Source organism: Xanthomonas sp. PPL134 (assembly GCF_040595915.1).
Classification (GTDB): domain Bacteria; phylum Pseudomonadota; class Gammaproteobacteria; order Xanthomonadales; family Xanthomonadaceae; genus Xanthomonas_A; species Xanthomonas_A indica.
The window spans coordinates 1-56,887 of record NZ_JAMDLL010000001.1 but is presented as its reverse complement, the minus strand read 5'-3'; the positions used below and the strand labels follow the sequence as shown (position 1 = coordinate 56,887).

Annotated in this window: 50 protein-coding genes and 1 other RNA gene (1 of these 51 cut by a window edge); 30 read left to right on the top strand and 21 right to left on the bottom strand. The window is 69.8% G+C overall.

Annotation, left to right across the window (positions count from 1 at the left end):
- Positions 1–960, bottom strand: partial view of a DUF2066 domain-containing protein gene (locus M3U25_RS00255; protein ID WP_242080813.1) — the 5' portion only. 144 nt of this gene lie to the left of the window's left edge; the window shows 960 of its 1,104 coding nt (coding positions 1–960); it begins with the start codon at positions 958–960; the stop codon falls past the left edge of the window.
- A gap of 106 nt (positions 961–1,066) precedes the next feature.
- Here M3U25_RS00255 and purM point away from each other — a divergent pair, with 106 nt between their 5' ends.
- The 4 genes from purM to M3U25_RS00235 all read left to right on the top strand — a co-directional run bounded on the left by purM (position 1,067) and on the right by M3U25_RS00235 (position 4,540).
- Positions 1,067–2,125: a phosphoribosylformylglycinamidine cyclo-ligase gene (purM, locus tag M3U25_RS00250; protein ID WP_355496224.1), complete on the top strand. Its 1,059-nt coding sequence runs from the start codon at positions 1,067–1,069 to the stop codon at positions 2,123–2,125.
- Between the two features lie 157 nt (positions 2,126–2,282).
- Positions 2,283–2,936 (top strand): phosphoribosylglycinamide formyltransferase, encoded by a 654-nt coding sequence (purN, locus tag M3U25_RS00245; RefSeq protein WP_242159395.1) that lies wholly within the window; start codon positions 2,283–2,285, stop codon positions 2,934–2,936.
- Between the two features lie 63 nt (positions 2,937–2,999).
- Positions 3,000–3,854, top strand: a complete 855-nt coding sequence (locus M3U25_RS00240; protein ID WP_184502667.1) for a DUF3108 domain-containing protein — start codon at positions 3,000–3,002, stop codon at positions 3,852–3,854.
- Between the two features lie 2 nt (positions 3,855–3,856).
- Entirely contained in the window at positions 3,857–4,540 is a 684-nt protein-coding gene (locus tag M3U25_RS00235; RefSeq protein ID WP_019797113.1) for a DUF3108 domain-containing protein, read from the top strand.
- 402 nt (positions 4,541–4,942) lie between these two features.
- Here the strand turns inward: M3U25_RS00235 and M3U25_RS00230 are convergent, their stop codons facing one another.
- The 3 genes from M3U25_RS00230 to M3U25_RS00220 are packed head-to-tail and all read right to left on the bottom strand — an operon-like array spanning position 4,943 to position 6,821.
- Positions 4,943–5,257, bottom strand: coding sequence for a hypothetical protein (locus M3U25_RS00230; RefSeq protein ID WP_010344096.1), 315 nt, complete (start codon positions 5,255–5,257; stop codon positions 4,943–4,945).
- Positions 5,254–6,528 carry a UDP-N-acetylglucosamine 1-carboxyvinyltransferase gene (murA, locus tag M3U25_RS00225; protein WP_017910669.1) on the bottom strand — a complete coding sequence of 425 codons (1,275 nt, stop codon included), beginning with the start codon at positions 6,526–6,528 and terminating at the stop codon, positions 5,254–5,256. The genes M3U25_RS00230 and murA overlap by 4 nt, the downstream gene beginning before the upstream one ends.
- Positions 6,529–6,578: 50 nt before the next feature.
- Positions 6,579–6,821 carry a BolA/IbaG family iron-sulfur metabolism protein gene (locus M3U25_RS00220; protein ID WP_355496231.1) on the bottom strand — a complete coding sequence of 81 codons (243 nt, stop codon included), beginning with the start codon at positions 6,819–6,821 and terminating at the stop codon, positions 6,579–6,581.
- 52 nt (positions 6,822–6,873) lie between these two features.
- Here M3U25_RS00220 and M3U25_RS00215 point away from each other — a divergent pair, with 52 nt between their 5' ends.
- From M3U25_RS00215 to M3U25_RS00135, 17 genes are all read left to right on the top strand, one after another.
- Positions 6,874–7,875 (top strand): KpsF/GutQ family sugar-phosphate isomerase, encoded by a 1,002-nt coding sequence (locus M3U25_RS00215; RefSeq protein WP_242159399.1) that lies wholly within the window; start codon positions 6,874–6,876, stop codon positions 7,873–7,875.
- 88 nt (positions 7,876–7,963) lie between these two features.
- Complete coding sequence (locus M3U25_RS00210; protein ID WP_242159400.1) at positions 7,964–8,512, top strand: HAD hydrolase family protein; 549 nt, start codon at positions 7,964–7,966, stop codon at positions 8,510–8,512.
- Positions 8,509–9,075: an LPS export ABC transporter periplasmic protein LptC gene (gene lptC / locus M3U25_RS00205; RefSeq protein ID WP_019797526.1), complete on the top strand. Its 567-nt coding sequence runs from the start codon at positions 8,509–8,511 to the stop codon at positions 9,073–9,075. The genes M3U25_RS00210 and lptC overlap by 4 nt, the downstream gene beginning before the upstream one ends.
- Positions 9,053–9,646 (top strand): lipopolysaccharide transport periplasmic protein LptA, encoded by a 594-nt coding sequence (lptA, locus tag M3U25_RS00200; RefSeq protein WP_355496236.1) that lies wholly within the window; start codon positions 9,053–9,055, stop codon positions 9,644–9,646. Before lptC ends, lptA begins: the two co-directional genes overlap by 23 nt.
- Entirely contained in the window at positions 9,646–10,365 is a 720-nt protein-coding gene (gene lptB / locus M3U25_RS00195; protein WP_152239442.1) for an LPS export ABC transporter ATP-binding protein, read from the top strand. The genes lptA and lptB overlap by 1 nt, the downstream gene beginning before the upstream one ends.
- Before the next feature lie 43 nt (positions 10,366–10,408).
- Positions 10,409–11,866, top strand: a complete 1,458-nt coding sequence (locus M3U25_RS00190; protein ID WP_355496240.1) for an RNA polymerase factor sigma-54 — start codon at positions 10,409–10,411, stop codon at positions 11,864–11,866.
- A 50-nt stretch (positions 11,867–11,916) separates the two neighbouring features.
- Positions 11,917–12,234 carry a ribosome-associated translation inhibitor RaiA gene (gene raiA, locus M3U25_RS00185; protein ID WP_010344105.1) on the top strand — a complete coding sequence of 106 codons (318 nt, stop codon included), beginning with the start codon at positions 11,917–11,919 and terminating at the stop codon, positions 12,232–12,234.
- A gap of 21 nt (positions 12,235–12,255) precedes the next feature.
- Complete coding sequence (locus M3U25_RS00180) at positions 12,256–12,708, top strand: PTS sugar transporter subunit IIA (RefSeq protein ID WP_242159403.1); 453 nt, start codon at positions 12,256–12,258, stop codon at positions 12,706–12,708.
- The gene (gene hprK, locus M3U25_RS00175; protein ID WP_019795906.1) at positions 12,705–13,655 is read left to right on the top strand and encodes an HPr(Ser) kinase/phosphatase; all 951 of its coding nucleotides are present in this window, start codon (positions 12,705–12,707) and stop codon (positions 13,653–13,655) included. Before M3U25_RS00180 ends, hprK begins: the two co-directional genes overlap by 4 nt.
- Complete coding sequence (gene rapZ, locus M3U25_RS00170) at positions 13,652–14,530, top strand: RNase adapter RapZ (RefSeq protein WP_019795905.1); 879 nt, start codon at positions 13,652–13,654, stop codon at positions 14,528–14,530. The genes hprK and rapZ overlap by 4 nt, the downstream gene beginning before the upstream one ends.
- Before the next feature lie 145 nt (positions 14,531–14,675).
- The gene (locus M3U25_RS00165; RefSeq protein WP_160948445.1) at positions 14,676–15,068 is read left to right on the top strand and encodes a PTS fructose IIA subunit family protein; all 393 of its coding nucleotides are present in this window, start codon (positions 14,676–14,678) and stop codon (positions 15,066–15,068) included.
- The gene (locus M3U25_RS00160) at positions 15,061–15,330 is read left to right on the top strand and encodes an HPr family phosphocarrier protein (RefSeq protein WP_010344110.1); all 270 of its coding nucleotides are present in this window, start codon (positions 15,061–15,063) and stop codon (positions 15,328–15,330) included. The genes M3U25_RS00165 and M3U25_RS00160 overlap by 8 nt, the downstream gene beginning before the upstream one ends.
- A 58-nt stretch (positions 15,331–15,388) precedes the next feature.
- Positions 15,389–17,095, top strand: a complete 1,707-nt coding sequence (gene ptsP, locus M3U25_RS00155) for a phosphoenolpyruvate--protein phosphotransferase (protein WP_355496248.1) — start codon at positions 15,389–15,391, stop codon at positions 17,093–17,095.
- 377 nt (positions 17,096–17,472) lie between these two features.
- Entirely contained in the window at positions 17,473–18,831 is a 1,359-nt protein-coding gene (mgtE, locus tag M3U25_RS00150; protein ID WP_017913818.1) for a magnesium transporter, read from the top strand.
- 288 nt (positions 18,832–19,119) lie between these two features.
- Positions 19,120–19,938, top strand: a complete 819-nt coding sequence (locus M3U25_RS00145; protein ID WP_355496252.1) for a prolyl oligopeptidase family serine peptidase — start codon at positions 19,120–19,122, stop codon at positions 19,936–19,938.
- A gap of 189 nt (positions 19,939–20,127) precedes the next feature.
- Positions 20,128–20,577 (top strand): hypothetical protein, encoded by a 450-nt coding sequence (locus M3U25_RS00140; RefSeq protein WP_355496255.1) that lies wholly within the window; start codon positions 20,128–20,130, stop codon positions 20,575–20,577.
- Positions 20,578–21,064: 487 nt separating this feature from the next.
- Positions 21,065–22,333, top strand: coding sequence for an arsenic transporter (locus M3U25_RS00135; protein WP_242159407.1), 1,269 nt, complete (start codon positions 21,065–21,067; stop codon positions 22,331–22,333).
- 379 nt (positions 22,334–22,712) lie between these two features.
- Here M3U25_RS00135 and M3U25_RS00130 read toward each other — a convergent pair whose 3' ends face one another.
- Positions 22,713–24,089: an amino acid permease gene (locus M3U25_RS00130; RefSeq protein ID WP_242159408.1), complete on the bottom strand. Its 1,377-nt coding sequence runs from the start codon at positions 24,087–24,089 to the stop codon at positions 22,713–22,715.
- A 515-nt stretch (positions 24,090–24,604) separates the two neighbouring features.
- Here M3U25_RS00130 and M3U25_RS00125 point away from each other — a divergent pair.
- Positions 24,605–25,087: a hypothetical protein gene (locus M3U25_RS00125; RefSeq protein ID WP_242159409.1), complete on the top strand. Its 483-nt coding sequence runs from the start codon at positions 24,605–24,607 to the stop codon at positions 25,085–25,087.
- 322 nt (positions 25,088–25,409) lie between these two features.
- Here the strand turns inward: M3U25_RS00125 and M3U25_RS00120 are convergent, their stop codons facing one another.
- The 7 genes from M3U25_RS00120 to M3U25_RS00090 form a co-directional block, all read right to left on the bottom strand.
- Positions 25,410–27,665, bottom strand: coding sequence for a methyl-accepting chemotaxis protein (locus M3U25_RS00120; protein WP_355496258.1), 2,256 nt, complete (start codon positions 27,663–27,665; stop codon positions 25,410–25,412).
- A 797-nt stretch (positions 27,666–28,462) separates the two neighbouring features.
- Complete coding sequence (locus tag M3U25_RS00115) at positions 28,463–30,727, bottom strand: methyl-accepting chemotaxis protein (RefSeq protein WP_355496261.1); 2,265 nt, start codon at positions 30,725–30,727, stop codon at positions 28,463–28,465.
- Between the two features lie 465 nt (positions 30,728–31,192).
- Positions 31,193–32,257 carry a pectate lyase gene (locus M3U25_RS00110; protein ID WP_355496264.1) on the bottom strand — a complete coding sequence of 355 codons (1,065 nt, stop codon included), beginning with the start codon at positions 32,255–32,257 and terminating at the stop codon, positions 31,193–31,195.
- Between the two features lie 417 nt (positions 32,258–32,674).
- Positions 32,675–34,678, bottom strand: a complete 2,004-nt coding sequence (locus M3U25_RS00105) for a M1 family metallopeptidase (RefSeq protein WP_355496267.1) — start codon at positions 34,676–34,678, stop codon at positions 32,675–32,677.
- Positions 34,679–34,871: 193 nt separating this feature from the next.
- Positions 34,872–35,819, bottom strand: a complete 948-nt coding sequence (locus tag M3U25_RS00100; protein ID WP_242159414.1) for an aspartate carbamoyltransferase catalytic subunit — start codon at positions 35,817–35,819, stop codon at positions 34,872–34,874.
- A 19-nt stretch (positions 35,820–35,838) separates the two neighbouring features.
- The gene (gene ruvX / locus M3U25_RS00095) at positions 35,839–36,336 is read right to left on the bottom strand and encodes a Holliday junction resolvase RuvX (protein ID WP_242159497.1); all 498 of its coding nucleotides are present in this window, start codon (positions 36,334–36,336) and stop codon (positions 35,839–35,841) included.
- Positions 36,337–36,343: 7 nt separating this feature from the next.
- Entirely contained in the window at positions 36,344–36,910 is a 567-nt protein-coding gene (locus tag M3U25_RS00090; RefSeq protein ID WP_355496272.1) for a YqgE/AlgH family protein, read from the bottom strand.
- Positions 36,911–37,015: 105 nt separating this feature from the next.
- Here M3U25_RS00090 and M3U25_RS00085 point away from each other — a divergent pair, with 105 nt between their 5' ends.
- The 3 genes from M3U25_RS00085 (at position 37,016) to M3U25_RS00075 (ending at position 40,354) form a co-directional block, all read left to right on the top strand.
- Positions 37,016–38,809 (top strand): DUF4153 domain-containing protein, encoded by a 1,794-nt coding sequence (locus M3U25_RS00085; RefSeq protein WP_355496275.1) that lies wholly within the window; start codon positions 37,016–37,018, stop codon positions 38,807–38,809.
- Positions 38,810–38,823: 14 nt separating this feature from the next.
- The gene (locus M3U25_RS00080) at positions 38,824–39,363 is read left to right on the top strand and encodes a DNA-3-methyladenine glycosylase I (protein WP_355496278.1); all 540 of its coding nucleotides are present in this window, start codon (positions 38,824–38,826) and stop codon (positions 39,361–39,363) included.
- 82 nt (positions 39,364–39,445) lie between these two features.
- The gene (locus tag M3U25_RS00075; protein ID WP_355496281.1) at positions 39,446–40,354 is read left to right on the top strand and encodes a DUF72 domain-containing protein; all 909 of its coding nucleotides are present in this window, start codon (positions 39,446–39,448) and stop codon (positions 40,352–40,354) included.
- 254 nt (positions 40,355–40,608) lie between these two features.
- Here M3U25_RS00075 and M3U25_RS00070 read toward each other — a convergent pair whose 3' ends face one another.
- The 9 genes from M3U25_RS00070 to M3U25_RS00030 all read right to left on the bottom strand — a co-directional run bounded on the left by M3U25_RS00070 (position 40,609) and on the right by M3U25_RS00030 (position 52,737).
- The gene (locus tag M3U25_RS00070) at positions 40,609–41,751 is read right to left on the bottom strand and encodes an FAD-dependent monooxygenase (RefSeq protein WP_355496284.1); all 1,143 of its coding nucleotides are present in this window, start codon (positions 41,749–41,751) and stop codon (positions 40,609–40,611) included.
- Positions 41,738–43,843 carry a LodA/GoxA family CTQ-dependent oxidase gene (locus M3U25_RS00065; protein WP_355496287.1) on the bottom strand — a complete coding sequence of 702 codons (2,106 nt, stop codon included), beginning with the start codon at positions 43,841–43,843 and terminating at the stop codon, positions 41,738–41,740. The genes M3U25_RS00070 and M3U25_RS00065 overlap by 14 nt, the downstream gene beginning before the upstream one ends.
- Before the next feature lie 37 nt (positions 43,844–43,880).
- Positions 43,881–45,266 (bottom strand): hypothetical protein, encoded by a 1,386-nt coding sequence (locus tag M3U25_RS00060; protein ID WP_355496290.1) that lies wholly within the window; start codon positions 45,264–45,266, stop codon positions 43,881–43,883.
- Positions 45,267–45,767: 501 nt separating this feature from the next.
- On the bottom strand, positions 45,768–46,442 hold the full coding sequence (locus tag M3U25_RS00055) for a YitT family protein (RefSeq protein ID WP_353949522.1): 675 nt from the start codon (positions 46,440–46,442) through the stop codon (positions 45,768–45,770).
- A gap of 196 nt (positions 46,443–46,638) precedes the next feature.
- Positions 46,639–47,235, bottom strand: a complete 597-nt coding sequence (locus tag M3U25_RS00050; RefSeq protein WP_355496293.1) for an MFS transporter permease — start codon at positions 47,233–47,235, stop codon at positions 46,639–46,641.
- Positions 47,236–47,516: 281 nt separating this feature from the next.
- Complete coding sequence (locus M3U25_RS00045; RefSeq protein WP_355496296.1) at positions 47,517–49,016, bottom strand: diguanylate cyclase; 1,500 nt, start codon at positions 49,014–49,016, stop codon at positions 47,517–47,519.
- Entirely contained in the window at positions 49,013–50,293 is a 1,281-nt protein-coding gene (locus tag M3U25_RS00040) for a PQQ-binding-like beta-propeller repeat protein (RefSeq protein ID WP_355496299.1), read from the bottom strand. Before M3U25_RS00040 ends, M3U25_RS00045 begins: the two co-directional genes overlap by 4 nt.
- A 148-nt stretch (positions 50,294–50,441) precedes the next feature.
- Positions 50,442–51,572, bottom strand: a complete 1,131-nt coding sequence (locus tag M3U25_RS00035; RefSeq protein WP_010344137.1) for a PilT/PilU family type 4a pilus ATPase — start codon at positions 51,570–51,572, stop codon at positions 50,442–50,444.
- 127 nt (positions 51,573–51,699) lie between these two features.
- Entirely contained in the window at positions 51,700–52,737 is a 1,038-nt protein-coding gene (locus M3U25_RS00030) for a type IV pilus twitching motility protein PilT (RefSeq protein ID WP_010344138.1), read from the bottom strand.
- An 86-nt stretch (positions 52,738–52,823) separates the two neighbouring features.
- On the opposite strand from M3U25_RS00030, the gene M3U25_RS00025 reads away from it, so the two are divergent.
- From M3U25_RS00025 to M3U25_RS00005, 5 genes are all read left to right on the top strand, one after another.
- Positions 52,824–53,516, top strand: coding sequence for a YggS family pyridoxal phosphate-dependent enzyme (locus M3U25_RS00025; RefSeq protein WP_355496305.1), 693 nt, complete (start codon positions 52,824–52,826; stop codon positions 53,514–53,516).
- Between the two features lie 316 nt (positions 53,517–53,832).
- A complete protein-coding gene (locus M3U25_RS00020) occupies positions 53,833–54,861 on the top strand; it encodes a hypothetical protein (RefSeq protein WP_311195498.1) in 1,029 nt (342 codons plus the stop codon).
- A 123-nt stretch (positions 54,862–54,984) separates the two neighbouring features.
- Entirely contained in the window at positions 54,985–55,830 is an 846-nt protein-coding gene (gene proC, locus M3U25_RS00015) for a pyrroline-5-carboxylate reductase (RefSeq protein ID WP_355496308.1), read from the top strand.
- Positions 55,831–55,890: 60 nt separating this feature from the next.
- Positions 55,891–55,965, top strand: a non-coding RNA gene (locus tag M3U25_RS00010) — sX9 sRNA.
- Between the two features lie 21 nt (positions 55,966–55,986).
- Positions 55,987–56,439 carry a DUF4426 domain-containing protein gene (locus M3U25_RS00005; protein ID WP_355496311.1) on the top strand — a complete coding sequence of 151 codons (453 nt, stop codon included), beginning with the start codon at positions 55,987–55,989 and terminating at the stop codon, positions 56,437–56,439.
- Positions 56,440–56,887: the final 448 nt, after the last annotated feature.

Genomic DNA, 56,887 nt, shown 5'->3' with positions numbered 1-56,887 from the left:
GCGATCGCCGTCGGCGCGGATCGGCACGATGCGGCGCACCACCGAGGCGTTCTGCAGCGCGGCGGAGGCGCGCAGGTAGTCGTCGGCGCTGCGGATGCCGGTGATCACCACGCGGTAGATCCCGGCCGGGCCGGCGCTGACCGCCTTGGCGTAGCGCTTGACCAGGGCGTCGGCGGCACCGTCGGCGCCGCTGGCCATGGCGCGGCGCGCGTCGGCATCGCTGGCCGACCAGGTCGACAGCACCTTGCCGCCGTCCACGAAGGTCCAGTCGGCGGTCCAGCCGCCGGCCTTGCCGCGGTAGAGCTTGCCGATCAGCTGCATCGGCGGGCTGTAGCGCGACGAGGCGCTGGCCACCGCGGCGGTGTCCTGGCGCCAGATCGCGCCGGCCAGTGCCTGCTCGGCGGCGTTGCCGGTGGGCAGACCCAGGCGGAAGCCGCGCTCGATCGCGCGGTCGAGCAGGCTGCGCGCGGCATTGGACTGCTGCACACCGACCAGGCGTGGGCCGCTGCCGTCGTCGATGGCCAGCCACACGACCGGCTTGGGCCGCGGCTGCGGCCACACCGGCAGGCCCAGCGCCGCGGCCAGGCCGTCCACGTCCTGCGGGCGGAAGCGCGCCACCAGGATGGTGCGGAAGGTCGGCGCGCCGCTCGGCGAGGTGCCCTGGTCCTGGCGGTAGTCGAAGGTATCCACCAGGTTCTTGGCGTTGCGCAGCGCCTGGGTCACCCCGGGCCGCGACATCACGCCCTTGTCGCCGGAGATCTTGCCCAGCACCACGCCGAGCGCGCGGGACAGCGCGCCGTTGCGGTCGCCCTCGCTCTGGCTGTTGACCGGCACTTCGGCATCGTAGGGGCCGGTGGCGCCGGCCACGTCGCCCTCGGTGCGCAGCTCGGCCTGGGCCAGGGCGGTCGCGGCGGGCAGGCACAGCGCGAAAGACAGGAGGAAGGCAAGGCTGCGGCGCATGAAGGGTCCAGTACTCGGCGTATCCGGGGCGAATTGTTGCCCGAATGCGGGCCTAGCGCCAATGCGGCCTGTTAAAATCGCCGTCTTTCCGCCGACCCCGCCGCCCGTGACCACTTCCCAGCCCCCCGCCGCCGCCCCGTTGACCTACCGCGACGCCGGCGTCGACATCGATGCCGGCAACGCCGTCGTCGAACGCATCAAGCCCCTGGTCAAGCGCAGTTTCCGCCCCGAGGTGATGGGCGGGCTGGGCGGCTTCGGCGCGCTGTTCGACCTGTCCGGCAAGTACCGCGAGCCGGTCCTGGTGTCCGGGACCGACGGCGTCGGCACCAAGCTGAAGCTGGCGCAGCAGCTCGGCCGCCACGACACGATCGGCATCGACCTGGTCGGCATGTGCGTCAACGACGTGCTGGTGCAGGGCGCCGAGCCGCTGTTCTTCCTGGACTACTTCGCCACCGGCAAGCTCGACGTGGAGACCACCGTGGCGGTGGTCGGCGGCATCGCCCGCGGCTGCGAACTGGCCGGCTGCGCGCTGATCGGCGGCGAAACCGCGGAAATGCCCGACATGTACCCGCCGGGCGAGTACGACCTGGCCGGTTTCACCGTCGGCGCGGTGGAGAAGTCGCAGTTGCTCGACGGCGCCCGGGTGCGCCAGGGCGACGTGCTGATCGGCATCGCCTCCTCCGGCCCGCATTCCAACGGCTACTCGCTGATCCGCCGCATCTACGACCGCGCCGGGCGCCCGGACGCGCTGCAGGTCGGCGGCGTGGCCCTGGCCGACGCGCTGATGGCGCCGACCGCCCTGTACGTCAAGCCGATCCTGTCGCTGCTGCGCGACCAGGGCGAAGGCATCCACGCCATGGCGCACATCACCGGCGGCGGCCTGACCGAGAACATCATCCGCGTCATCCCGGACGGCCTGGGCCTGGACATCCGCGCCAGCGCCTGGACCCTGCCGCCGGTGTTCGAGTGGCTGCAGCGCGAAGGCGCGGTGGCCGACAGCGAGATGTGGCGCACCTTCAACTGCGGCATCGGCTTCGTGCTGGTCGCCGCGCCGGAGCAGGTGGCCGCCCTGGAACGCAGCCTGGACAGCCTGGGCCTGGCGCACTGGCAGATCGGCGCGGTCGTGGCCGCCGCGGACGCCGGCGAACGCGTCCACATCGGCTGAGCCGCGTGGCGGCAGCCAAGTGCGCCTGGCGGGCCACGTGTCGGTTCGGCGCGTCGCTGCCGGCAGCGACGTTCCCGCCCGACACGGTGTCGGGCCGGCGGCCGCTGCAGGCGCGGCACCGTCCGTCCGCCAGTGCCCTGCCCCGGACGTTCGCCCGATGACGCTTCGCCTCGCCGTGCTCGCCTCCGGCCGCGGGTCCAACCTGCAGGCCATCCTCGCCGCGATCGCCGCCGGCACCCTCGACGCCGAGGTGGTCGGCGTGTTCGGCGATCGCCCCGAGGCGCCGGCGCTGGCCATGGTCGCGCCGGACCGGCGCTGGTCGGCGCGGCCCAAGACCTTCCCCGACCGCGCCGCATTCGACCAGGCACTGGGCGACGCGGTCGCCGCGGTACAGCCGGACTGGGTGGTGTGCGCCGGCTACATGCGCATCCTCGGCGCCGGCATCGTGCAGCGCTTCGGCGGGCGCCTGCTCAACATCCACCCTTCGCTGCTGCCCAAGTACCGTGGCCTGCACACGCATGCGCAGGCCTTGGCGGCCGGCGACGCCGAACACGGCGCAAGCGTGCATTTCGTCGTGCCGGAGCTGGACGCCGGCGCGGTGATCGCACAGGTGCGGGTGCCGGTGCAGGCCGGCGACGGTCCCGACGACCTGGCGCAGCGCCTGCTCCCGCGCGAGCACCGGCTGCTGTGCGCGGTGCTGCGGCTGGCGGCGGCGGGCCGCCTGGCTGAACGGGACGGCAAGGTCTGGCTGGACGGTCAGTGCCGGTTTAGTCCGCTGCGCCTAGATTGCGACGACGTGCTGCTTCCCTGAATGCGCTGCCGCACCCGTCCGCGGCCCCTCCCCTCCTCCCTCCCGCTCACGCCAGCCGATCCCATGAAGCTCGCTCCGCGTCCGTTCGCCTTCCTCGTCGCGTCCGGCCTCGGCCTGCTGGCGCCCATCGTCGGCGCGCAGGTCGCGCCGGCGCCCGCCGCGCAGCCGGCACCGCAGACCGCCCCGGCTCCGGCCACGCCCGCCACCAGCACCCCTGCGCCGGCTTCCGCCGCCTCGCCGGCGCTGCCCGCCGAGGCCTGGACGCCGCCGCCGCTGCAGCCGTTCGTGGCCACCTACGACGCCCTGTACAAGGGCAAGCCGGCCGGCGACGCGCGCATGGACGTGGTGCATACCGGCGGCGACCAATGGCGGGTCGACCTGGGCGTGCACGGCCGCAGCGGGTTCGCCAGCATCCTCGGCCTGAACATCGAGCAGAGCACGGTGTTCACGGTGGAGGACGGCCGCTACGTTCCGCAGAGCCAGAGCACGGTCAAGAAGGCGGTGTTCTTCGGCAAGAAGGTCACCGGCGTGTACGACTGGAAACAGGGCGTGGCGCGCTGGGACGGCGACCTGAAGAAGGACCGGCAGGCGCCGATCCCGCTGCAACCCGGCGACCAGAGCGCGCTGCTGCTCAACCTCTCGCTGATGCGCGACGCGCAGCCGGGCAAGACCATGACCTACCGCTTCGTCGACGTCGGCCGGGTGCGCGAACATGTCTACCGCGCCGCCGACCAGACCGAGACCGTGCAGGTCGGCGACATCAGCTACGACGCATTGCGGGTGTCGCGCACCAACGGCGGCCGCAATGAGACCATCCTGTGGATCGCCAACGGCGTGCCGACGCCGGTGCGCATCCTGCAGCGCGAAGACGGCGAAGACCGCATCGACCTGCGCCTGACCGAATACCAAGGAGCCTGACCATGACCCGCATCGCCCGCCCGCTGACCGCCCTCGCCGCCGCCCTGCTGGCCACGGCGAGCCTGCCCGCCCTGGCCCTGGAGCCGTTCACCGCGGACTACCAGGCCAGCTACATGGGCATGCAGGCCAACGGCGTGATGACCCTGGCCAAGGAAGGCGGCAACCGCTGGCGCTACAGCCTGGCGATCAAGAATCAGGTCGCCGACCTCAGCCAGAGCACCGTGTTCGAGGAAAAGGGCGGGCAGTTGCGTCCGCTCAGCAGCGACGACCGCTCGGTGTTCCTGATCAAGAAGAAGGCGGTGACCGCCAACTACGACTGGAGCACCGGCCAGGCGACCTGGGGCGGCGACCTCAAGCCCGACCGCCGCGGCCCGGTGAAGCTGCAGCCGGGCGACATGGACGCGCTGCTGATCAACCTGGCGATCGCGCGCGACGTCAACGCCGGCAAGACCCCCAGCTACCGCATGGTCGACGAGGGCCGCGCCAAGCCGATGACCTACCGCGTCGCCGGCAAGGAAGCGGTCACCGTCAACGGCAAGACCGAGCAGGCGACCAAGGTCAGCCGCACCGACGGCTCCAAGGAAATCGTGGCCTGGATCGTGCCGGACATGCCCGTGCCGGTGCGCATCCTGCAGCGCGAGAACGGCCAGGACGCGCTGGACCTGACCATCAAGGCGTTGCGCTGAGGGGCCGGGATTGGGGAATCGGGATTGGGGAATCGTGACAGCAGTTCCCCGCGCGTGATCGTTCCCGTGTGAGGGCCGGGATTGGGGAGTCGCAGCAGCGGCTCCCCGCTCGGGTTTTTCCCATGTAGGAGCGGCTTCAGCCGCGACGCGGTGAGCCTGGATGGGATTCAGGATGGGAATCGCAGCAGCAGTTCCCAGCGCGTGGCGTCCCCATGTGGGAGGGGCTTCAGCCCCGACGCGAGTATGCGAATCGCCCTTCGGAAACCGGCGAGCGATTTGCAGAAGCCGCAAACGGCGCGAGTCAACGCCTATCCATGAAACATGCAACGGGGCGACAGGTAGCGCTCTCCCGCGCTGCACCACCACGGCGGGCGCCGCCCAGGCGGCGCCCTGCCCCGCGCCTTACTTCTTCTCCGCCGGCGCAGCCTTGAAGGTCGTGCGGCAATCCACGCGGATCTGCGCGCCGGTGCTGCGCCAGTAGAACGTGCTGCACTCGCGCGGGCCGTTCTGGGTGCGGCTCACGCCGACCGCGTAGAACGACTGCCAGATCTCGTCGCGGGTGACCTGGCCGTCGCCGTTCCAGTCCATGTCGCGCTCTTCGATGCCCTGGGTGATGGCGATGCCGGTGTACCAGGCATAGCCGACCCAGGCCAGCAGCACCACCACGATCGCCAGCAACACCTTGCGCCGGCGGCTGAAGCGGCCGCTGAGGATCATGCGACGCGCCGGATGGACGCGCCCAGCGCCCCCAGCTTCTCCTCGATGTTCTCGTACCCCCGGTCCAGGTGGTAGATGCGGTCGATGGTGGTGTCGCCGTCGGCGACCAGGCCGGCCAGGATCAACGAGGCCGAGGCGCGCAGGTCGGTGGCCATCACCGGCGCGCCGCTGAGCCGCTCGCTGCCGCGCACGATCGCGGTGTGCCCTTCGATCTGGATGTCCGCGCCCAGGCGCAGCAGTTCGTTGACGTGCATGAAACGGTTCTCGAAGATCGTTTCGTTGATCACGCCGACGCCGTCCGCCACGCAGTTGAGCGCCATGAACTGCGCCTGCATGTCGGTGGGGAACGCCGGATACGGCGCGGTGGTCAGGCTGACCGCGCGCGGGCGCTTGCCGTGCATGTCCAGGCGGATCCAGTCCTCGCCGGTCTCGATGCTGGCGCCGGCCTCGGTGAGCTTGTCCAGCACCGCGTCGAGGGTGTCGGCGCGCGCGCGGCGCACGGTGACGCTGCCGCCGGTCATCGCCGCGGCGACCAGGAAGGTGCCGGTCTCGATACGGTCCGGCAGCACCGCGTGGCGGCCGCCGGACAGGCGCTCCACGCCGTGCACGACGATGCGCGAGGTGCCCGCGCCTTCGATCTTCGCGCCCAGCGCGATCAGGCAGTCGGCCAGGTCGCTGACCTCCGGCTCCATCGCCGCGTTCTCCAGCACGGTGGTGCCGTCGGCCAGGGCCGCGGCCATCAGCACGTTCTCGGTGCCGGTGACGCTGACCATGTCGAACACGTAGCGGCCGCCCTTGAGCCGGCCGTTGCTGCTGGCCTTGATGTAGCCGTTCTCGACGCTGATCTCCGCGCCCAGCGCCTGCAGGCCCTTGATGTGTTGGTCGACCGGCCGCGAACCGATCGCGCAGCCGCCCGGCAGCGACACTTCGGCCGCGCCGAACTTGGCCAGCAGCGGGCCCAGCACCAGGATCGAGGCGCGCATGGTGCGCACCAGTTCGTACGGGGCGACGTGCTGGTGGACCTTGCGCGGGTCGACGGTGATCGCGCTGCCGCGCGAGAGGGTGCCTTCGTCGATGGTGACTTCCGCGCCCAGCTCGCCGAGCAGCTTCACCGTGGTGATCACGTCGTGCAGTTGCGGCACGTTGGTGATCTCCACCGGCGCATCGGCCAGCAGGGTCGCGCAGAGGATGGGCAGCACGGCGTTCTTGGCGCCGGAAATGTTCACTTCACCGTGCAGCGCGTTGCCGCCGGTCACTACGATTTTGGCCATGGGTCTCGTGGGGGAAAAGGGAAAAGGGGGAGAAACGGGCGCGCGGCGGCTCAGCCGGCGGCGCGCTCGGCCTGCTCGGGGGTCAGGGTGTTCAGGGCCAGCGCGTGGATCGCGCCGCCCATCAGATCGCCCAGGGTGGCGTAGACCATGCGGTGGCGCGCCAGCGGCAGCTTGCCGGCGAAGGTGTCGCTGACCACGGTGGCCTCGAAGTGCACGCCGTCGTCGCCCTGCACCTGCACGCGCGCGCCCGGCAGGCCGGCCTCGATGAGTTTACGGATGGTATCGGCGTCCACCGGGCTTTCCTCCTAAAATGGTCGGCCATTCTACCCCCCGACCGGCACCCGCATGGATGTATCGCCCCTGTCTCCCACGACGCCCGACGACGCCGGCCTGATCGCCAGCGGCCGCCGCGTGGTCGAGATCGAGCAGGCCGCACTGGCGGCGGTCGGCGCCCGCATCGGTGCCGAGTTCGCGGCCGCGTGCCGGTTGATCCTGGGCTCGCGCGGGCGCGTGGTCGCCACCGGCATGGGCAAGTCCGGCCACGTCGCGCGCAAGATCGCCGCCACCCTCGCCTCCACCGGCACCCCGGCGTTCTTCGTGCACCCGGGCGAAGCCGGGCATGGCGACCTGGGCATGATCACCGACGCCGACGTGGTCCTGGCGCTGTCCTACTCCGGCGAGTCCGACGAGATCCTGATGCTGCTGCCGGTGCTCAAGCGTCAGGGCAACGCGGTGATCGCGATGACCGGCCGCCCTCAGTCCACGCTGGCGCGCGAGGCCGACCTGCACCTGGACGTCAGCGTGCCGGCCGAGGCCTGCCCGCTGGACCTGGCGCCGACCTCCAGCACCACCGCCTCGCTGGCGCTGGGCGATGCATTGGCGGTGGCGCTGCTGGACGCGCGCGGCTTCACCGCCGACGACTTCGCCCGCTCGCACCCGGCCGGCAGCCTCGGCCGGCGCCTGCTGCTGCACATCACCGACGTCATGCACCGCGGCGACGAACTGCCCAAGGTGCGCGAGGACGCCAGCCTCAGCGAGGCGCTGGTGGAGATGAGCCGCAAGCGCCTGGGCATGACCGCGGTGGTCGACGCCGACGACCGCCTGCTCGGGCTGTTCACCGACGGCGACCTGCGCCGCGCCCTGGACAGCGCGCTGGACGTGCGCCAGACGCGCATCGCCGAGGTGATGACCCGGCAGCCGCGCACCATCGGCGCCGACCAGCTCGCCGCCGAGGCCGCACGGCTGATGGAGACCCATCAGATCAACGGCCTGATCGTGGTCGACGCGGCCGGCCGCGCGGTCGGCGCGCTCAACATTCACGACCTGTTGCGCGCCAGAGTGGTTTAACAGGCTGAACCCGTTCACTGCCCGCGGTGCCCCACACCGCTGGCCCTGGCCGCTGGAAAGCCGGCCTCCCCGCCCCGATATCCCGAACATGCCCTATTCCCCGCTGGCCGACCTCCCCGCCGACCTGATCGACCGCGCCGCCCGGATCCGCCTGGCGTGCTTCGACGTGGACGGCACGCTGACCGACGGCCGCCTGTACTACGACCGCGACGGCAACGAGAGCAAGGCCTTCCACGTGCTCGACGGCCAGGGGCTGGTGCAGTTGCGCCGGCACGGCATCGAGGTGGCGCTGATCACCGCGCGGCCGAGCCTGGCCGCGGAGAAGCGCGGCCAGGAGCTGGGCCTGCTGGTGCAGATCGGGGTCAAGGACAAGCGCGCCGGGGTGCAGGCCCTGTGCGACGAGCGCGGCATCGGCCTGGAGCAGGTCTGCTTCATGGGCGACGACCTGCCCGACCTGGCGCCGCTGCGCGTTGTCGGCCTGGCGGTGGCCCCGGCCAACGCCCACCCCTGGACCGCCGAACACGTGCACTGGACCACCCGTGCGCGCGGCGGCGAAGGCGCCGCCCGCGAACTGTGCGACGTGCTGCTGGCCGCCCAGGGCCACGTCCCCACCCTGCTGCAGGAGCATGGCGCATGAACTGGCGCACCACCCTCGGCGGCCTGCTGCTGGTCGGGGCGCTGATCAGCGGCTGGTCGGCCTGGAACCAACGCAGCAAGCCGAGCCGCAACCCTTCCGACGAAGCCAGCGTGGACTACATCGCCCGCGACTTCGAGATCGTCAGCCTGGACAAGCAGGGCAAGGAAGCGATGACCCTGCGCGCGCCGCAGATGGAACGCAGCCGCGCCGACCAGACGATGTCGATCGTGACCCCGCTGTTCCTGCTGCCCGACGCCAACGGCCAGCACTGGGAAATGCGCAGCAAGACCGGCTGGGTCAGCGCCGACGGCGACGAACTGCGCCTGCGCGGCGACGTCGCCGGCGACAGCCCCAAGGTGCCCAGCATCCCGCCCACCACCTTCCGTACCCAGAGCCTGGACGTCTTCCCGCAGACCAACAGCGCGCGCACCGCCGACCCGGTCACCATGACCCGGCCCGGTATGATGCAGACCGGCGTCGGCTTCCAGGTCGACCTGAAATCCCGGCAGTACAAGCTCCTTTCACAGGTCAAGTCCCGTTATGAACCGAATGCTGCCCGCTAAGCTCGCCCTGCTCGCCCTGCTGCTGCCGACCCTGGCGCTGGCCAAGTCGACCGACCGCAACCAGCCGATGGACATCAAGTCCGATGCGCAGGACGGCAACATGATGGCCGACGACGGCAAGGTCCGTTTCTTCGGCAACGTCGTGATCACCCAGGGCACGCTGGAAATCCATGCCGATACCGCCGACCTGTTCCGCAAGAACGGCGACATCGACCGTGTCGTCCTGACCGGCAAGCAGGCCACCCTGAAGCAGGAACTGGACGACGGTTCGCCGATGGACGCGGTCGCCGACAACATCGACTACAAGGTGCCGACCGACACGGTGATCCTCACCGGCAATTACCGGATGACCTCGCCCAAGGGCACCAACGCCGGCCAGCGCATGGTCTACAACACCAAGAGCGGCGACATGCAGGGCGGCGGCGACGGCACGCGCGTGCACACGGTGATCCAGCCGAAGAACGCGGCCGCTGCGCCGGCCGGCACGCCTGCGAACGGCGCCAAGCCCGCCGCCAAGCCTGCCGCGACGCCCGCAGAGGCCACCAAGTCGACCAAGCAAGGAGGCCAGTGATGCTGCTCGCCGAAGGCTTGCGCAAGCGCTACAAGCAGCGCGAAGTGGTGCGCGACTTCGCGCTGACCCTGGAGGCCGGCGAAGTGGTCGGCCTGCTCGGCCCCAACGGTGCCGGCAAGACCACCTGCTTCTACATGATCGTCGGCCTGGTCGACGCCGATGCCGGGCGCATCGTGCTCGACGGCAACGACATCACCGCGCTGCCGATGTACAAGCGCGCCAAGCTCGGCGTCGGCTACCTGCCGCAGGAACCGTCGGTGTTCCGGAAGCTCAGCGTCGCCGACAACATCCGCCTGGTGCTGGAACTGCGCGAGGATCTGGACAACGCCGGACAGGAACGCGAACTGGTGGCGCTGCTCGACGAACTGCAGATCAGCCACGTCGCCGACCAGCTCGGCGCCAGCCTCTCCGGCGGCGAGCGCCGCCGCTGCGAAATCGCCCGCGCGCTGGCGGCCAAGCCGCGGCTGATGCTGCTCGACGAACCCTTCGCCGGCGTCGACCCGATCTCGGTCGGCGAAATCCAGCGCATCGTCACCCACCTCAAGCAGCGCGGCATCGGCGTGCTCATCACCGACCACAACGTGCGCGAAACCTTGGGAATCTGCGACCGGGCGTATATCCTCAACGAGGGCAGCGTGTTGGCGCAGGGGGCGCCGGAAGCGCTGCTGGCCAACAGCGACGTGCGCCGCGTCTACCTCGGGGAAACCTTCAGGCTCTGACCGCGCACGCGCCGGCTACGCTCCTTCCGCGCTCGGTACAGGCATGAAAGCACGGCTGCAGACATCGCTGGGACAGCACCTGGTCATGACGCCGCAGTTGCGTCAGGCGATCAAGCTGTTGCAGATGTCCAGCGCCGAGCTGGAAGTGGAGATCGCCGAGGCGGTGGAGAGCAATCCGCTGCTGGAGTGGTCCGAGGACGCCGCACCGGCGTTCGAACGCAGCGAAGGCGCCGACCAAGGGCTTGACCACGCGGCAGGCGACACACGCAGCGACGGCGATGGCGACCGCGGCGAGGCCGCGCCGGCCAGCGACGGTACCGACTGGTCCGACACCGAATCGGCCTGGAGCGGCGGCAGCGGCGGTTCGTTCGACGACGACGACCTGGGCAGCGCGGCCGAGCGCGTGGCCGAGCCGGATACCCTGATCGACCACCTGCTGTGGCAGTTGCACCTGTCGCCGCTGTCCGCGCGCGACCGCAGCATCGGCGCGGCGCTGATCGATGCGCTGGACGACGACGGCTACCTGCGCGAGCCGCTGGCCGCGATCGCCGAGACCCTGCGCCCGGACATCGCCGCCGAGGAGGACGAGATCCTCACCGTGCTGCACCAGATCCAGCGCTTCGACCCGGCCGGCATCGCCGCGCGCACCCTGGGCGAATGCCTGACCCTGCAACTGGACACCCTGCCCGAGGACACGCCGGGGCTGGCGCTCGCCCGCACCATCGCCCATGGTCCGCTGGAACGGTTGCCGCGCAGCGGCGTGGCCGGGCTGGCCCACGAGCTCAAGCGCCCGACGGCGGAGGTCGACACCGCGGTCGCGCTGCTGCGCTCGCTGGACCCGCGCCCGGGCAAGCAGATCGGCGAACTGGGCAGCGACACCTACGTGGTGCCGGACTGCGTGGTCTGGCGCCAGCGCGGGGTGTGGCATGCGGCGCTGTCGGCGCACGCCCAGCCCAAGGTCACCATCCACCGCGGCTACGAGCGGCTGATCCGCCAATGCGGCGAAAGCGACGCCGGCTACCTGCGCGGACAACTGCAGGAAGCGCGCTGGCTGCTGAAGAGCCTGGAGGCGCGCGGCGAGACCCTGCTCAAGGTGACCCGCTGCCTGCTGAAACAGCAGGCCGGCTTCCTGGAATTCGGCGAACAGGCACTGCGGCCGCTGACCCTGCGCGAGATCGCCGGCGAACTGGGCCTGCACGAAAGCACCATCTCGCGTGCCATCGCCCGCAAGTACGTGCGCACCCCGCGCGGCACCATCCCGCTGCGCGCCTTCTTCGCCTCGGGCATCGACACCGACAGCGGCGGCGAAGCCTCCAGCACCGCGATCCAGGCGATGATCCGGCGGCTGATCGATGCGGAGAATCCGCGCAAGCCGCTTTCTGACGCCAAGCTGGCCGACTTGTTGAAAAGTGCCGGGGTCCCTGTAGCGCGCCGCACCGTGGCGAAGTATCGTGAGGCCATGAACATTTCCGCCTCCCACGAACGCGTCCGAATCGGCTAGCGGCGGCGGCGATGGTTCATAGGTGTGAAACCCGAACCAAGGAGTATCCGATGCGTATCGAGACCTACGGCCAGCAGATCGAAGTCACCCCCGCCCTGCGCGAGTATGTGGAGACCAAGCTGCAACGGCTGAAGCGACACTACGAGGAAACCATCGAGGTCCGCGCCCAACTGGCGCTGCGCAAGCCCGACCACCACGTCGAGGCCACGGTCAACGTTCCCGGCCGCACCCTGCACGCCGACGCCAGCGCACAGACCATGTACGCGGCGATCGACCTGCTCGCCGACAAGCTGGACCGGCTGATCATCAAGCACAAGGAAAAGAAGCACGACCACCATGCGGCCGAGGTGCGCGACAATCTCGCGTGATCCTCCCCACGTTGCGCCGCCATGCCCTTGACCGATCTGATGGCGGCCGTCAGCACCCAGGTGCTTCCGGCCGCCGATCGCGACACCCTGCTGCACACCGCCGCCGGTCTGCTGGCCTGCCAGCAGGCCGGCGCCGATGAACTCTTCGCCAGCCTGCGCGAGCGCGAACAGCTCGGCAGCACCGCCATCGGCCATGGGATCGCCATCCCGCACGGCCGCGCGCCGGACCTGGAGGCCCCACGCGGCGCGCTGCTGCGCCTGCAACAGCCGATCGATTTCGACGGCCAGGGCACCCTGGTCGACCTGATCTTCGCCATGGCGGTCCCGGCGCACTACACCCACCAACACCTGATGCTGCTGTCCGAACTGGCCGAGCAGTTCTCCATCGAAGAGTTCCGCGACGCCCTGCGCAACGCGCCGGATGCCGCCGCACTGTATGCGCTGCTCGGCGGCGCGCCACGGGCCGCCGCATGAACACCAGCATCGACGCACGCGAACTCTTCGACCAGCAGCGCGACCGCCTGGGCCTGCGCTGGATTGCCGGGCACAAGGGCGAACACCGGGTGCTGGAGGCCGGCAATGCGGTCTCGCGGCGTCCGTCGCTGGCCGGCTATCTCAACACCATCTATCCCAACAAGGTGCAGATCCTCGGCACCGAGGAACTGGCCTGGCTGGACTCGCTGGACGCGCGCCAGCGCTGGGAGACCATCGAGAAGATCGTGCAGGTGCGGCCGCTGGCGCTGGTGGTCACCAAGAACCAGTCCTGCCCGGAAGACCTGCGCGCGGCCGCCGACGAATCCGATACGCCGCTGTGGGTCTCGCCCAAGCGCGGCCACGAACTGCTCAATCACCTGTCCTACCACCTGGCCCGCACGCTGGCGCCGCGGGTGATCCTGCATGGCGTGTTCATGGAGATCTACTCGATCGGCGTGCTGATCACCGGCGAGGCCGGTTCGGGCAAGAGCGAGCTGGCGCTGGAACTGCTCAGCCGCGGCCACCGCCTGGTCGCCGACGACGCGCCCGAATTCACCCAGATCGCCCCCGACGTGCTCGACGGCACCTGCCCGGAACTGCTGCAGGACCTGCTGGAAGTCCGTGGGCTGGGCGTGCTGAACGTGCGCGAGATGTTCGGCGACACGGCTGTAAAGAAGAACAAGTACCTTCGGCTCATCGTGCACCTGACCAGGCCCATGACCGAGCCCACGCCCCACGGCTACGAGCGCCTCACCGGCGATTCCGGCACCCGCCACGTGCTGGACCTGGACGTACCGCTGATCACCCTGCCGGTGATGCCCGGCCGCAACCTGGCGGTGCTGACCGAGGCCGCCACGCGCCTGCACATCCTGCGCACCAAGGGCATCGACCCGGCGGCGATGTTCATCGCCCGCCACAGCAACCTGCTGGAGCGGCGCAACCCATGACCGCCGGCGCCAACACCTCCACCCTGGTCATCGTCAGCGGCCTGTCCGGCTCCGGCAAGTCGGTGGCGCTGAAGACCTTCGAGGACCTGGACTACTACTGCGTCGACAACCTGCCGGTGGAACTGCTGCCGGCCTTCGTCAAGAGCCTGGTGCGCGAGGATGCCGGCCCCAGCAAGCTGGCGGTGGGCATCGACGTGCGCAGCCGCCACAGCGACCTGACCCAGTTGTCGCGCTGGCGCGAGGCGGTGGCGCAGTTCGGCCTGGATGCGCGCCTGCTGTTCTTCGACGCCAACGACGAGGCGCTGATCAAGCGCTACGCCGACACCCGCCGGCGCCATCCGCTGTCGCACCAGGGCCTGTCGCTGCCGGAGGCGATCGAGCGCGAGCGCGCCCTGACCGAGCCGCTGCGCGAGGCGGCCGACGCGGTGATCGACACCAGCACGCTCAACGTGCACCAGCTGCGCCGGCGGGTCACCACCGAGTTCGCGCTGTCCGCCGAGAACACCCTGTCGCTGCTGTTCGAGTCCTTCGCCTACCGGCGTGGCGTACCGGCCGAGGCGGATTTCGTGTTCGACGCGCGGGTGCTGCCCAATCCGCACTGGGACCCGGAACTGCGCCCGATGACCGGCCGCGACAGCGGCGTGCGCGAATACCTGGACGCGCAACCGGACGTGCAGCGCTACACCGCGCAGCTGATCGACTTCCTCGACACCTGGCTGCCGCGGCTGCGCAACGACACCCGCAGCTACGTGACCATCGCCTTCGGCTGCACCGGCGGCAAGCACCGCTCGGTGTACCTGGCCGAACGCCTGGCCCGCCACGCCCGCGAACAGGGCTGGCCGGAAGTGGCGACCTTCCATCGCGAGCAGGATTGATCGAAAAGCCGGGATTCGGGATTGGGGATTCGGGATTGGCAAAAGCGGCATTGCGCTGGCTCTAGCGAATCCCCAATCCCGAATCCCCAATCCCGGCTCCCCACAGGCATTCCCTGTGCCCTGCCTGACCTGTTAACGTTCTCCCATGGCTTGCGGCATTCTCCTCATCACTCATCCCGGGATCGGCACGGCGCTGCTGCGCGTGGCGACCGGACTGTTGCGGCAGTTGCCGCTGAAGACCGAAGCGTTTGACGTGCCGTTCGATGCCGACCTGGATGCGCTGCTACCGCAGGCGTCGGCGGCGTTACGACGGGTGGACGATGGCGATGGCGTGCTGGTGGTGACGGATCTGTACGGCGCCAGCCCAAGCAATCTTGCCGCGCGGCTGGCGCGCCTGGGCACGCCGGTGCGGCGGGTCTCGGCGTTGAGCCTGCCGATGCTGCTGCGGATCATGAACTACCCCGAACAAGGACTGGAGCAGTTGCCCGCGACCGCCGCCGCCGGCTCGCGCAACGGCGTGGTGATCGACGATGCTTGAACGCGAACTGCTGGTCTCCAACCGCCTCGGCCTGCACGCCCGCGCCACCGCCAAGCTGGTGCAGACGCTGTCCTCGTTCCGCTGCAACGCCACGCTGGCGGCCAAGGGCCGCGAGGTCAACGCCAAGAGCATCATGGGCGTGATGCTGCTGGCCGCTGCGCAAGGCACGCCGGTGACGGTGCGGGTGGACGGCGCCGACGAAGCCGAGGCGCTCAAGGCCGTGGTCGACCTGTTCGAGCGGCGCTTCGACGAGGACAGCTGAGCATGCGCCGCCGGCGGCCGCAGGCAGGGACGCGGTGCCGCCGCACGGGGCACGCGCGGTGAGCGTGCGCATCGCCGGCCATGGCGCTTCGCGCGGCAATGCCCTGGGCCGGGCGCGGGTGCGCCTGCCGCATGCGCTGGAGGTGGCCGAGCAACGCATCGGCGCCGCCCAGATCCCCGAGGAACTCGATCGCCTGCACCGCGCGGTGGACGCCGCGCGCGAGGAGATGCACGGCCTGCGCCAACGCCTGCACGGCGCCCTGGCCAAGGAGGTCGGCGAATTCCTCGACCTGCACGCGCTGCTGCTCGACGACCCGGAACTGCTGCACGGCCTGGACGAACTGATCCGCACCGGCCGCTACAGCGCCGACTACGCGCTGCGCCTGCAGCGCGACCGCCTGGCCACCGTGTTCGACGACATGGAGGACGCCTACCTCAAGAGCCGCATGGACGATCTGGACCATGTGATCGGGCGGATCCATGCGTTCCTGCAGAAACGCCAGCCGGACAGCGAAGGCCTGGCCGGCGAGATCCTGGTGTGCGAGAACGTGGCGCCGTCGGAACTGGCGCAACTGCAGGCGCAGGGCGTGGTCGGCATCGTCACCAGCGCCGGCAGCACCCTGTCGCACAGCGCGATCCTGGCGCGCAGCCTGCACCTGCCGCTGGTGGTCGGCGTCGCCGACGCGCTGCAGAAGATCAACGACGGCGACGTGCTGATCATCGACGGCACCCAGGGCGCGGTGCTGGTCGACCCGACCCCGGACGACCTGCGCGACTACCGCAGTCGGGTGCGCGAGCAGGCCAAGCTGCAGCGCAGCCTGGGCAAGCTGCGCTCCAAGCCCAGCCGCACCCGCGACGGCGTGGACATCACCCTGCTGGCCAACGCCGAGTCGCGCGACGACGTGGCCCGCGCCCACGCGCTCGGCGCCGACGGCCTGGGCCTGTACCGCACCGAATTCCTGTTCCTGCAGCGCGACGCGCTGCCCGACGAGGAAGAACAGTTCCACACCTACCGCGACGCCGTGCTGGGCATGAGCGGGCGGCCGGTGACCATCCGCACCCTGGACCTGGGCGCGGACAAGGCCGATCGCACCGGCCTGACCATGAGCAACGAAGAAAACCCGGCGCTGGGGCTGCGCGGCGTGCGCCTGTCGCTGGCCCGGCCCAAGGTCTCCGACACCCAGTTGCGTGCGCTGCTGCGCGCCTCCGCCTACGGCCCGGTGCGGGTGCTGGTGCCGATGGTCAGCGCGCGCGAGGAACTGCTGGCGATGCGCCGCCACCTCAAGCGCATCGCCGCGCAGTTGCGCCGCGATGGCCATGCCATCGCCGAGCAGGTGAAACTCGGCGCGATGATCGAGGTACCGGCGGCGGCGCTGGCCCTGGATACCTTCATCGACACCATCGACTTCCTGTCGATCGGCACCAACGACCTGGTGCAGTACCTGCTCGCCGCCGACCGCAACAACGAGGCGGTGGCCGAGCTGTATTCGCCGTTGCATCCGGCGGTGCTACGGCTGATCGCGCAGGTGATCGCCACCGGCCAGGCCCACGGCAAACCGGTGGCGGTGTGCGGCGAGATCGCCGGCGACCCGGCCCTGACGCCAATGCTGCTGGCGCTGGGGCTGCGCGAGTTCAGCCTGCACCCGGCGACGATGCTGGAGGTGCGCCAGGTGATCCGCGACACCGACCTGCAGGCCCTGCGCCAGCGCGGCGCCAAACTGCTGCAGGCCCGCGACCGCAAGGGCATCGAGCGCTGGCTGGCGTAAGCCGGGATTCGTCAGTCGGGATTGGGGATTCGCAAGAGCGAGCGCGAGCGTGGCCGTCTGCGCGACACCACCACCGCTGCTGACGCACTGATGCCCCTGACTGCTGTGCTTCCCAATCCCTTTCCTTCGTGAAAAGCCGAAATGACGGGATGCCGGACCCTGCGTAGGCCACGGAGCGGCTCGATGAAAAAATCGCCAGTCCTCGCAGCTGCTCTTGCGGACCCGAACTTCCCGCTCCTACGAATCCCCAATCCCGACTCCCCACTCCCGGCTCCTCCAACACTGTGCTTCCCGCAACATGCAGGCGATAATGTTGGGATGAACATCTGACCGACCGCGTTTCTCCGGAGCGCGGCCTCACCTCAAGGGAGCAGCGCATGGCCGATGCCGTCCGCCACGACAAGACCGCGCGGCAGCTGCGCATGCTGTCCGATGCGCTGGACAGCGGGCGCCTGGGCCCGGTGCGGCGACTGGTCAATACGCTGGCGCCGGCCGAGATCGGCAACCTGCTGGAGTCGTTGCCGCCCGGCAAGCGCGAGGTGGTGTGGGGGCTGGTCGATCCGGAAGACGACGGCGAGGTGCTGGTCCACGTCGGCGAGGAAGTGCGCGAGAGCCTGCTCGCGGACATGGACCCGGACGAAATCGTCGCCGCGGTCGAAGACCTGGACATCGACGACCTCGCCAACCTGGTCGAGGACCTGCCGGACACGGTCATCGACGAAGTGCTCAAGTCGATGGACCGCGAGAACCGCGAGCGGCTCGAGCAGGTGCTGTCGTATCCCGAGGACAGCGCCGGCCGCCTGATGAACCCGGACGTGGTCACCGTGCGCGCCGACGTCAACGTCGACGTGGTGCTGCGCTACCTGCGCCTGCGCGGCGAACTGCCGGACCACACCGACCACCTGTTCGTGGTCAGCCGCCGCCACCAGTACCTGGGGCGGGTGTCGCTGGCGGCGCTGGTCACCCACGAGGATTCCACCCCGATCAACCGGCTGATCGACGACGAGCAGCCGGCCATCGACGTCGGCGAAGGCGCCGACGAGGTCGCGCGGCAGTTCTCCGACCACGACTGGATCTCCGCGCCGGTGGTCGACGACAACAACATCCTGCTCGGCCGCATCACCATCGACGACGTGGTCGACATCATCCGCGACCAGGCCGAGCACCAGGCGATGAGCGCCGCCGGCCTGGACGAGGACGAGGACCTGTTCAGCCCGGTGCGGCGCGCGTTCCGCCGCCGCCTGCTGTGGCTGACGATCAATCTCGGCACCGCCTTCATCGCCTCCAGCGTGGTCGGCCAGTTCGAGGGCACCATCGCCAAGCTGGTGGCGCTGGCCGCGCTGATGCCGATCGTGGCCGGCATGGGCGGCAACGCCGGCACCCAGGTGCTGGCGCTGATGGTGCGCGGCCTGGCGCTGGGCCAGATCGGCGCGTCCAACGTGATCGTGCTGCTGCGCAAGGAGCTGGCGGTGGCGCTGATCAACGGCCTGGCGCTGGGCATCGGCCTGGGCCTGATCGTGCTGCTGTGGTTCAAGCAGCCGCTGCTGTCGCTGGTGATCGGCTCGGCGCTGACCATCAACCTGCTCACCGCCGCCCTGGGCGGCGTGCTGGTGCCGTTGACGCTCAAACGCCTGGGCTTCGACCCGGCGCTGGCCGGCGGGGTGATCCTGACCACGCTGACCGACGTGATGGGCTTCCTCAGCTTCCTCGGCCTGGCCACCCTGGTCCTGCTGTAGGGCGTGTGCGGACGGCGGGCGCGGCTTCCCCGCGCACCGCTCGAAGCGGCAACTGCGATCGTCGCGCAGCCGTGATCGGCAGGCGCGCCTGCCGGCCACGATCGGCCCGCGGCGGATCGGGCGCATCCACCTCCCGCTGCCGCCATCGGCACCCTGCACGGCGAGCGCACGCTGCGCCGCCCGCGCCGCCGCCCGTCGGCTGACTGGCGCATGTCCGCCGCCCCCGCCCGGGTTGTCGTGGAGAGGTCCAGGCCACGATACTGCGGCCTTCCCATCCGAGGGCCGGCCATGTCGATGCGTTCGTTGCTGCTTCTGCTGTGCCTGTCGATGGTGGGATGCAGCAGCTTGCCCAGCAACCCGGCCACCGGCCACTTCGTCGGCCGCCAGCTCACCCTCGACGGACGCGTCTACCGCTACCAGGTGTTCGTGCCGGCGCCGGCGCATCGCCAGGGCCCGGTGCCGGTGGTGCTGTTTCTGCACGGCTCCGGCGAGCGCGGCGACGACGGCCGCGACCAGACCACGGCCGGGCTGGGCCCGTACCTGCGCCGCCACCTGGCCGATTTCCCGGCGCTGGTGGTGATGCCGCAGGTGCCCGACGGCGAGGAGTGGAACGGCGTCAACGCGACCATGGCGCTGCAGGCGCTGGACGACAGCAGCGCCGAGTTCAACGGCGACCCGCAGCGCACCTACCTGACCGGCATGTCGATGGGCGGCTACGGCACCTGGGAAATCGCCCTGAAGCAGCCGCAGCGCTTCGCCGCGCTGGTGCCGATCTGCGGCGCGATCCTGTCCCCGCACGAAGACCGCGAGTATCTGGTGGTCACGCCGGTGGCCTATCTGGCCGATCCGTATACGGCGCTGGCGCAGCGCCTGCGGCACGTGCCGGTGTGGATCTTCCACGGCGCCCAGGACGACGTGGTGCTGCCGCACGACGACCGCAAGATCGTGCGTGCGCTCAAGAACGTCGACGCCGACGTGCGCTACACCGAGTACCCGCAGGGCAACCACAACGCCTGGGATGCCACCTACCGCGATCCGAAGATGTGGCAGTGGCTGTTCGCGCAGAAGCGCAGCGACGCCGGCAACGAGAGCACCGCCGACAAGTAAACAGTTCCCACCATCGGCATCCGTGCGCGGTGGGTGCCCAACGACAGTCCGCGCAACTTGGGCCGCACCGCGACGCTCAGCGTTCGCCGAAAAGGCCGTCCATATCGATCCGCACCGACGTGTCGTCGCGGCCTGTGCAGCAAGCGCACCAAAACGGCTTACAGTCCACGCTTTCGCGCACAGGCAAGCATGGCGACCATTCCTTCCGCATCGCAGACCGCCTTCCACGCCCGCCTGCGCGCCCTGGATCCGAGCGCTGCGGCGATCGCCGGCGCGGCAATTCCATCGCTGCTGGTGCCGGCACACGACGACGCCACGGCGCTGGAGCTCAGCGACAGCGGACGCTGGCTGTTGCAGGTGCTGGACGCCCTGGACGCCCTGCACCAGGCAACGCAGGCCACCAGTCTGTCCGCCGATGCGCTGCGCCGCGACCAGAAGTTCGCGCCGCCCGGGCGGCCCTCGCTGCACCTGGTGCAGTTGCGCCAGCAGCAGGCGGCCGCGCAGCAAGCGCTGCGCCGCGCCAACCAGGCGCTGGCTCAGGCTGCGGCCGGCTTCGTGCGCAGCGCCGGGCTGACGCCACCGCCACGGACCGGGCCGGTGGCGTTCGTGCAAGGATGGATCGCGCGTCATCTGGGGTAAGGCCGCCACACGGCCGTGGGGCGCATGGCTGGCGTCCATGGCGGTGCGCCATGGGTGAAGCGGGCGAAGGTCGGTGCGGTTCTGCAGGAATGGCGCTCGCGCGCCCTCTCGGGATCCGCCGCGATCGCGGCTGGCGAAGGACGACGCGACTCGCCCGTGGCATGCGCCGCGTGCTGGCTAGCCTCGCCGAGGAAGCGCCGACAGTTCCGACAGCGTCCGCGGCACACCGCCCGACCGCATCGCGTCGCGTCGCGCGGCCGAGGTGCTGATGCGCGACAGCACAAGGCGCGTCTACGCAAGCTAAACCGCAAGCGCCGGGCCGCCCCTGCTGGCCTGGGTTGGGCCTGTCCCGCTGCTATCCTGCACGCCCCTCGGACTCCGCTGCCCGACGCCCCATGCCCGTGCCCTCCCCCGCTGCCCGCCCCTGCCCTGCCCCTGCGGCCCCCTCGCGCGTGCGTCTGCCTGCCCGCGCCACGGCAGCGGCGGCATGAGCATGCCCGGCGCGCACACGGCCAATCTCGCCACCTGGGGCATCTGCGCGCTGGCCACCGCCGGGGTGATCACGCGGCCGTTCAAGCTGCCCGAGGCGTGCTGGGCGGTGGGTGGCGCGCTGCTGCTGATGGCGTTGGGGCTGATGCCCGGCGGCGAGGCCTGGCAGGCGGTGCTCAAAGGCCTGGACGTCTACCTGTTCCTGATCGGCATGATGCTGTTGTCGGAAACCGCACGTGCCGAAGGCCTGTTCGACTGGGTCGCGATGCATGCGGTGAACCTGGCCAAGGGCTCGACCCAGCGCCTGTTCGCGCTGGTGTTCGGCGTCGGCATCGTGGTCACCGCGTTCCTGTCCAATGACGCCACCGCGGTAGTGCTCACCCCCGCGGTGTACGCGGCCGCGCGCAAGGCCGGGGCCAAGCCGCTGCCGCTGCTGTTCGCCTGCGCGCTGATCGCCAACGCCGCCAGCTTCGTGCTGCCGATCTCCAACCCCGCCAACCTGGTGCTGTACGGCGGCAAGATGCCGACCCTGGGCGCGTGGATGGCCGCGTTCGCGCTGCCGTCGCTGCTGGCGATCGGGGTGACCTTCGTGATGCTGCGCTGGGCCGAGCGCAAGGACCTGACCGGCCGCTGCGCCGCGCGCGTGGACACGGTACCGCTGACCCGCGGCGGCACCTTCGCCCTGGTCGGCATCCTCGCCACCGCGGTGCTGCTGGTCGGCGTCTCCGCGCTGGGCCTGGACCTGGGTCTGCCGACCTGCCTGGCCGGCCTGGCCACCCTCGGCGCGGTCTGTCTGGGCGGCCGGCAATCGCCGCTGCCGATGGCCAAGGCGGTGTCGTGGTCGGTGCTGCCGCTGGTGGCTGGCCTGTTCGTGCTGGTGGAGGCGCTGTCGCGCACCGGCGTGATCGGCCTGCTCGCACGCACCCTGGCCGACGCCGCCGCGCACTCGCCGCAGGCCACCGCCGGCGTCGCCGGCACCCTGCTGGCGTTCGGCTCGAACCTGATGAACAACCTGCCGGCCGGCCTGATCGCCAGCACCACCGTCGCCCAGGCGCAACCGCCGCAGCTGGTGGTGGATGCGCTGCTGATCGGCGTGGACCTGGGTCCGAACCTGTCGATCACCGGTTCGCTGGCGACCATCCTGTGGCTGACCGCGATCCGCCGCGAAGGCGAGGACGTGGGCTTCTGGCGCTTCCTCAAGGTCGGCGCGCTGGTGATGCCGCCGGCGTTGCTGTGCGCGCTGGGCGCGCGCCTGCTGCTGGGCTGAGCGGGTGCGCGTGCACTAGGTGAATTGCCCATGGCCAGGCGCCGCGACGGGCGCCAAGGCCTGGCCTGCGGCGACCGCGGGTCGGCCGCGGCGGCTTCTACCACAACGCGTCGCGGCTGAAGCCGCTCCTACAGAGGATTCTGCGCGCTGCCGTCGTAGGAGCGGCTTCAGCCGCGACAGGCCTTACCGCGGAGACCTGCTGCGGTTGCTCCATGAAAGCAACAGGCGTCGCTGCTACGGCAGCACACGTGACGCGGGCGAAGCCCCCTGTGGGAGGGACTTCAGTCCCGACGGGGGGGGGGGCGATGGCCGATGGCGTCGCGCGTCGCGACCGAAGTCGCTCCCACAACGGCACGACACACCGATGGAACGCGCCGCCCTACCCCGCGCGCAACCGCCGCGCCACGCCGCTGACCACGGCGATGACCGCGGTCAGCGCCGCCATCGAGAGGAACTGCGTGCGGGTGTCCGGCGAGGCCACCAGCAGGCCGAAGATCAGCGCCAGGATCGCCAGCGCCAGCACGGTGAGCACCGGGTAGCCGCGCATGCGGAACGGCAGGCGGGTGCCGGCGCGGTCGGCGCGCGCGCGCAGGATCAACTGCGACAGCAGCGAGATCGTCCACACCAGCAGGCAGGTGGCGCCGACGATGTTCAGCAGCACCGGCAGCACCCGGTTGGGATACAGCAGTTCCAGCACCGCGGCGACGAAGCCGAACAGCACGCTGGCCAGCACCGCCAGCCACGGCACCTGCTGCCGGCTGGACGCGGCCAGCGCGCGCGGCGCTTCGCCGCGCTGGGCCAACGAGAAGATCATCCGCGAGGCGCCGTACAGATTCGCGTTGAGCGCCGACAGCAACGCAATCACCGCGATCAGGGTGATGGCGGTGGCAGCGCCGGGGATCCTGGCCACCTGCAGCACCGCAGCGAACGGCGAGCTCAGCGCCTGGCTCTGCCACGGCACCACCGCGATGATCACGCTCAGCGAGCCGATGTAGAACACCAGGATGCGCCAGGCGACGGTGCGGATGGCGCGGGCGATGCTGCGCTCCGGGTCGGCGGTCTCGGCCGCGGCCACCGCCACGATCTCGGTGCCGCCGAAGGCGAACACCACCACCAGCAGCGCCGCGCCGATGCCGGCCAGGCCCTTCGGCGCGAAGCCGCCGTTGCCGGTGACGTTGGACAGGCCCGGCGAGGCCACGCCGGGCAGCCAGCCGGCCAGCAAGGCGATGCCGACCAGGATGAAGCCGACGATCGCCGCCACCTTGAGGATGGCGAACCAGAATTCGAACTCGCCGAAGTTGCGCACGCCCAGCAGGTTGATCGCGGTGAACGCGGCCATGAACGCGATCGCGGCCAGCGGCACCGGCAAGCCCGGCCACACCGTGGACAGCAGGCCGGCCGCACCCACCGCCTCGGCGGCGATCACGATCACCAGTTGCAGCCACCACAGCCAGCCCACCGTGGCGCCGGCGGTCGGCCCCATCGCGTCGGCGGCGTACACCGAGAACGCGCCGCTGGCCGGCTTGGCCGCGGCCATCTCGCCCAGCGCGTTCATCACGATGATTACCAGCGCGCCGGCGACCAGGTAGGAAATCAGCACCGCCGGCCCCGCCGCGTGCACGCCGACGCCGGAGCCCAGGAACAGGCCGGCGCCGATCGCGCTGCCCAATCCCATCATGATCAATTGCCGCGGTTTCAGCGCGTGGCGCAGGGCGGGTGCGGCGGCAGGCGGGACAGGCGCGGACGAATGCGGCATCGGCTCGGTCGGGTGCGGAAAACGCGACACGATACAGGCTGAGGGCGACGACGTGCGGCTGCGCACGCGTTTGGCCGCTCGCGGCCGCGGATCGGCCCGCCGCAGCGGCACGGCTGCTGCAATGCAGCGCGGATCCGCGCACGCGGCCGCCGCTGGACACCAGCCGCCGGGCGCCGGCGAAGACCGCTGTGGCTTGCTGCCTGCCCCGACCACGCAGCCCATCGCCGCGACCGCGCGAAGTGCGGAAATGCCAAACCATCGCTCACATCGCAGATTTCTCGCATCTCGTTGATTTGACGTATTGACAGCGATACTAACGTCAGAAATACTGAACTCGACGCCCGCCAGATCTCCTTTCTCCGTACCTGCCGATGAGGGCGCGAACACGGAGCCAGGGGCGGCAGGCGACGACGGACCGGGAGACGGCCCGTTGCGGGCGCTCCGGCCGGAAAGGACCACGGCTGCCGCTCGTCCCATGGCGTACAGGTCCGTACATCCAGACAAGGAGAGACACCATGATCAAACCGCTGCTCACCCTGACGGTGCTGGCGGCCACGCTGGCCGTTCCGTGCCTGCGGGCCGCCGAGCGGGCGCCGCTCTATGCCGCCGATGCCATCCAGGGCATGGGCGAACGCCTGCCCATCGGCAAGAAGAACGTGAGCCTGTCGCCGCTGTTCAAGGTCTACACGTTCGAGAAGGCCGGCCTGCGTTTCGTGCAGATCAACTCGCTGCAGGACGAGGTCATCACCGTGCTCAGCGCCACGCCGGGCACGGAGACCCGGCTGCCGATCGGCAGCGCCGCCGAGGAGCAGATGATCGCGGTCAACGACGCGAAGAACCAGCCGCTGGGCATGGTCACCGCCGCGGCGAGCTGCCCGTGCAACGCCACCGTGGTCTACCGCGACGCCAACACCACCATCGTGGTGGTCTACGGCTCCAACGGCGAGTACATCACCTCGTACGTGATCAAGACCCCGCGCAGCGGTCCGCCGCAGTAAGCACTGCCTGTGCGCCGCGGCCGCACCTGCGGCCGTGGCGCGAGTGGTTGCTGACGGCCATGGCGTCAGTCGCGTGGTGGAAACACGCGGCCGCGCTCGGTGAGGGCGATGGCCTCCGCGGGCTGCGTCACCCCCGCCTGCCGCCGGGGGGGCTGCCTGGTGCAACCTGGTGCGTCGTACCGCATCTCCCGCGCCGGCTATCGCCGCCGCTCGCATGCAGCGCTCCATCGCGCGCATCGGGCAGCCACGCGCAAATGCAAGCGGCCGCCTTCCGAGGAAGGCGGCCGCGCAAGAACGGCCCAAACGATCGGACCGCGTCGGATCAGAACTCCTGCCAGTCCTTGTCCACGGCCACCGCCGCCGCGAACGCCGGCGCACGTCGTGCCGGCGCCGCCGCAGCCAGCGGGCGCGGGCTGCGCGTGGCGGTCGGCGCAACAGGCCTGGTGCGCGACGGCGACGGTGCTGGCGACAGCGTTGCAGCATGCGCGCCCTCCAGCTTGAACAGCGCCACCGCCTGGGTCAGCTCCACCGATTGCTGCTCCATCGAGCGTGCTGCCGCCGTGGCTTCCTCCACCAGCGCCGCATTCTGCTGCGTGCTTTCGTCCATCTGCGTCACGGTCTGGTTGACCTGCTCGATGCCGGCCGACTGCTCCTGCGAGGCGGCGGAAATCTCGCCCATGATGTCGGTGACGCGCTGCACCGAGGCCACGATCTCCTGCATGGTGCTGCCGGCCTTGTCGACCAGCGCCGAGCCTTCGGCGACGCGGGTCACCGAATCGTCGATCAGCGTCTTGATCTCCTTGGCGGCATTGGCCGAACGCTGCGCCAGCGTGCGCACTTCGCTGGCGACCACCGCGAAGCCGCGACCCTGCTCGCCGGCACGCGCCGCCTCCACCGCCGCATTCAACGCCAGGATGTTGGTCTGGAAGGCGATGCCGTCGATCACGCCGATGATGTCGGCGATCTTCTTGGAGGACGCTTCGATGCCGCTCATGGTCTCGACCACCTGACCCACCACCGCACCGCCCTGCGAGGCGACCGATGCCGCGCCACTGGCGAGCTGGTTGGCCTGGCGCGCGTGCTCGGCGTTCTGCTTCACCGTGGAGGTCAGTTCCTCCATCGACGCGGCGGTTTCCTCCAGGCTGGCGGCCTGCTGCTCGGTGCGCCGCGACAGGTCGTCGTTGCCGGTGGCGATCTCGCTGGCCGCGGCATTGATGCTGACCGCGGCGGTCTGGATGCGGCCGACGATGCCGGTCAACTGGTCGGCGGTGGCGTTGGCGTCGTCGCGCATCCGCGCGAACACGCCGTGGAACTCGCCGTGCATGCGCGCAGTGAGGTCGCCGGCGGCGATGGCCTGCAGCAACGCCGACAGCTTGCCAAGGTTGCGGTCGCTCACCTCCATCATCGCGTTGAGGTCCTGCACCATCAGCCGGAAGTCGTGCTGGAAGTGCGCCGCATCGCCACGGGCGCTGAAGTCGCCCGCGGCGGCGGCCGCGGCCAGGCGCTTGATCTCGGTGTTGATCGCCAACAGGCTGGTCTTGGCCGCATCCATCGATTCGTGCAGCACCGCACGGCTGCCGGGCAGGCGGCGCGCATCGCGGCGCAGGTCGCCGTTGGCGTATTCGTTGAGCACGCCGATGGCGTCGACGATGGCGTCCAGGTGCTCGAACATCATGGTGTTGATGCCCTTGCTGAGCTCGCCGTACACGCCCGGGAAGTCCTGCGGCATGCGGTGGCTCATGTCCTTGTCGGCATGCAGCTCGATCATCAACGCGGTTTCGCTGGAGAAACGCTGCAACTGGGTCTGCATGCCGCCCATCGCCTGCAGCAGGCGGCCGGGTTCGTCGCGCGCCTCGGTGGCCACGTCGTTATCCAGGCGACCGTCGGCGATGGCCTCGGCGGCACGGGTGGCGCGGTTGAGCGGCACGGTCAGGCTGCGGGTGATCAGCCAGGCCAGCACGCTGCTGACCAACACCACCGTCAGGCCGCCGGCGATGAGCATGGCGCGCCCACGCGCCATCGCGGCCGTCGCGGCCGCATAGGCCTCGCTGCTGCGCGTGGCCTGCAGATCGGCATAGCGGGCGATCGCGTCCTGCCATTTCTGCGTCAACGGGGCAGACTCCCCCATCAGCAGGGCCAGCGCCTCGTCCGGCTTGTAGTGCATGCCCAGGTCGATGACGCGGTTGTTGACGTCCACGGTCTTCTGCCGGCTGCGATCGACTTCCTCCAGCACAGCCTGGCTCTGCGCGCCGCTGGGAATGGCGCCCGCCCGCTTGCGTGCCTCCTGATAGCGCGCGCGCTGCTCGGTGATGACCTTGGCGAAGCGGATGTTGTCCTCCTGGGAGGTGGGCAACACGATGTTGCGGACATTGATGGCCACGGCCGAGCTCGCGTTGAGCATGTCGCTGGCGGCACGGATGGCGGCGATGTTGCGGTGGACGATGCCGTCCAGCCGCTCGCGCGCCTGGAACAGGGTGAGCAGCCCGGCGACGACCAGCGCCGAGGACAGCAGGATGAGGATGCCGAACGCGGTGGCGAGCCGGGCGCCGACGTTGTAGCGCTGAAGGAATGCAATCATGGACATGGCCTGTCTGGGGGAATGAGGGGCAATGGGCGCCCCGGACCACGCACGCCGGCCCATGGCCGTCGTGCGCGCCCGCATCGAAACAGGATGAACAAATCGTGAAAAAGCGTTTCGAATCAGACGCTTGATGACGCATCCCGCTCAATGTGCGGGCGAAGTAACGGCTCGCTGCGAAGGGACTTGAGAGGCGATTGCGGGGAATTTATTGAACGTCCTCAGGCACATGATGGGGATGTGGAGGGTCGATTCACGCCTCGCCCGAATCGGCGTTTTTGCGTGAAGAGCGTGTGCACGCCGTGTTGCAATCGTCGGTATGGCGTTTGCTTGCGGCGTCCTCGGACCGCGAGGAAAAATGTTCCGATTGCTCCCTGCACGGTGATCTCCCAGCGCGCGGCGCTGGGCCAGGAATGCGATCGCAGTCACATGGTGGCGTCAGCGCCATCGCCGAGGCGGAGCAGCCGCCGCCTTGGCGCATTCATGCAATGGGACGTCACCCTCAACGCAACGCGTTGGCCGCACAGCGGCGATCGCGGACGTGATGCAGCATGACGGCGCGTCCACAGTGGGACGCGCGCGCGACGACGCAGTGGCGAGGGCCGCCCGGCACCCAGCAAGCGGCGCGGCCTTCGTCAGGATCCGGTGGTGAGCCGCCGCAGGTACGGCATCGCGCCCCGCAGCAGCAGGCGCCTGCAGCGACTGGATGCGTCACCGGCAGCGGCACGTTGCCGTGCCGGCTTTCGACAGTGGACGGCGCGCATGCGCCGCCCACTCTGGCGCACGCGCCCTGTGGTTCAGAACTCCTGCCAGTCCGTGTCCAGCGCCACCGCCGCAGCCGCAGCCGGCTGCGCCGCGCGCTGCACCGGCGCGGGCTTGGCTGCGGTGGGACGAGCGCTGGGCTTGGCGGCAGACGGCGCGGTGGCGAGGTGCCGCGGCGCCTGCGCCACCGGCGTGGCCGCGGATGCGTCCAGCTTGAACAGCGCCACCGCCTGGCTCAGCTCCACCGCCTGCTGCTCCATCGAGCGCGCCGCCGCACTGGCCTCTTCCACCAGCGCCGCGTTCTGCTGGGTGGTCTCGTCCATCTGCGTCACGGTCTGGTTGACCTGCTCGATGCCGGCCGACTGTTCCTGCGAGGCCGCGGAGATCTCGCCCATGATGTCGGTGACGCGCTGCACCGAGCTCACGATCTCGTCCATGGTCTTGCCGGCCTGGTCGACCAGGGCCGAGCCTTCGGCGACGCGGCTGACCGAGTCGTCGATCAGGCTCTTGATCTCCTTGGCGGCGCTGGCCGAGCGCTGCGCCAGCGTACGCACCTCGCTGGCGACTACCGCGAAACCACGGCCCTGGTCGCCGGCGCGCGCGGCTTCCACCGCGGCATTGAGCGCGAGGATGTTGGTCTGGAAGGCGATGCCGTCGATGACGCCGATGATGTCGGCGATCTTCTTGGAGGCCGCCTCGATGCCGTCCATGGTGGTCACCACCTGGCCGACCACGCTACCGCCCTGCGAAGCGACCGAGGCCGCGCCCGCCGCCAGCTGGTTGGCCTGGCGCGCATGTTCGGCGTTCTGCCGCACGGTGGAGGTCAGCTCCTCCATCGAAGCCGCGGTCTCTTCCAGGCTGGCGGCCTGCTGCTCGGTGCGGCGCGACAGGTCGTCGTTGCCGGCGGCGATCTCGCTGGCCGCGGCGTTGATCGATGCCGCCGAATGCTTGATGCGGCCGACGATGCCGGCCAACTGTTCGGCCGTGGCGTTGGCGTCGTCGCGCATCTGCGCGAACACGCCGCGGAAACCGCCGTGCATGCGCGCGGTCAGGTCGCCCGCGGCGATCGCCTGCAGCAGCGTCGACAGCGCCTGCAGGTTGCCGTCGGCGGTGGCCATCAGCTGGTTGAGGCTCTCCACCATGACCCGGAAGTCGTACTGGAAGCGCTCGGCGTCGCCACGCGCACTGAAGTCGCCGTCGGCGGCGGAGGTCGCCAACTGCTTGATCTGCCCGTTCATCGCCGAGAGATTGGCCTTGACCTCGTCCATGGTCTGGGTCAGCACCGCTTCCTCGCCGGGCAGGCGGTCCATGTCCTGCGACAGGTCGCCGATCGCGTAGCGGCCCATGATCTGCGCCAGGCGCGTCTTCACCGCCAGGTGCGAGGCCACCAGCGCATTCGTCTCGGCGGCCATGCGCCCGTAATCGCCCGGGAAGGCCTGCGCGGCGATGCGGTGGCTGACTTCGCCGGCATCATGACGCTTGGCCATCTCCAGCTGCGCGCCGATCAGGTTGCGCACCTGCTGCTGCATGCCCTGCATCGCGACCAGCAGGCGTCCGGTCTCGTCGCGGGCGTCGGTGCGCACGTCGTTGTCGAGCTTGCCGCTGGCGATGGCCTCGGCGGCACGGGTGGCGCGGGTCAGCGGCTGGGTCAGGCTGCGGGTGATCAGCCAGGCCAGCAGGCCGCTGACGAGCACCACGATGGCGCCACCGGAGAGCAAGAGCGCACGGCCGCGATCCATCGCCGCCTCGGCGGTCGCATAGGCCTTGGCCCCCTGCTCGCGCTGCCGGTTCGCATAGACGTTGAGCGCCTCCTGCCATTTCTCGGTGGCCGGCGCGGCCTGGGTCGTCAGCACCTTCAGCGCCTCGGCATCCTTGTCCTGCATGCCCAGATCCAGCACCTTCTGGTTGACAACACGCGTCCCCGCGTAGGCATCGTCGATCGCCTTGCGCATCTGTACGCCGACTTGGCTGGTATTGGGAATCGCGTAGAGCTTGTCGTGGACCTCGCCGTAGTAACGTCGCTGCTGGTCGATGACCCTGGCGAAACCCTCGTTCTCTTCATGCGTGGTCGGCAGCACGAGGTTGCGCAGATTGATCGCGATCAGCGAGCTGGCGTAGCGCATCTCGGCGGTGTGATCGAGGATCTGCATGCGCTGATTGACGATGGTATTCATCATGTCGCGTGACTGTTTCAGGGTCAGCAGGCCGGCGCCGACGAGGGCGCAGGACAACAGGATGAGGACACCGAAGGCGCAGGCAAGCCGCGTCCCGACATTGTAGCGTTGCAGGAAACCGATCATGGGGAGGTACCAAGTGAGGAGGGGGGGGAGTCCCCACGTCACGACCTGGGATCACGCACGACACCGCCCGGCGAAACGCCTGGACGCGATGCGACGGAGAAGAAGACGAAGACACTTCCAGCACCGACCGCATCGGGGATGTCACGTGCGGGGACTCGCTTTAGGTAGCGGCGGCCGCGCGTGATTCTTGATGCGTAACTACGCACAATTTTTGAACTTCCTCAGCGTCGTGATACTGGTATGCATGGCCCCGCGCGCACGCCCCGGATTTCGCCAGACCACGTCAAATCCATGTGAAACAACGACAGAATTGGCACCTCCGGGGTGCGAACGCAGTCGCGTTGCGCACCAATCCGGGGCTTTTGGCCGTGCGCGCAAAATGTTGCAAACGGCATACATTTCGCGACAGATTTATGACGCACCCAACAACGGCCTCCGCGCCGCCGCGCGCGGAGGCCGGGTGTTTCACTCGGCCAGGTTGGTGCCGGCACCGGCGGTGGCGATGACCTTGGCCTTGACCTGCGCGGCGGGGATCGCCGTGTACAGATAGCCCAGTGGCTCCGGGTAGGTCTTGGACGAAATCCAGGTCGTCGCGTTGGCGTAGGGCTTGCTGGTGCTCTCCGGCACCGTCCAGGTGATGCCGCCGCCGACGTAGTTGTTGATCAGGTCCCAGTAGCCGATCTCGCTACTGTCGCGCGAGGTGACCGGGTTCTTGATGTTCTCGAGGTAGTTGGCCTCGATCAGCGCCACCCCGCCCATGCGCACGTTGATGCCGGAAGTGAAGACGTTGTTGAAGTAGTTGTTGTAGATGTGGCTCAAGCCGCGCCGTTGCAGCGGCAGGCGCGATTCCACGTTCTCGAAGCGGTTGTGGTGGTAGGTGGTGCGCGCGGCGGCGTTCTGGGTGTCGCTGTCGCTGTAGCCGTTGAGCGCGACCTTCTGGTAGTCGTGGATGTAGTTGTAGGACACGGTGACGTGGTTGACGCCCTTCTTCATGTCGATGCCGCCGTCGAAGGAGGCGTCGCCGGCGCCGGGACACTTGGTCAGCGAGGCGAAGATGGTGTTGTGGTCCACCCAGATGTTGGACGGCTGGCCGCTGGAATTGCCTTCCAGGGAAATCGAATCGGCATCTTCGCCGCCCGGCAGCAGGCCGAGGGTCATGTTGCGGATGATGACGTTGTGCGCATTGCCGACCACGCGCACACCAAAGTTCGCCGAGGAGCCGTTGGCACCCTTGATGGTGATGTCGCGCTTGTTCTTGATCTGCACGGTCTTGGCCGGCAGCTTCCATTGCGTGCACACGTCGGTGATGCTGGCGAAGTTGAAGCTGCCGGTGTAGTTGAGCACCAGGCCGCCTGAGCCGGCGTAGTTGTCGATCACCGCCTGCATCGCCTCCATCGTGGCGACGTTGACCGGGATGGCATTGCCGCCGCCGGTGGTATTGGCCCCGTAACCGACCGGACCGGCGAAGGCCGGAGCGGCGCCTACGGCCAACGCGAGCGCCAGTGCGCCTGTTCGGAATTGCTGCTGCATGCGGTGTCTCCCAGTTGTCGCGATGAGTGCAGGCCGCATGGCATCGCGCATGCGCCGGCACGGGGGCGTGGGGGCCGGCGCATTCTTCGAATGCGCGCGGCGGCCCGCGCAATCGCCGCGACGCCGAACTGGAATCCCGCACTCCGTTCGCCGCACAGGACAGGACAAGCGGACACGCACGGTCCGCAGGAGACAGCCAGCGACAGGCGGGGACAAGCAAGCCACGCGCGTGCCGCGGTGGGCGCAGGCAGCCGGCAATGACGGCGAACGCACGCGCATCGCACGCATCGGCATCGACGCCGGTGCACTGCATCGGGACAAGCGCGCACTGGCGGCGCGCAACGGCAAATGTTGCGGCCGCAGCACGTTTGCGCGGGCCATCCGACGCCGACGACGGCGCGGATGGCCACGGCGCGATCAGCTCACCGTATCGAGGCGGTTGTCGCTGCGGTCGGCGTCGGGCAGCACATGATCCGGATCCAGGGTCACGTGCAGCACCTTCTGCGTGCTGGGCACGCGGATCTGCGGCTGGGTCTGCTGCATCCAGGTCTCCACCGGCACGCGCTGGTCCAGGTGGCTGCCGTCGGCGAAGTCGATGCGCAGGGTCGCCGGCATCACCAGCTTCTGGCGGCTGCGCAGGGTCACCAGCAGGCCCTTGGCCGGGTCGTGGTCGACGTAGGCCGCCGCGCGCACGCCCATGTCCAGCTGCCAGTTGTTGAAGTACCAGCCGCGCCACCACCAGCTCAGGTCCTCGCCAGCCTCGCTCTCCATCAACCGGAAGAAGTCCGACGGCGTCGGGTGCTTGTAGGCCCAGGTGGCGATGTACTTGCGGAACGCCGGATCGAAGCGCGCCGGCCCGAGGATCTGTTCGCGCAGCAGCACCAGGCCCAGCGCGCCCTTGAAGTAGGTCAGCGGATGCCGGTAGGTCTCGCTGGTGGCGTCGGCGCGATCGAGCAGGGTCGGCGCTTGCGCGTCGGCCAGCAGCGGCAGGATCTCGTCCACCGGGTTGCCGCCGCCGGGCGCGTATTCGCCGTCGCGCTTGGGTGCGAATTCGCCGTGGTTGATCGCGTCGGAGGCGTAGACGTCGATGAAGGTGTTGAAGCCCTCGTCCATGAAGGCATGGCGGCGCTCGTTGGAGCCGACGATCATCGGGAACCAGCCGTGGCCCAGTTCGTGCGCGGTGATCCAGAACAGTTGCTTGCCGCCGTCCTCCATGTCGTCGAAGACGATGCCCGGATACTCCATGCCGGCGCCGTGGCCGCCCAGGTTCACCGCCGCCGGCCACGGGTACGGATACCACTGCGAGAAGTGCTCGATCGACGCTTTCACAAACTCGGTGGAGCGGCCCCACTTGTCGGTGCCGACCGCGCTGCGCGGATACACCGACATCGCCAGCGCATGCTTGCCCTCGGGCAGGTTGATCCGCGCCGCATCCCAGACGAAGGCCGGCGAGGCGGCGAAGGCCACGTCGCGGGTATGGTCCATGTGGAAGCGCCAGGTCTGGGTGCCGCTGGCGCTGGGCCGGCTGTCCGGCTTGCCCACTTCATCGGCGCCGCGGATGGTCACCGTCGTGTCGCTGGCAGCCGCCTGCGCCAGGCGCTGGCGCTGGGTGGCGGTGAGCACCTGCGCCGGATTCACCAGTTCGCCGGAACCGGCGACCAGGTAGTTCCACGGCACCGTCACCGCATAGTCGAAATCGCCGTACTCCAGGTAGAACTCCGCCCCCAGGTAGGGCTGCGTGTCCCAGCCGCGCAGGTCGTCGTACACCGCCATGCGCGGATACCACTGCGCGACCTCGTAGATGTCGCCGTCGGCGGTGGGCGTGACCGCGGTGCGCCCGCCCCAGGTGCCGGGGACGGTGTAGGCGTAGTCGATGTGCAGCTTCAGCGCCTTGCCACTGGCCAGCGGCTGCGGCAGGTCCACGCGCATGCGCGTGTCGTCGATCAGGAAGGTGGCCGGCACGCGCTTGCCGCCCTGCTCCAGTTCCACCCTGGCGATGCGGTAGCCGTCGGTGCTCTGCGGCGCGGGCCGGTCGGCACGCGCCGCACGCAAGGTGCGGGCACGCGCGTCGGCGCGGTACAGGTTCTGGTCCAACTGTAGCCACAGCACGTCCAGCGTGTCCGGGCTGCGGTTGCTGTAGGTGATGGTCTCCTGGCCGCGCAGCGTGTGCGTGGCCGGCTCCAGGGTGGCGTGCAGGTCGTAGTCGGCGCGGTTCTGCCAGTACTGCGGGCCGGGCACGCCGCCGCCGCTGCGGTAGGCGTTGGCCGGCTGCGGCAGTTGCAGCGGTGCGAACAGCGCCTGCGGATCGTAGCCGCCTGGGCGGTCCGCGGCGTTGGTGGCGGTGGCGATGCCGGCCTGGGCGGCGGCGGCAAGCGGGAGGCAGGCCGCGGCGAACGCAGCGCGGCGCAGAACAGGGATCATGGTGGCGTCCGTGGGGAGGATCGCCGCCGATGGTAGGCCGAATCGGGAGGGCGCGGATGTGCCGATCGCCATCTTCAGCAACGGATGTCTGGCAAGACGGGGGAGGAGCGGCTTCAGCCGCGACAGGCATTCCCAGTAACGCCTGTCGCGGCTGAAGCCGCTCCTACGCCGGCGTGGCGCTACTCGCCGGGGCTCAGCCCAGCAAGGTCTCCAGCACCGCCATGCGCACCGCCACGCCGTTGGCGACCTGGCGCAGGATGCACGACTGCGCGCCGTCGGCGACCTCGTCGGTGATCTCCACGCCGCGGTTGATCGGGCCCGGATGCAGCACCACCGCATCCTTCGACGCGCGGCGCAGGCGCTCGGCGGTGAGGCCGTACTGGCCGTGGTAATCCTCCAGCGAGGTCACCAGGCCTTCCTCCATGCGCTCGCGCTGCAGGCGCAGCATCATCACCGCGTCCACGCCGTCGAGCATGGCGTCGAAATCCTCGCCGACCACGCAGCCGTCCAGGGTGCCGTCGTCGGGCAGCAGCGCGCGCGGGCCGCACACCCGCACTTCGCCGGCGCCGAGGGTGCGCAGCGCGTGCAGGTCCGAGCGCGCCACCCGCGAGTGCTTGACGTCGCCGACGATGACCAGCTTGAGCTTGGAGAAATCACCACCCTTGGCGTGGCGCAGGGTCAGCATGTCGAGCAGGCCCTGGGTGGGATGCGCGCTGCGGCCGTCGCCGGCGTTGATCAGCGCGGTGCCCTCGCCCGCGGCTTCGGCCAGGCGCTCCACCGCGCCGTCCTCCGGATGGCGCACGATGAAACCGCGCACCCCCATCGCTTCCAGATTCTTCAGCGTGTCGCGCGCGGTCTCGCCCTTGCGCGTGGACGAGGTGGAGGCATCGAAGTTCAGCACGTCGGCGCCGAGCCGCTGCGCGGCCAGGTGGAACGAGCTGCGGGTGCGCGTGGACGGTTCGAAGAACAGCGTGCACACCGCGGTGCCGGCCAGTACGTTGCGCTTGCCGACCCGGCCCACCGCCGCGTCGCGGATCTGCCCGGCGCGGTCCAGCAGTTGCAGCAGGGTCGCGCGCGGCAACCCTTCCAGGGTCAGCAGGTGGCGCAGGCGCCCGTTCGAATCGAGTTGCGGATCAGTCATGGCGGGTCCGGGCTGGGGATCAGGAAAGGGGAATGGCGTCGTCGGGCGCGGCCAGCCAGCGCTCGACGATCACCGCGGCGGCCACCGCGTCCAGCGCGGCGGCATCGCGGCGGCGCTTGCGGCCGGCGGCACGGTCCACCGCGAAGCGTTGCGCGGCCTCGACCGAGCTGGAGCGTTCGTCGACCAGCACCACCGGCAGGCGGTAGCGCGCGCCGAGCTCGCGGGCGAAGGCATGCGCGCGCTTGCGGTTGGGCTGGTCGGCACCGTCGAGGGTAAGCGGATCGCCGACCACCAGGCCGTGTGGCCGCCATTCGGCGTGCAGGCGGTCCAGCGCCGGCCAGTCCGGCCCCTGCGCGTGCACGTCGATCACCGCCAGCGCGCGCGCGCCGGTGCCGAACGGGCTGCCGACGGCCACGCCGATGCGGCGGTGGCCGACGTCGAAGCCGAGCACGGTGCCGTCGCGGCGGATCGTCGCGGGCGTGGCGCTGGCGGGCGCGGGCGCGCCGGACTCAGGCAGGCCGGACTCAGGCATGCCCGCTGTAATCGGTGAGGCGGAACAGGTCCACGCCGATGCGCCCGGCGGCGGTCTGCCAGCGTCGCTCCAGCGGCAGCTCGAACAGCAGCTCGGCATCGGCGGGGGCGGTCAGCCAGCTGTTCTCGCTCAATTCGTATTCCAGTTGGCCGGCGCCCCAGCCGGCGCAGCCCAGCGCGACCACCGCGTTGCGCGGCCCCTCGCCACGCGCCATCGCCTCGAGCACGTCGCGCGAGGTGGTCAGGAACAGGCCGTCGCCGAACGCCAGGCTGGAATCCCAGCCGTGCGCGCCATCGTGGATGACGAAGCCGCGCTCCGGATGCACTGGCCCGCCGCTGAGCACCACCTGCTCGCGCAGCGCGGCATCGATGGTGTCGATGCCCATCTGCTCCAGCACTTCGCCCAGGGTGTATTCGGAGGCGCGGTTGACCACCACGCCCATCGCGCCGTTCTCGTCGTGCTGGCAGATCAGCGCCACGCTGCGGGCGAAGTTGGGATCGGACAGCGCCGGCAGCGCGATCAGCAGTTGGTTGGCCAGAGGCGTGGGCAAAGCGGACATGGCCCCATTCTATCGTCCCTCCCGCGTGCGCGCTGCCCGGGCTGCGGCGGGCTGCCATAATCCGCCCGATCGCGGCCTCGACCGGCCGCCCAGGAGCACGCACGCATGGACACGCCCCCCGACCTGCCACGCCAGACCCGCGCCTTCATCGTCCTGGTGGCCCTGCTGCAGGGCGCACTGCTGTACCTGGCGCAGCGCGGCGCCGAGAGCGGCCTGTGGCCGTTCGGCTCGCTGGGCGGACGGGTGTGCTGGTACACCCTGGTGCTGACCGTGCCGACCATGACCCTGCTGTCGGTGCGGCACCTGGGCGCGCTGCGTCTGTGGCAGCACACCATCGCGGTGGCGGTGCTGGTGGCCGCCCTGTCCGCCTGGGCCGTCTGGAACGCCACCGGCGCCCCCGGCCTGCGCGCCAGCGAGGTGCTGGGCCCGTTCGGCGCGACCGTGGCGCTGGCGATGTTCGTGCTGCTGCCCTGGCTGCAATGCCGGCTCCAGCACGGGCGCTGGCAGGCGCCGTACCGCGACCTGTTCGAGCATGCCTGGCAGAACGCGCTGACCCTGGCGCTGGCGCTGCTGTTCGTCGGCATCTGCTGGCTGGTGCTGTGGCTGTGGGGCGCGCTGTTCGCGCTGGTCAAGCTGACCCTGTTCCGCGACCTGTTCCGGCAGACCGCCTTCGTCTACCTGGCCACCGGCACCATGTTCGGCCTGGGCCTGCTGATCGGCCGCACCCAGCAGCGCGCGGTGCAGGTGCTGCGGCAGATCCTGTTCGCGATCTGCACCGGGCTGCTGCCGCTGCTGGCGTTCGTGGCGGTGCTGTTCGCCCTGAGCCTGCCGTTCACCGGCCTGCAGCCGCTGTGGGAGACCCGCGCGGCGGCCAGCATCCTGATCGCGGTGGTGGTCACGCTGGTGGTCTTCGTCAACGCGGTGTACCAGGACCGCACCGCCGAGGCGCCCTACCCGGCCTGGCTGCAACGGGTGATCGACGCCGGGCTGCTGAGCCTGCCGCTGTACGCCGGGCTGGCGCTGTACGCGCTGTGGCTGCGCATCGATCAGTACGGCTGGAGCGCCGAACGCTTTGCCGGCGTGCTGGTGGCGGTGGTCGCCTGCGGCTACGCATGCGGCTATGCCTGGGCGGTGCTGCGGCCGGGCGCGCGCTGGCTGCAGCCGCTGGCGCCGGTGAACCGGGTGCTGTCGTGGGTGGTGATCGGCCTGGCGCTGGCGGCCAGCTCGCCGCTGCTGGACCCCTACCGCATCGTCGTCGGCGATCAGATGCAGCGCCTGGCCGACGGCCGCACCAGCGCGGCGCACCTGGACCTGGCCTACCTGCGCTTCGACAGCGGCCGCCGCGGCTACCGCGCGGTACAGGCGCTGCGCGAGGTGCCCGCCTTCGCCGACGACCCGGTGCAGCGCGAACGCCTGCAACGCATGCTGCAGCGGCAGCAGCGCTGGGGTGGCGACACCAACGATGCGCCGCGCAGCACCGATCCGCTGCAGGTGCGCCAGCGCATCGTGCTGGCCGCCGCCAGCGCCGACCCCGACGCCGCCTGGTGGCAGGCGCTGCTGGCCGGGCGCATCGAGGACGCCAACTGCCGGCGCGAGGGCGCGCAGTGCGTGGTCCTGCGCCGCGACCTGGACGGCGATGGCCACGACGACGTGCTGCTGTGCAATGCCAGCGTCGGCTACGGCGTCGAATGCCGCATCCACACCGACGTGGGCAGTGGCTGGCGCGACGTGGCGCGCACGCATTTCTTCCCGCGTCGCGGCGACAACGCCGAAGCGCTGTACCAGGCGCTGCGCGACGGCAAGCTGCAGTTGCTGCCGCGGCGCTGGCCCGACCTGCAGCTGCCGGGAACCCGGCGGACCGAGGTGTACGCCGCCGACCCCAACGACCAGACCGACTGACGGACACCCACCGCATGAGCAGCTATTGCGATATCGCCCCCGGGCACCCGGTGCATGGCCACTATCACGACCACGAGTACGGCGTCCCGCAACGCGCCGAAGCCGACCTGTTCGAGCGGCTGGTGCTGGAGATCAACCAGGCCGGGCTGAGCTGGGAGCTGATGCTGAAGAAACGTGCCGGGTTCCGCGCCGCCTACGCCGGGTTCGACGTGGACACGGTGGCGGCCTTCGGCGAGGCCGACGTGCAGCGCCTGCTCGGCGACGCCGGCATCATCCGCAACCGGCTCAAGGTGCAGGCGGCGATCCACAACGCGCAGGTGATCCAGCGCCTGCGCGCCAGCCACGGCAGCTTCGCCGCCTGGCTGGACGCGCAGCACCCGCGCAGCAAGGCCGAGTGGATCAAGCTGTTCAAGCGCACCTTCCGCTTCACCGGCGGCGAGATCACCGGCGAGTTCCTGATGAGCCTGGGCTACCTGCCCGGCGCGCACCGCGAGGACTGCCCGGCGTTCGCGCGCATCGCGCAGCTGGATCCGCCATGGATGCGCGCTGGCTGAGCCCGCTGCGCGAGGCCCGGCACGACACCGCCTTGCCGCCGCCTGCACGGGCGCTGCACGAGGCCGCCGGCATGGTCGGTGCATGGCTTTGCGCATCGGCATTTCCGGCTGGCGCTACCCCCGCTGGCGCGGCGTCTTCTACCCGTCCGAGCTGACCCAGCGACGGGAGCTGGAGTACGCCGCGCATTGCTTCCGCTCGGTGGAACTCAACGGCTCGTTCTATTCGCTGCAGACCCCGAAGAGCTACGCCGCCTGGCATGACGCCACGCCGCGCGGCTTCGTGTTCGCGGTCAAGGGGCCGCGCTTCGTCACCCACCTGAAGCGGCTGCGCGACTGCGAGCAGCCGCTGGCCAACTTCTTCGCCTCCGGCCTGCTCGCGCTGGGGCCCAAGCTGGGGCCGCTGCTGTGGCAGTTGCCGCCGTCGCTGGCCTTCGACCACGACCTGCTGGACGCCTTCCTTTCGCTGCTGCCGCGCACCAGCGAGGCCGCCCTGGCGCTGGCGCGCAAACGCGACACTGCGCGCATGCGCGAGCGCAGCGTGCTGCGGATCGACCGCAACCGGCGCCTGCGCCATGCGCTGGAAGTGCGCCACCCCAGCTTCGCCACGCCGGAGGCAGTGGCCTTGCTGCGCAAGCACCGCGTGGCGCTGGTGCAGGCCGACACCGCCGGCAAGTGGCCGTACCTGGAAGACGTGACCGCCGACTTTTTGTACCTGCGCCTGCACGGCGATGCGCAGCTGTACGCCAGCGGCTACGACGACAAGGCGCTCGACGCCTGGGCCAAGCGCATCGACGCCTGGCACCGGGGCAGCGAGCCGGCCGACGCGCAGCGGGTCGGCCCACGCGCCCCGGCTCGGGCGCGGCGCGACGTGTACTGCTATTTCGACAACGACATGAAGGTGCACGCGCCGTTCGACGCGCGGCGCCTGGCGCAACGGCTGGGCGTGCCGACGCCGTGCCTGGCGCGCGGCGACAGCAACAGCGAGGATTGAGCGGCCCGCTGTGCCGGAACTACGCGTCACACCAGGGCGCTGTCCCACCGCTGTCCCGTAGGAGCGGCTTCAGCCGCGACGCGGCGGTACCGGCCATGCCCGTCGCGGCTGAAGCCGCTCCTGCGCACTGCCTTTCGTCGTGATGAAAGGATCGCGGACGTCACGCCTGCGCGTGCCTGCCTCTCCCATCGTGCTCAAAGACGCGCTGTCGACGCACTGGGGCGGGCCAGGCGCCTTGCCCCAGCGCAACCGCATCACCCCGCCAGCCGCGCCTGCCAGAACGGCGCCTGCGCCCAGCGCCGCTCGCGCGCATACAAGGCCCCGCGTTCGCGCAGGTAGGCGCGGAAGCGCGCGAACACGCCGTCCTGGTACGCCGCCAGCAGTGCCGGGCCAGCACCTTGCAGATGCGCTGCCAGCGCGCGCGCGGCCGCCTCGCCGTCCTGCAAGGCCTTGACGATGCCGTGGGCGGTCAGCGGATCGTAGGCGCTGGCCGCGTCGCCCACCGCCAGCCAGTCCTCACCCACCACGCGGCTGAGAATCGCCGACGGCCCCAGCGCCGCGATCAGGCCATCGGCCTCGGGCGCACGTGCCTGGCCCTGCGCCAACCATTGCGCAACGTGCCGGGTCTGGTGCGCCGCCGCCAGCCACGCGTCGCGGTCCAGGAAGTGCCGTTGCCGGCGCGGCTCCAGCGCCAGGGCCAGCATCAGGCGCTGGTCCGGCAATTTCGCCGCATACCACCAGCCGTCGGCGCAGGCCTCCAGCAAGGCCTGCGAGGGAATCGCCTCGGCCTGCTCCAGCGCGAACACGCCGGCGACGAAGGCCAGGCAGTCCACCTCGTTGCGGGCAACGCCCAACCGCCGCACGGCTGCGGCGGCGATGCCGCTGGCATCCACCAGGAACCCGGCGCGCAGCCGGCGCACGTCGCCCTGCGCGCCGTGCAGCTCCAGCACGTGATCGCCATCGGCGGCGCGGCCAACCGCGCCCAGGCGCAAGCCGCGCAGCAGCGTGCCGCCCTGCGCCGGCACCGCCGCGGCCAGCATCGCATCGAAGGCGGCGCGGTCCACGTGCCAGCCCTTGCCCTGGCCGGCGACGATGAAATCGTTGTAGCCCAGCTCCGGCCGGCCCCAACTGGCGCAGCTGCCGGCCGAAGCCAGCGGCCGCTGCGCCAGGAACGCCTCCCACACGCCCAGCCGCTGCAGCGCCGCGCTGGCGGTCGGCGCCAGCGCCTCGCCCAGCCGCCAGCCCGCAGCGCGGCCCATGTCCACCACCACCACGTCCTCGACCCCGCGCGCGGCCAGCGCCAGCGCGGTGGCGCAGCCGGCGGCGCCGCCGCCGACGATGGCGACGGCGCAGCGGTCGTCCGAGGTCAGCGCAGCCGCCGGCTCAGGCAAGGCCATCGCTGTCGGCGCGCGCCTTGGCCGATCCCGGCGAATAGGCCGGAATGTTCGCCATCGGCCACGGGGCGACGAACTCCTGTCCCACCTCGAACTCGCTGGCCACTTCCAGGAACAGGTCGGGCGGGTACGGCGGCAGCCCCGTCGCCTGCGGGATCTGCGCGCCGCTGATGATGAAGCCGACCTTGGCCCAGTTGGCCACGAAGTCCTCGTACTCCTGGAAGCGGCCGGCCTGCGCCGGGTAGTCGGTATCGGTGCCGTTGCCGCGTACCGAATACACCTGCTGCCTCACGTACCACGTCTGCTCCTGCTCGTCGAACTGGCACAACTCCAGCGGGTAGACCGCGAATGGCCGCTCCGCCGGCCACGACCAGAACAGGGTGTTGTTCGGATTGACCGTCTGCTGCCCGGGATTGGGATCGGGCAGATGGGTGGCGCAGGAGTTGTAGTCGGTGTGCCAGGGTACCGACATGAACTTGGACAGATCGCCCGGCTCCACCGGATGCGTTTGCAACGGCACATAGCCGAAGCTCAGGAACGCGCTGTCCTTGCTCGCCTTGCTGTAGTCCAGCGGCGCCTGGCTGATGCGGAACGGGCCACAGTCCTTGGCCTGCCAGTCCTGCACATAGAGATTGACGTCGCGGATCGGGAACGACACCTCGATGCCCGGGCTGTAGCGGCCGCCCAGGCAGTTCTGCAGGGTGACCCGGTCCAGTGCTTCGCCCGGCCCCAGCGTCGGCGCGCCCACCTGCACGTAGTTGTTGCCGTGCCACTGGCTCAGCAGGAAGTACTGGGTGGAACTGACGCTGAGGAAGCTCTTCTGCGCATCGCCCAGCGACAGCGGCATCATTGGCGAGCCGGTCTCGGTGTCCGCGGCGGAAGCCGGATCGCGGATCAGCGTCTTCAGGTTGGGAATCTTGGCGCTCGGGTCGTCGGTCGGCAGGATCTGCCCGATCGTGTCGTGGCCCTTGACCGCCCCCGACGGCAGGTTGGTGTTCCAGCGCTGCAGCATCGCCGCGTGGAAGATCGGCTGGATGTCGTCGCTGAAGGACGGCTTATAGGTCGGCAGGAACCCGCCGTTGGCGTACAGCGACGGCACCAGGCCCAGTGTACGTACCCACACGTCGTAGACGTCGTCCCAGGTGGACACCACGTTGCGGGTCTGCGGCGCATAGCCCGGATCGCCGGTGACGTACCACGCGCCCTGCACGCTGGCGGTGCTGCCGTCGGTGAAGAGCAACACGGCATTGACCGGGCCATCGGCGGCATCGTCGTACCACAGGCCGTTCTCGGTCGGGTCGCCCAACTCCGGATACTTGCCATCGGCCCCGATCACCGCCGAGGTCCGGGCGAAGCCGCCGGCGACGATCAGTGCGCCGTTGGCCTCCACGCGCATGTCGCCCAACGAATCGAGCTTGCCGAGCGGTTCGTGCAGCGTATGGAACATCGAGGGGAAGCTGACCGGATAGGCCGGCTGCTGCTGGATCGTGCCGCCGGCATCTGCGTAGCTGGCGGTGGTGGTCATGTCGAAGGCGACCGCGCTGCTGCCCGCGGCGGCGGCGCTGAGTGCGCGCGGGCCCGCATCGATCACCAACTGCCGCAACCGGGTCGGATCGTTGGGATCGGCCGGATTGGCCGCATCGGGATAGTTCGGGTTGCGCAGTTCCAGCAAGGCGGGCTCCTCGTAGGCACCGATGCCGCGGAACTGGCCGCCCTGGCTCACCGTCGAATAGTTATTGAGCTTCTTGTTGGCCAGGTGCACGGTCCAGACGATGTCCTTGACCGTCTTGCCGTCGATCGTGCTGCCCACGTCCACGCGCACACCGCCGCCGTTGGGATAGGTGCCGGAACTGCCGCTGGGGTAGGCGTAGATGTGGAAGCGCGCGGCCTGGCGCTTGACGTTGCCGTCGGCGTCGCGGAACTGCGCGGCGGTGATCGGCGTGGATTCGGTATCCGGCTGCACCGGCAGTCCGCCGAACAGGCCGTCGGCATCGCGGGTACCGGCCGCGGTGACCGGCGCGAGATAGAACTCCTGGCTGTCGCCGACGCGGCCGATGCCGATCGCCGGATGCACGCGAAACACGTTGCTGGTCATGGTGACTTGCTCCTGATCCGGGTGAGAGGGACGCGCCTCAGCGCGGCGTGGCCGGCCGCACCGCCGGCGGTGCCTTCTGCGGCAGCTGCGCCTGGAAGTAGTCGTTGATCACCACGTGGCTGATGTTGACGTTCAGCCCCGGCAACGACTGCGCGCGCGGATCGGGCGAGATCACCTGGGTGGTGTTGTGGCAGGCGAAGCAGTTGTTCTGCGTGCTCTGCACCTGGGTGAAGGTCTCGATGGTGGAGTTGGACAGCTTGATCGAGCCGGTGAGCAGCGGCGGCGCACCTGCGGGTGTCGGCGTGGGAATGCATTCCAGGGCCGAACCCGGTTGGAACGTGCAGTTGGGCGCCAACGCATCCTCGGCGACGAACCAGATCGCGCCGACCTCGAAGTAGTTCTTCCACACGTCGTTCAACTGGCCCTGCACCGACGCGTTGATCGACTGGATGTTGGCGATGTTGCAGTCCTGACCGCTCGGGCACGGCTTCTGCCCGCCAAACGGCACCATGCGGCACACCTGCGTGACCGGGCTCAGGGTCTGCGTCTGCGCGTTCAAGGTCAGCGCACCGGCACCGGCCGCGTTGACGTTGCATTGCTTCATCGGCGTGCCTGCCTGGTAGAACGTCCAGTCCTTTGCGGAAACGACGTCGTTGGGCAGCATCTCCTCCGCCGGCTTCGGCAGGTCGGGCGCGTTGTCCTGGTGCTCGAACGTAGCCCAGATCATCTCCGGATGGCCGTTGACCGTGCCGCCGATGTGGAAACCGACCAGCGCCACGGTCTGGGTTTCGGTATCGCTGGTGGCGACGAGCTTGCCCTTGCGCATGCCCAGCTTGGCGATCGTGGCCTGCCGCGTATAGAACGTGGACACGTCCTCGCCCGGCTGCACCACCTTCCATGCCGCCTTCAGGGTCATGCTGCCGACCGGGAAGGGCGTCTTCGGATCGAAGGCACGCAACGCCTTGGGATCCTGCAGGTGATTGCTGGCCATGAACTGGCCGAACACGTCGTTGGAATGGATCGAGTAATAGACCGCGCGCCCATGGCGGTCCACCAGCACGCCATCCGGGCCTGCCTGGTCGATCAGCTCCACCGTGCGCGCCTGCTGCGAGCGGCCGATCAACGGATCGAGCACGCCGTCGGCGACGCCGCCGATGCCGTCGCTGGGCATGGTCAGGAAACGCGGCTGCCCGCCCACATCCTGGGTCAGCCACAGGAAGGCGTTCCACGACCACTGATGGAAGGCGCAATTGCTGCTGGACTGGAAGCCCGCCGAATCCGGTGCCGGCGTCTGCGCATGTGGGAACCATGAGGGCGCTGGCGCCGCCGGTGGCGCGCACGCCGCTGCGCTCGGCGCCGGCCCTGGCCCCGGCGTGAGCGTACCGACACCGCTGCCGGGCTTCGGCCCGGACCCCGGATTCACGGCAGAACACGCCGCGACCACCACACAGACCAATGCCGCGAATCCCATCGCACGTTTCATCGCACTGTCCTCGTTCCGTGGAAAAGCTGTAGGCGCCGGCATCCGCCGCAGTGCGCCGGACAGGCGGCACCGCGCCGCCGCGCAGGCGCGGCGTCGAACATCGTGGTCATGTCATGCAGGTGGATCGCGCTCCCCGCGATCGCATGCGCCGTCTGTGCGCACTCACCCTTTCTTCGACAGCAGCATGCGCTGCGTCACACTTGGACAGCAAGACCATTCCGTAGACACCGCGGAGATTCCGTAGACAGTTGCCGTGCTGCGCGGCGGCTGTCGCGCGCAGCACGGCGCGACAGTGCGTCGTTGGTCTGCAGCCAGTGCATGCATGTCATGCGTGACCAGATGCGGCGCGTGCAGATCGCGAGACGTTCGCGCCTCCGCGAGGAATACCTGCGTGCGGCGATGCGCACGTCGCCGATCGCGCGACGGCGACCGGCGCTGGACTCACACGCCCATGTAGCGCCCGGCGCGGTGGTTGAACATCAGCACCAGGCTCAGCACCACCGCGCCGATCGCCGAATACAGCACCTGCTGCGGCGCCAGCAGCCAGAACGCCACCGCCATCAGCCCCGCGTCGAAGCCCATCTGCACCTTGCCCGCGCTCCAGCCGCGGCTGCGCTGCAGGTAGACCGCGAGGATGCCGACGCCGCCCAGGCTGGCGCGGTGGCGAATGAAGAACAGGATGCCGAGGCCGACCAGCGCGCCGCCGACCAGCGCCGAGAACAGCGGCGTCATCGTCGCCCACTGCGCCCAGCGCGGCAGCAGGTCGGTCAGCAGGCCACAGGCGGCAACCGCGCCGAAGGTCTTCAGGGTGAATTCCCAGCCCATGCGCCGCACCGCCAGCCAGTAGAACGGCAGGTTGACCAGCACGAACATCAGGCCGAAGTTCCAGCCCAGCGCGTAGTGCAGCAGGAACGCCACGCCGGCCATGCCGCCGATCATCAAGCCGCCATGGGCGAACACCGCCAGCCCCAGCGAGGCCACCAGGGTGGCCAGCAGCATGCCCTGCACGTCCTCGGCCACGCTGTGGCGCAGCGCGCGCGCATCCTGCGCGGTGCCGGCCGAATCCGGCGGCGGGGTCAGCGGTCCGGCGGTGACGACGGTGCCGTCGTCGGGCAACGGGTCCAGGTCCGGACGCAGATCGGAATCGGGAAGGCTCACGGGAGGGGGCGCGGCGTGGGGGGCGGTATTAGACACCAGGCGGGAGGTTGTTGCACATGAAACTTTCAAGGCAAACGTACGACCCCTCTCCCCAGCGACTGGATTCGTGGTACGGGCGCCCCCGCCCCCCTCTAAATGCCGCAGTGCCGATCGATCAGTTGGGCAGGTCGACCTGGATGTCATGCGATCCAGCAATGATGGCCACCACCATTCCGGCGATCACCAGCAGCGCTATCGGCCCGGCGATCGCCAGCCACGTCCAGGTCCAGGCAGTGAAGCGTTCTGCGGCGGTGCGCGGCAGGCCCCGCTCGCGCTTGAAGCGGGACAGGCGCTGGTTGACCAGCAGCACTGGCGTCCAACCCAGCAGGGTCAGCAGCGACAGCGCCGAGGGCCAGACGCTGAGCAGGCTCAGGCAGACATAGACCAGCGCCGGCCCCAGCCAGCCGACCAGCGCGCCACGCTGCGCGCCGATGGTGCGTTCCAGCCCGCGAAAGCAGGCGAACACCCAGAGCAGCGAGAACACCGAGCGCCACACCGGTGAGACGCGCCGGCGCCCGGACAGCAGGCGCAAGGCGCGCCAGTTGCGGTAGAACCAGTACAACGCATACCAGCCGAGGCTGGTCGCGCACAGCAAGGCCAACTTGGTTGCCGACGGCGCGAACAGGGTGGACAGGGGATCGGCGGATGCCGCAGCGGTCGCGGTGTCAGCCAGCGCGGCGGCGGGGGCGGCATAGGGGTTGTCTGGTTGCATTGGGGCATTTTGACTCACCATCCCCTCAAGGGGTCGGGTGGAGGTCCGGCGCGAAGCGGCGCATTGACTTGATCCACGAGGCTGCGCCCTACCCTCATCCGCCCCTGCGGGACACCTTCTCCCGACGGGAGAAGGAACAGCTAAAGCCCCTCTCCCACTGGGAGAGGGGTTGGGGTGAGGGTCCGGCGCGAAACGTCTCGCTGAAACAAGAACACGAGGCTGCGCCCGTACCCTCATCCGCCCCTGCGGGGCACCTTCTCCCGACGGGAGCAGGGAAACACTCAGCGAACCGCCACGGCACGGTGCTGCCGCTTGTCCGCATACATCGCCGCGTCGGCAGTTTCGAGCAACTCCTCCAGCGCCTCCGCGTCCAGATCCCGGCGGTGGCACAGGGCCAGGCCGAAGCTGGCCGACAGCCCGGTCGCGAACCCGTCGTCCTCGCCGGGCGTGGCAAGCGACGCGCGCAACGTGTCGATCAGGGCGTGCGCCCGCTCCGGCGTGGTCAGCGGCAGGTACAGCGCGAACTCGTCGCCGCCTCGGCGCCCCAGCAACTGGCCCGGGCGCAGGCAGTGCCGGCAGCGCTTGACGAAGGCGCGCAAGGCCGCGTCGCCGGCGGCATGCCCGAACTGGTCGTTGATCGCCTTGAGGTTGTCCATGTCGGCGACGATCAGCGCCAGCGGACGCGGGTCCTGTGTGGCGACGTGCAGGTCGTTGAGCACCTGCTCCAGGAATCCGGTCCGCGACAGCGCTGCGGTCACCGGATCGCGCACCAGCGCATGGCGCAGCCGGGTGTTGTCGGCGTAGAGCCCGGGCACGGCCAGGCCGAAGTAGCTGTTCGCCGCCAGGCTGATCATCGCGAACTGCAGCGCCAGCGCCTGCGCCTGGAGCCGCAGCAACGGCGTGGCCAGGGCGATCAACAGGCTGAAGGCGGCGATCGCCACCAGCGCCTGCAGCATCCCGTGGGTATGCACGATCCACAACTGGATCACCACCACCACGAACAGCGCGAATACCACCGCCGGCTGTTTCGGCAACGCCGCCGCCAACGACATCACCGCCAGGGTGACGCCGAGCAGCAGGGCGAGCTTGATCAGATAGGCCGAGACGCTGCCGGCCGGCGCGATCATCCCCGACAGGCGCGGAATCCCCGGCTGCGGCGTGATCTGCAGCCGCTCGGCCAGACGCAGCACCGCCACGATCGCCAGCGGGCCGAGCGCCAGCAGGCCGGCATAGTCGCCGATGGCCCACGGGATCAACTGCGCCAGCATGCTCGGCAGGTCGAGGGCGCCGGTGACCGCCAGCCCCGCGCCGCCCAGCACGGCCGACAGCAGCGACGCCACGCCGCCCCCCAGGATGAAGCAGGTGACCACACGCGGCAGGCTGCCCGAGGACACGCCCTGGCCGACCCGGCGCAGCAGCCAGGCCAGCCCGCCCCAGATGCCGAACTGCTGCGCGGTGAACAGCAGCGCATACCCCAGCACCGCCCGGCCGGGGACGCCAGGGTGGCCGCTGGTGCGATAGAAGCTGAGCAGCGTGGCCAGCACGCAGGCGATGGCGATCGCCGGCGCACCGCGCCAGCCCAGCACCATGAACGTGGCCAGCGTCACCGCCACCGGCGGGAACCACAGGCTGGCATGCAACTGATAGTCCAGGACCCGCGCCAACTCGAAGACCGCCAGCCACGCCACCACCAGCACCGCCGACAGCACCAGCAGCGCGCGGGGGCGGCGCGGCGCCGCGACGCGCGTGGGGAACGGCGCCTCGGCGTCCCAGCCTGTCATCCATCCGCCTCCGAGCGGCCGCGGCCGATGGCCGAACCGGGGCCGACGAAGGCGGTGACCGTGCTGTCGTCGCTGCCGCCCACCACCACCGTGGCATCGCTGTTCAGACGGATCGGCCAGCTCATGTTGGCCGTGCCATAGGACCACTGCAGCGTGCCGTCGACCGCGTTCCAGAGGGTGAACGTGCCGGGCGTGCCGTCGGGATGGCCATCGGCCAGCCCCAGCCACTGGCCGCCCGGGTCGAACGCCAGGTCGTTGGGCGAGTGCGCGCTGTGCGCGGTCCACTGCAGCGTCGCGGCGCTGCCGGCATCGGCGTACAAGGCGACGACGCCACCGCCCGTGAGGTTGCCGGCGATCGCGACCTTGTCGCCGGCACGATCGCAGGCCACCCCGTAGATGGTCGTGGCGCCCTCGGGCACCGCTGCGGTCCAGACCGGCGCGGGTGTTTGCTGGAACGCCACCACGTCGAAGGCGTACAGCGTGCCGTCGCTGGCACCGACGTAGGCCCGGCGCCCATCGCCGGACAGCGCCGCGGCATGGACGCGGGCCTGTTTGGGCAATTGCCAGCGCGTCGGCGTCCCCGGTTGTCCCGCTGCGATCGAGAACAGGATGATCTCGCCCTGCGCGCTGGCCACCAGCCCGGTCGTGCCGTCGGCGGCGATGCCGGTGGCGACGACGCTGTCGGCGCTGTCACCGGTCCCACCCGCGGTCAGCGCGATGCACGCAGGCGTGGCGGAGAAAGCCGCGTCGCCATCGCGGTAGAACAGATAGCCCTGGTCGGCGCCGGCCAGCAACGTCCGTCCGCATGCATCCAGCGACACCATGTTGCCGCGGACCGGGAGCGCAAAGGACAGCAGTTCGTCGCCGCCGGGGACCGCCCAGGCGCTGACGAAGCCCGCATACGGCGCCTGGCTCTTCCAGCCGCAGCTCGCCATGGTGCCGCCGTCCCCCGCCACGTCGACCCAGTACACGCCTTGCCAGCCTTCGAATTCCTTGGTCAGCAGGCGGTTGCCGGCCCGGTCCCAGGCATAGGTGCCGAAACACCCCTGCTGGTTGCCGCACACGTCGCTGCGTGTCGCCGCGGGCGCGATGCGTTCGAAGATCTTGCGTTGCTCGACCGGCACCGCCTCCAGCCCGGGAATCTGCGACAGGCCGCCGTACTGGTGGAAGAAGGTGCCGGCGACGATGACATTGCCATCGTCGGATACCGCCACCGAATTGATGTAGTAGCCGGCATGCGGCTGCTTGGACCAGAGCACTTCAGGCACGTCGTTCATCGCGGCTCCCCTCCCTTCGACTGAAGCGTCCGCGCTGGAGTTCCGGCGGACGCCTGACTGACAACACGACACCCGTGGATCATCTGGAGACCGCCACTGCGACGTGGGTTGCGCGTCGTCGCCGCGAGCGCCCGCTTGCAGGACGGACTCAGCGCACCTCGGCGATCTCGACCCCGTCCAGGCCCTGCGCCAGGGTGCGTGCGTCGCCGCCCTGGGCCAGCTTGATGCGCAGGCGCACCTCGTTCTGCGAATCGGCGTGGCGCAGCGCATCCTCGTAGCTGATCTCGCCGGCCTGGTACAGCTCGAACAGGCTCTGGTCGAAGGTCTTCATGCCCAGGTTGGTGGACTCCTTCATCACGTCCTTGAGCTTGTGGATTTCGCCCTCGCGGATGTAGTCCTGCACCAGCGGCGTGCCGAGCATGATCTCCATCGCCACGCGGCGACCCTTGCCGTCCGGGGTCGGGATCAGCTGCTGCGCGACCACCCCGCGCAGGTTCAGCGACAGGTCCATCAGCAGCTGGCTGCGGCGGTCTTCGGGGAAGAAGTTGATGACACGGTCCATCGCCTGGTTGGCGTTGTTGGCGTGCAGGGTGCACAGCACCAGGTGGCCGGTCTCGGCGAAGGAGATGGCGTGGTCCATGCCCTCGCGGGTGCGCACCTCGCCGATCATGATCACGTCCGGCGCCTGGCGCAGGGTGTTCTTCAGCGCGTTCTCCCAGCTGTCGGTGTCGATGCCGACCTCGCGCTGGGTGATGATGCAGCCCTCGTGCTTGTGCACGAACTCGATCGGGTCCTCGATGGTGATGATGTGCCCGGTGGAGTTCTGGTTGCGGTAGCCGATCATCGCCGCCAGCGAGGTCGACTTGCCGGTGCCGGTGGCGCCGACGAAGATGATGATGCCGCGCTTGGTCATCGCCAGGGTCTTGATCACCGGCGGCAGGTTCAGCTCGTCCACGCTGGGAATGCGCGTCTCGATCCGGCGCAGCACCATGCCGACCTGGTTGCGCTGGTAGAAGCAGCTGACGCGGAAGCGCCCGACCCCGGCCACGCCGATGGCGAAGTTGCACTCGTGGGTCTTCTCGAACTCCTCGCGCTGCGCCGGCGTCATCACGTTCAGCACCAGGTCGCGGCTCTGCTGCGGGGTCAGCGGCGTCTGCGTGATCGGGGTGATCTTGCCGTGCACCTTGATCGCCGGCGGCATGCCCGAGGTGATGAACAGGTCCGACGCCTTCTGGTGCGCCATCAGTTTCAGGAAGGAGGTGAAGTCGATGGTGCTCATGGCTTGCTCCTTCGGAGCTGAGAATCGGGAATGGAGAATCGGGAATCGCAGCAGCGGGCATCCGGAAGCGGAAAGGATGGGGCGGTGGCTGTTCCCATTCCCGATTCCCCACTCCCGATTCCCGGCCTCACTCGAACAACCGCTTGTCCTTGGCGTACTCGCGGGCCTGGTTGCGGGTGATCAGGCTGCGCTTGACCAGGTCCTGCAGGTGCTGGTCCAGGGTCTGCATGCCGTTCTGCTGGCCGGTCTGGATCGCCGAATACATCTGCGCCACCTTGTCCTCGCGGATCAGGTTGCGGATGGCGGGGGTGCCGACCATGATCTCCCAGGCCGCGGTGCGGCCGCCGCCGACCTTCTTCAGCAGCGCCTGCGAGATCACCGCGCGCAGCGATTCGGACAGCATCGAGCGCACCATCGGCTTTTCGCCGGCGGGGAACACGTCGATGATGCGGTCGATGGTCTTGGCCGCCGAACTGGTGTGCAGGGTGCCGAACACCAGGTGGCCGGTTTCCGCCGCGGTCAGCGCCAGGCGGATGGTTTCCAGGTCGCGCAACTCGCCGACCAGGATGATGTCCGGGTCTTCGCGCAGCGCCGAGCGCAGCGCCTCGTTGAAGCCGTGGGTGTCGCGGTGCACCTCGCGCTGGTTGATCAGGCACTTCTGCGAGGTGTGCACGAATTCGATCGGATCCTCGACGGTGAGGATGTGGCCGTACTCGTTCTTGTTGATGTAGTCGATCATGCCGGCGAGCGTGGTCGACTTGCCCGAACCGGTCGGCCCGGTGACCAGGATCAGGCCCTGCGGCTGGTCGATCAGCTGGCGGAAGATCGGCGGACAGCCCAGGTCTTCCAGCGTCAGCACTTCCGAGGGAATGGTGCGGAACACCGCGCCGGCGCCGCGATTCTGGTTGAACGCGTTGACGCGGAAGCGCGCCAGGCTGGGAATCTCGAAGGAGAAGTCGACCTCGAGGAATTCCTCGTAGTCGCGGCGCTGCTTGTCGGACATGATGTCGTAGACAAGCGCGTGCACCTGCTTGTGGTCCAGCGCCGGGATGTTGATGCGGCGGACGTCGCCATCGACCCGGATCATCGGCGGCAGGCCCGCGGACAGGTGCAGGTCGGACGCCTTGTTCTTGACCGAGAACGCCAATAGTTCAGCGATATCCATACGCTGCTTTTCCCCTTGGGCTGCGACTGGAAGGATGATTCCCCGGCCGGCAGTATAGCGCCCTTCCCTTTGCCGGAACGCCGCCCGTGCCCCTCTCGCCGTTGCAACAGATCCGCCTGAACATGGACCGCGCCGCCGACGCCGCAGGGCGGCCGCACGCGCGGTTGCTGGCGGTGTCCAAGACCCAGCCGGCCGAGGCCGTGGCGGCGCTGGCCGCACAGGGGCAGCACGCCTTCGGCGAGAACTACGTGCAGGAAGCGGCGGCCAAGATCGCCGCGCTGGCCGATGCCGGACTGGAATGGCATCTGATCGGCCACCTGCAGTCGAACAAGGCCGAGTTGGCGGCGACGCTGTTCGACTGGGTGCAGACCGTGGACCGACCGAAGCTGGTCGCCGCCCTGGCCAAGGGCCGTGCGACCGCAGCCGGGCGCGCGCCGCTGAACGTGCTGATCCAGGTCAACATCGACGACGAGGCCAGCAAGCATGGCTGCCAGCCCGACGCCGTGGACGCCTTGGCCGCGGCCATCGCCGCGCAGCCGGCGCTGGCCCTGCGCGGGCTGATGGCCATTCCCGCGCCCTGGCCCGAGGCCGCGCGCCGCATCGACGCGTTCGCGCGCATGCACGCCCTGTTCGCGCGACTGCGCGCCGCGCATCCGCAGGTGGACACCTTGTCGATGGGCATGAGTGGCGACTTCGCCGACGCCATCGCCGCCGGCGCCACCATGGTGCGGGTCGGCACCGCCCTGTTCGGCGCGCGCGGCCCGCGTATCGCGGGCTGATCCGCTGCTGTCGCGCCGCATTACCGCAGGACCCGTGACAGAGTGATGATTTGTCTACGGCCGCTTCAAAATCGGTTCACCAAGATCGGAATTCTGTCGTAGCCGATCCTATTGAAAACCATAGCGTTTCGGGATGAATGAAAGGTTCGCTCCGACACCGCTTGCTGAACCGTGCGACACGGTTGCGAACCGTTAATTCAGTCACGTTTCAGATGCGCGCGCTTCGGCTTCCATGGCGGCGACCGCGGCTCATCCGCAGGTCCATCGCCGAATGCGCTCGGCTCCAACGAGGTCACAGATGCAAGCATCCACCCGATTGCTGTTCGCCTCCTGCTTCATCGGTCTGCTGCACGTCCCCGCGGCCATGGCCGCGCCGACGGCGACGCCGGCCTGGACCAACGAAGAAGCGATGATGTCGCCCGCGGAAGTCCAGGCGCGCACCGCCTGGCGCGAAACCATGGCGCATCAACCGACCCCGGCGGAAGGCTGCTTCCATGCCAGCTTCCCCGATACGCAGTGGCAAACGGACGTCTGCAAGACCCTGACCCGCCGTGTGCATCCGATCCCGCACAAGATCCTGTTCGGCGCCACCGAGACCACCGGCAACGGCTACGACTACGCGCTGCGTTCCAGCAGCCTGATCAGCAAGGTCGTGGGCAGCTTCCCGCAGGTCACCGGGGTGACCTCGGAGAAAGGCGTCGGCGTGGCCTCCTTCGGCGGCGGCGGCATCCTCGGCCCCAATGAGTACTCGCTGCAGATCAACTCCAACTACGACGCCACCACCAGCGTCTGCGGCGGCCGCTCCGGCTGCACCGTGTGGCAGCAGTTCGTATACGCCACCGACTACGAAACCCAGGGCCAGGCCGCGGTGTTCATGCAGTACTGGCTGATCGGCTACGGCAGCAGCTGCCCGAGCGGCTGGATGAGCGGCGGCGGCTCGGACTGCTACCGCAACAGCAACGCGGTCAGCGCGCCGGACGTGCCGGCCACGCAGCTGGCCAACCTCAAGCTGACCGGTTCGGCCACCGCCAACGGCAACGACACCATCACCTTCACCAACAACGGCACCGCCTACAGCGTCAGCGCCAAGGACAGCGTGGTCAAGCTGGCCACGGTGTGGAAGGACGCCGAGTTCAACGTGGTCGGCAACGCCGGCGGGTCCAGCGCCAACTTCAACTCCGGCTCGTCGATCACGGTGAAGGTGGCCGCCACCAACGGTTCGACCGCCGCCCCGACCTGCGCGGCCAATGCCGGCAGCACCGGCGAGACCAACAACCTCAACCTGGGCAGCTGCTCGGTGGCCGGTGGCAGCACGCCGTCGATCACCTTCACCGAGTCCAACTGAGGCCGCCGCGCCGGTCCGCACACAGCGGCCGGCGCGTTCCCGCCTGGCACGATCCGGTTGCGCCGCACTGCGGCGCGGCGCAGCCGCTACCATGACGCTCCCTCTTCGCGACGGTGTTGCGCCATGGCTTCCGCTTCCTCCGATTCCCACGCCGCCGATCTCGCTTTCATCGGCGGCGGCAACATGGCGCGCAGCCTGATCGCCGGCCTGGTCCGGCAGGGCGCCGATCCGCGCCGCATCCGCGTGGCCGAGCCGGTGGCGGCGCTGCGCGAGGCGCTGGCCGCCGAGTACGCGGTGCAGGCGGTCGCCAGCGCGGCCGAGGCCGCCGACGGCGTGGCGCTGTGGATGTTCGCGGTCAAGCCGCAGGTGCTGCGCGGGGTCTGCACCGAATTGGCCGCGCTGGCGCAGGCGCAGCGGCCGCTGCTGGTGTCCATCGCCGCCGGCATCACCACATCGCAACTGGACCGCTGGCTCGGCGGCGGCCACGCCCTGGTCCGCGCGATGCCGAACACGCCCGCCCTGCTCGGCGCCGGCGTCACCGGCCTGTTCGCCAGCGCCGGTGTCGATGCCGGGCAGCGCGCCCACGCCGAGCGCGTGCTGGCCGCCGCCGGGGTCACCGTGTGGGTCGAGGACGAGGCGCTGATCGATGCGGTCACCGCAGTGTCCGGCAGCGGGCCCGCCTACGTGTTCCTGCTCGCCGAGGCGATGGAAGCGGCCGGCATCGCCCAGGGCCTGCCCGCCGACACCGCGCGCACCCTGACCCTGCAGACCATGCTCGGCGCGGCGCGCATGCTCACCGAGTCCGGCGAGGCGCCGAGCGAACTGCGCCGGCGGGTGACCTCGCCCAACGGCACCACCCAGGCCGCGATCGAGACCTTCCAGCACGGCGGCTTCGAGGCGTTGACCGCGGCCGCGATCGCGGCGGCGGCGGCACGCGGGCGGGCCCTGTCCGCCGCCAACGACGACTAAGCGCGGCCAACACCACCGCTGCGCCACCGCCAGGCGGGCGTGGGCGTGCTCGGCATCCCCGGGAACCGCTTGTACACTGCGGTTGCGGCGCGCCGTCCGCACCCACTGGCGACCGCGCGCAACGTTGTGCTCGCCACTCTGAGCCGGAGAACGCCGATGCGTGCCCTGCCCGCCGTGCTGCTGTGCCTGGCCCTGGCCGCCTGTTCGGACCAGGACACCCCACGTCCGGCGACGCTGCTCGCCGCCACCCCGGCGCAAGCCGACTTCGGCGCCCTGCGTGTGCACTACAACGCCTTGCCCACGCTGGCGATGAGTGAAGACGCGGCACGCCGCTACGGCATCGCCCGCGAGGCCGACACCGCCCTGGTGATGATCGCGCTGCGCACCCTGCACGGCGGCGAGGAAGCGCCGGCCGTGGGCACGGTGGAGGCGGTGGCGACCGACCTCAGCGGCCAACGCCAGCCCGTGGCGCTGCGCGCGGTCCGCACCGACGCCTACACCGACTACGTGGGCACCGTGCGCAGCAGCGCCCACGACCAATTGCGCTTCGTGGTGCAGGTGCGCAGCGCCGACGGCAGTGGCACGGTGCGCTTTACCCGCAATTTCTAGCGCGCGTGCTGCGCAGGCAGAAGGCAGGCTAGGCAGGCAGGCAGGCAGGCAGGCAGGCAGGACAAGCTCTCGTACGAACGGCTCTTGTCACTTTTTGGATCAGCCGCGATGGTGACTTTCCCGGTAACGCCCGGTCGCGGCTGAAGCCGCTCCTACGGACAGCCCGACAGACCAGCCCATGCGCACGAGCGCGGCGAGCACAGGCATACCTTGTGGGAGGGACTTCAGTCCCGACTGCATGCAGCATCAGGCGCCTTCCTATTCGCTCGTCGCTGCTGAAGGGCGCGGTGAAATGCCACATCTCCAGCATTCTCGACAAGCTCGCCACCCGCACCAGGCTCAAGGCAATCACCCTGTACATCCTTTGAGCACACAAGCGGCAGCGCCGCGACATCCACCTGTACCGCGTCGGGACTGAAGTCCCTCCCACACCACTCGACCCCACATT

What these genes read in the sequence shown, in the direction of transcription:
- purN (WP_242159395.1), top strand. Translation starts at nt 2,283, where the DNA reads ATGACGCTTCGCCTCGCCGTGCTCGCCTCCGGCCGCGGGTCCAACCTG.
- M3U25_RS00240 (WP_184502667.1), top strand. Translation starts at nt 3,000, where the DNA reads ATGAAGCTCGCTCCGCGTCCGTTCGCCTTCCTCGTCGCGTCCGGCCTC.
- M3U25_RS00235 (WP_019797113.1), top strand. Translation starts at nt 3,857, where the DNA reads ATGACCCGCATCGCCCGCCCGCTGACCGCCCTCGCCGCCGCCCTGCTG.
- M3U25_RS00230 (WP_010344096.1), bottom strand. Translation starts at nt 5,257, where the DNA reads ATGATCCTCAGCGGCCGCTTCAGCCGCCGGCGCAAGGTGTTGCTGGCG.
- murA (WP_017910669.1), bottom strand. Translation starts at nt 6,528, where the DNA reads ATGGCCAAAATCGTAGTGACCGGCGGCAACGCGCTGCACGGTGAAGTG.
- M3U25_RS00215 (WP_242159399.1), top strand. Translation starts at nt 6,874, where the DNA reads ATGGATGTATCGCCCCTGTCTCCCACGACGCCCGACGACGCCGGCCTG.
- M3U25_RS00210 (WP_242159400.1), top strand. Translation starts at nt 7,964, where the DNA reads ATGCCCTATTCCCCGCTGGCCGACCTCCCCGCCGACCTGATCGACCGC.
- lptC (WP_019797526.1), top strand. Translation starts at nt 8,509, where the DNA reads ATGAACTGGCGCACCACCCTCGGCGGCCTGCTGCTGGTCGGGGCGCTG.
- lptA (WP_355496236.1), top strand. Translation starts at nt 9,053, where the DNA reads ATGAACCGAATGCTGCCCGCTAAGCTCGCCCTGCTCGCCCTGCTGCTG.
- lptB (WP_152239442.1), top strand. Translation starts at nt 9,646, where the DNA reads ATGCTGCTCGCCGAAGGCTTGCGCAAGCGCTACAAGCAGCGCGAAGTG.
- M3U25_RS00190 (WP_355496240.1), top strand. Translation starts at nt 10,409, where the DNA reads ATGAAAGCACGGCTGCAGACATCGCTGGGACAGCACCTGGTCATGACG.
- raiA (WP_010344105.1), top strand. Translation starts at nt 11,917, where the DNA reads ATGCGTATCGAGACCTACGGCCAGCAGATCGAAGTCACCCCCGCCCTG.
- M3U25_RS00180 (WP_242159403.1), top strand. Translation starts at nt 12,256, where the DNA reads ATGCCCTTGACCGATCTGATGGCGGCCGTCAGCACCCAGGTGCTTCCG.
- hprK (WP_019795906.1), top strand. Translation starts at nt 12,705, where the DNA reads ATGAACACCAGCATCGACGCACGCGAACTCTTCGACCAGCAGCGCGAC.
- rapZ (WP_019795905.1), top strand. Translation starts at nt 13,652, where the DNA reads ATGACCGCCGGCGCCAACACCTCCACCCTGGTCATCGTCAGCGGCCTG.
- M3U25_RS00165 (WP_160948445.1), top strand. Translation starts at nt 14,676, where the DNA reads ATGGCTTGCGGCATTCTCCTCATCACTCATCCCGGGATCGGCACGGCG.
- M3U25_RS00160 (WP_010344110.1), top strand. Translation starts at nt 15,061, where the DNA reads ATGCTTGAACGCGAACTGCTGGTCTCCAACCGCCTCGGCCTGCACGCC.
- mgtE (WP_017913818.1), top strand. Translation starts at nt 17,473, where the DNA reads ATGGCCGATGCCGTCCGCCACGACAAGACCGCGCGGCAGCTGCGCATG.
- M3U25_RS00145 (WP_355496252.1), top strand. Translation starts at nt 19,120, where the DNA reads ATGTCGATGCGTTCGTTGCTGCTTCTGCTGTGCCTGTCGATGGTGGGA.
- M3U25_RS00140 (WP_355496255.1), top strand. Translation starts at nt 20,128, where the DNA reads ATGGCGACCATTCCTTCCGCATCGCAGACCGCCTTCCACGCCCGCCTG.
- M3U25_RS00135 (WP_242159407.1), top strand. Translation starts at nt 21,065, where the DNA reads ATGAGCATGCCCGGCGCGCACACGGCCAATCTCGCCACCTGGGGCATC.
- M3U25_RS00130 (WP_242159408.1), bottom strand. Translation starts at nt 24,089, where the DNA reads ATGCCGCATTCGTCCGCGCCTGTCCCGCCTGCCGCCGCACCCGCCCTG.
- M3U25_RS00125 (WP_242159409.1), top strand. Translation starts at nt 24,605, where the DNA reads ATGATCAAACCGCTGCTCACCCTGACGGTGCTGGCGGCCACGCTGGCC.
- M3U25_RS00120 (WP_355496258.1), bottom strand. Translation starts at nt 27,665, where the DNA reads ATGATTGCATTCCTTCAGCGCTACAACGTCGGCGCCCGGCTCGCCACC.
- M3U25_RS00115 (WP_355496261.1), bottom strand. Translation starts at nt 30,727, where the DNA reads ATGATCGGTTTCCTGCAACGCTACAATGTCGGGACGCGGCTTGCCTGC.
- M3U25_RS00110 (WP_355496264.1), bottom strand. Translation starts at nt 32,257, where the DNA reads ATGCAGCAGCAATTCCGAACAGGCGCACTGGCGCTCGCGTTGGCCGTA.
- M3U25_RS00105 (WP_355496267.1), bottom strand. Translation starts at nt 34,678, where the DNA reads ATGATCCCTGTTCTGCGCCGCGCTGCGTTCGCCGCGGCCTGCCTCCCG.
- M3U25_RS00100 (WP_242159414.1), bottom strand. Translation starts at nt 35,819, where the DNA reads ATGACTGATCCGCAACTCGATTCGAACGGGCGCCTGCGCCACCTGCTG.
- M3U25_RS00090 (WP_355496272.1), bottom strand. Translation starts at nt 36,910, where the DNA reads ATGTCCGCTTTGCCCACGCCTCTGGCCAACCAACTGCTGATCGCGCTG.
- M3U25_RS00085 (WP_355496275.1), top strand. Translation starts at nt 37,016, where the DNA reads ATGGACACGCCCCCCGACCTGCCACGCCAGACCCGCGCCTTCATCGTC.
- M3U25_RS00080 (WP_355496278.1), top strand. Translation starts at nt 38,824, where the DNA reads ATGAGCAGCTATTGCGATATCGCCCCCGGGCACCCGGTGCATGGCCAC.
- M3U25_RS00075 (WP_355496281.1), top strand. Translation starts at nt 39,446, where the DNA reads ATGGCTTTGCGCATCGGCATTTCCGGCTGGCGCTACCCCCGCTGGCGC.
- M3U25_RS00070 (WP_355496284.1), bottom strand. Translation starts at nt 41,751, where the DNA reads ATGGCCTTGCCTGAGCCGGCGGCTGCGCTGACCTCGGACGACCGCTGC.
- M3U25_RS00065 (WP_355496287.1), bottom strand. Translation starts at nt 43,843, where the DNA reads ATGACCAGCAACGTGTTTCGCGTGCATCCGGCGATCGGCATCGGCCGC.
- M3U25_RS00050 (WP_355496293.1), bottom strand. Translation starts at nt 47,235, where the DNA reads ATGCAACCAGACAACCCCTATGCCGCCCCCGCCGCCGCGCTGGCTGAC.
- M3U25_RS00045 (WP_355496296.1), bottom strand. Translation starts at nt 49,016, where the DNA reads ATGACAGGCTGGGACGCCGAGGCGCCGTTCCCCACGCGCGTCGCGGCG.
- M3U25_RS00040 (WP_355496299.1), bottom strand. Translation starts at nt 50,293, where the DNA reads ATGAACGACGTGCCTGAAGTGCTCTGGTCCAAGCAGCCGCATGCCGGC.
- M3U25_RS00035 (WP_010344137.1), bottom strand. Translation starts at nt 51,572, where the DNA reads ATGAGCACCATCGACTTCACCTCCTTCCTGAAACTGATGGCGCACCAG.
- M3U25_RS00030 (WP_010344138.1), bottom strand. Translation starts at nt 52,737, where the DNA reads ATGGATATCGCTGAACTATTGGCGTTCTCGGTCAAGAACAAGGCGTCC.
- proC (WP_355496308.1), top strand. Translation starts at nt 54,985, where the DNA reads ATGGCTTCCGCTTCCTCCGATTCCCACGCCGCCGATCTCGCTTTCATC.
- M3U25_RS00005 (WP_355496311.1), top strand. Translation starts at nt 55,987, where the DNA reads ATGCGTGCCCTGCCCGCCGTGCTGCTGTGCCTGGCCCTGGCCGCCTGT.